The organism is Pseudoxanthomonas japonensis (genome assembly GCF_043632995.1).
Taxonomy (GTDB): domain Bacteria; phylum Pseudomonadota; class Gammaproteobacteria; order Xanthomonadales; family Xanthomonadaceae; genus Pseudoxanthomonas_A; species Pseudoxanthomonas_A japonensis.
Genome location: NZ_CP171632.1, coordinates 837,538 through 895,208, shown reverse-complemented (window position 1 = coordinate 895,208; position 57,671 = coordinate 837,538). Strand labels below are relative to the sequence as shown.

The window sequence follows — 57,671 nt, the reverse complement described above, 5'->3', positions numbered from 1 at the left end:
GGAGCACGTCCCCAGCCCCGCGCGCGTGCTCAGCGAAGTCCGCCGGGTACTGGCGCCGGGCTCGCCGATCTACATCACCGAGGTGATGAATTCCTCGTTCCTGCTGCATCCCTACTCGCCGAACACCTGGCGCTACTGGATGGCGTTCAACGATTTCCAGTACGACAGTGGCGGCGATCCGTTCATCGGCGCCAAGCTCGGCAACCTGCTGCTGGCGGGCGGGTACCGCGACGTGGTGACCGAGATCAAGACCGTGCACTTCGACAACCGCGAGCCGGCGCGGCGCAAGGACATGATCGCGTTCTGGGAAGAACTGCTGCTGTCGGCGGCCGATTCGCTGGTGGAGGCCGGACGCGTCACGCAGGACATCGTCGACGGCATGCGCCGGGAGATGCGCGACGTACAGAACGATCCCGACGCCGTGTTCTTCTACGCTTTCGTGCAGGCGCGCGCCACCGTTTACTGAGGGGTGCCCGCGCGGACGGGCAGGCGCGTGGTGGCGACTTCCTCGTGTGGTGGTTCGGTCCAGATGCGCTGCCACATCAGCCGCAACCGTTGATCGGGCTGTGACCAGGGCCACTCCTTGCGTTGCGGCGGCACCTCGCGCCAGCCACCGGGCGTGGCCTCGGCCACCACGAAGTTGAAGCTGTAGTCCGGCTCCACGCCCATGCGCAGGTCGGACAGGATCAGTTGCCCCTCCTTCACCTGAGACCGCATGAAGCCGCGGTTGAACCAGGTCAGGCGCTGGACCGCGGGCACGCCGACCGCTTCGCGGAGCGCCTGCACGTTGGAGGGGTAACCGCGGAACTGCAGCGGCCCCTCGTCGACCAGCACGGAGCGTTCGGCTTCCACATAGCCCGACGGCGTCATCGCCACCACGCGCCACAGCAGCGTGTTGAACGGCATCGGCACGGAGAAGTAAGGCGCATCGCCCAGCCCCATCGCCGCCAGCGTGCGCTCGGCCTCGCGATCCACCAGGGACTTCGCGACCAGCGACCAGCCGAGATAGGCGGTGCTCAGGACAAGGCCGACGGCCAGCGCACGCTGCGCCGCGACCCGCTCCCGCAGGAACCATGCTGCGATGCAGGCCACCAGCAACCAGGCCGTGTACAGCGGATCGATGATGAACACGCTGGACCACATGGCTGGCGCCGGCATCAACGGCCACCAGAGTTGCGTGCCGTAGACGGTGAAGGCGTCCAGCAGCGGGTGCGTGATCAATGCCAGCTGGATGGCCCAGAACCAGCGCGCCGGCGAGGCCGCGACGCGGCCGTTGCCGAAGCGTTTGAACAGCCACCAGACCAGCCAGCCCACCAGCGGCAGCACGAACAGCGAGTGGCTGAAGCTTCGGTGCACCGTCATCAGGGTGACCGGGTTGTCCGAGAACAGCGCGATCGGCAGGCTGTCGAGATCGGGCAGCGTGCCGAGCGCGGCGCCGGCGAGTAGCGCGGCACGGCGATGCCCGGCGGGAGCGATGATGGCGGCAACGGCGCCGCCGAGGACGATCTGGCTGAGGGAATCCATGCGGCGATTGTAGGAGCGGGTCATGCCCGCGACCATCACCCGGCGTGCACGCCGGGCCGGCCTACGCGGCGCGTTGCGCGCCCTGCGGCACCAGTCGCAGCCGCGGCGCCACGTCGGCCAGCACCTTGCCCGTGTGCGACAGCAGGCACAACGTGCCGTCGGCCTCCTCGCTGAGCGCGGTCAGGCTTTCGACCCAGTCGCCGTCGTTGGCGTAGATCAGCCCGTCGCGCTGGAGCAGCGAGGCACGGTGGATATGGCCGCAGACGATGCCGTCCAGGCTGCGGCGGCGTGCATCGTCCAGCCCCGCCTGCACGAAGCGAGCGATGTAGCGCTCGGCCGCGTCGCTCTGCCGCTTGAGGTACTCGGCCAGCGACCAGTAGCGCAGGCCGAAGCGACGGCGCAGCTGGTTGGTCAGGCGATTGCCGGTGAGGATGCGGTAGTACAGCCAGTCGCCGAACCTTTCCTGCAGCCCGCCGAAATGGGTGATGCCATCGTAGTCGTCGCCGTGGGTCACCAGCAGGCGCCGGCCGTCCAGCGTGGTGTGGATGGCGCGGCGGCGCACCTGCATGGCCGGCAGCACCAGGCCGCAGAAGCGGCGGATCGCGCGGTCATGGTTGCCCGGCACGTAGACCAGTTCGGTGCCGTCGCGCGCCAGCGCGTGCAACGCCTCGACCACGCGGTTGTGGGCGGCATCCCACGACGCGCGGCGCTGCGCCATCCACCACAGGTCGACGATGTCGCCGACCAGATACAGCCGACGGCAGCGCAGTCCGGACAGGAAGTCGGCGAACTCGGCGGCATGGCAATGTTTGGAGCCGAGATGGACGTCGGAGACGAAGACCGCGCGCCGCATCGGGGGTGGCGCGGTCCGCGGGCTCACGCCGCGGTCTCCACCGGAGGCCGGCGGCCGCCGAGATAGCGCTCGCGCTTCTTCGGACGGATGCGGTGCAGGTCCACTTCGATCAGGCCATCGATCGAGTCGCTGAAATCCGGATCGACGCCGAACGCCAGGAAGCGCGCGCCACCGGGTTCGCACAGGTCGGTGTACTGCCTGTAGAGCATCGGCACGCTCGCCCCGAGCGTGTCGAGATTGGCCTTGAGCACGCGGAATCCGGTGTCGGCATCCAGCGCCTCGAACGACAGCGGCGTGGCGGCGTACTGGAACGGATGCCGGGGCCGGGCGTTGCCACACGCGTCTCCGTAGTAGTGCGTGTAGTAGGCGACGATGCGTTCGCGCGCGTGTGCGGGCAGCGCGGCGCTCATCGACACCGCACCGAACAGGTAGCGCACGCCCGGATGCCGGCGCAGGTAGGCGCCGATGCCCTGCCACAGGTAGTCGATGCTGCGGCTGCCCCAGTACTCCGGCACCACGAAGCTGCGTCCCAGCTCCATGCCGCCCGCCAGGCGCGGCAGCGCGTCGTCGGCGTAGTCGAACAGCGAGGCGGTGTACAGGCCTTTCAGTCCCTGTGCCGCGAGCACCGGCGCACCGCGGGCGATCCGGTACGCGCCGGCGATCCTCCGCTGCGACGCGTCCCACAGCACGATGTGCTCGTACCAGGTGTCGAAGGCATCCACGTCCATCCGCTTGCCCGTGCCCTCGCCCACCGCGCGGAAGGTCAGTTCGCGCAGGCGTCCGATCTCGCGCAGCAGCGGCGAGCCACCCGCCAGCCGGCCGACACAGATGCGCTTGCCGTCGGTGGTCTGGCCCAGCACGTCCAGCGCGGCGATGCAGACCTCCAGCACGTCGGGCGACAACGGCTCGACCAGCCGCTCGGCGACATCGACGGGCTCCGGCTCCGGCTCCGGCGACGCCGGCGTGGCGCGTCGTCCGAGCGCATACAGCGCCGCACGGACACCGGCGATCGCGGATGCGACGTCCTCCTCCGCGTCCACGCGCAGCGCCTGGCCGACATGCAACTGCAGGCGCCGTTGGCTGCGGCGGAACATCTCGCGCGCCAGCAGCGCGGTTCCGGCCGGTTTGAACAGCGCCGAGGCGCCATAGAACAGCGGTGAATTGCGCGCCTCCACGCGGATCGGCAGCACCGGCGTTCCGGTGGCGCGGGCGAAGCGCAGGAAGCCGCGACGCCAGCGCGTGTCGCGCACGCCACGCGGACCCAACCGCGAGACTTCACCGGCCGGGAACACGATCACGCATTGCTCGGCCTCCAGCGCCTGCTCCACCGCGCGCACGCTGTCGGCCGATGGCTTGCCGCCCAGGATGCGCACCGGCAGCAGCAACTCCGCCAATGGCGCGATGCCGGTCAGGACGTCGTTCGCGACGATCCTCACGTCCTGCCTCACGCGGCCCACGAGTTGCAGCAGTGCCAGCGCATCCAGCGCACCGGAGGGATGGTTGGCGACGATCAGCAGCCGGCCTTGCGCGGGAATGCGCCGCTCCTCCGCCGGGTCGGCGATCGTCCGCATGTTGAGATGGTCGATGGCGGCATCGACGAAGGCGAGGCCATGCAGGTGACCATGGTCGGCCAGGAAGGCGTAGGCCTGGTCCAGCTTCGACCAGCGGCCCAGCGTGCGCAGCAACGGCCGGGTCAGCCGGGCGCGACGGCCTCGGAACCAGTGGGGATAACGTTCGGTGATCTGCTGTTCCAGCGGGCGCATGGGCAAGGGCTGGCGGCGGGGTGTCGCCGCGCAGCCTGCGCCCGGCGGGCGACAGCGCCGTGTCCGTTTTCTGGCAGTCCGGTGACAACGCCGGTCGACCTGCCCTTAACCCGGTGGCAACCCTGAACGGCGCAGAATGCACGCACCCGTCCCGGCGTGTATCATGCGCGCCCATCTTTTCATCCGAATCAAAGGATATAAGCCCGATGTCCAGCTACCTGTTCACCTCCGAATCGGTCTCCGAAGGCCATCCGGACAAGATCGCCGACCAGATTTCCGACGCCGTGCTGGACGCGATCCTGGCCCAGGACAAGCGCGCACGCGTGGCCTGCGAGACGCTGGTGAAGACGGGCGCCGCCATCGTGGCCGGCGAAGTCACCACCACCGCGTGGGTGGACATCGAGTCGCTGGCCCGCAAGGTGATCAACGACATCGGCTACGACAACTCGGACGTCGGCTTCGACGGCCACACCTGCGCCATCATCAACATGCTCGGCAAGCAGTCGCCCGACATCAACCAGGGCGTCGACCGCAAGAAGCCGGAAGAACAGGGCGCGGGCGACCAGGGCCTGATGTTCGGCTATGCCTGCAACGAGGCGCCGGAATTCATGCCCGCCCCGCTGTACTACAGCCACCGCCTGGTGGAACAGCAGGCCAAGGTGCGCAAGAAGGGCAAGCTGAAGTGGCTGCGTCCCGACGCCAAGTCGCAGGTCACCCTGCGCTATGACGGCAACACCGTGCTCGGCCTCGACGCCGTGGTGCTGTCGACCCAGCATGACCCGGACATCAAGCAGAAGGATCTGATCGAGGCCGTGCGCGCCGAGATCCTGGTGCCCGTGCTGCCGAAGAAGTGGCTGGACGCGCTGCCGAAGAACAAGGTGCACATCAACCCGACCGGCAAGTTCGTCATCGGCGGCCCGGTGGGCGATTGCGGCCTGACCGGCCGCAAGATCATCGTCGACAGCTACGGCGGCATGGCCCGCCACGGCGGTGGCGCGTTCTCGGGCAAGGATCCGTCGAAGGTCGACCGTTCGGCCGCCTACGCCGCGCGCTACGTGGCCAAGAACATCGTGGCCGCCGGCCTGGCCGACAAATGCGAAGTGCAGGTCTCCTACGCCATCGGCGTGGCCGAGCCGACCTCGATCTCGGTCACCACGTTCGGCACCGGCAAGGTCGGTGACGACGTCATCGAGAAGCTGATCCGCAAGCACTTCGATCTGCGCCCGTACGGCATCACGAAGATGCTGGACCTGGAGCACCCGATCTACCAGCCGACCGCCAGCTACGGCCACTTCGGCCGCAAGCCGAAGGAAATCAGCTACGTCGACGCCGCCGGCAAGAAGCACACCGCGACCGCCTTCTCGTGGGAGAAGACCGATCGCGCCGAAGCTCTGCGCAAGGATGCCAAGCTGTAGGAGCGGGCCATGCCCGCGATCGGGCATCCACCGACCTTCCGAACGGGCCGCTAACGCGGCCCGTTTGCTTTTGCTCGCGCCCACACTCACCCACCCGCCGGCATTTTTTGTAGGGGTCGGCCATACCCGCGATGCTTCATGTATCCCCCGAAAGCATCGCGCCCAAGGGCGCTCCTACTGGGGCATCGAGCATCGCGCCGACAGAGCGCTGCTGCACCCGCTCGATGAGGTAGCCTGCCCACCACATCTCCCGCGGACGCAGGCCATGGACACCCTGAAAAGCCACCAGCTCTCGATGACGGTGCTGATGACCCCGGACATGGCCAACTTCTCCGGCAAGGTCCACGGCGGCGCCATCCTCAAGCTGCTCGACCAGGTGGCCTACGCCTGCGGCAGCCGCTACGCGGGCAAGTACGTGGTCACGCTGTCGGTGGACCAAGTGATGTTCCGCCAGGCGATCAACGTCGGCGAACTGGTGACTTTCCTGGCCTCGGTCAACCACACCGGTACCTCGTCGATGGAAATCGGCATCAAGGTCGTGGCCGAGGACATCCGCAAGCAGAGCGTGCGCCACGCCAACAGCTGCTTCTTCACGATGGTGGCGGTGGACGACGACGGCCGTCCCACCCCGGTGCCCGCGCTGGAACCCGGCACGCCAGACGAGGTCCGCCGCTTCGCCGCCGCGCGCCTGCGCCGGGAGTTGCGCGAGGAAATGGAGCAACGGCATGCCGCCCTGCTCGGCACGAAAGCGCACGCCGTCGACTGAGTACCGCCGGTGACCGACCCGCGCCCGGTACAATGGGCGCATGTCTCTGATGCAATTCCAGCGGGTCGACTTCAGCGTCGGCGGGCCGCTTCTCCTCGAACACGTCGACCTGTCCATCGAACCCGGCGAGCGCGTCTGCATCGTCGGCCGCAATGGCATGGGCAAATCCACGCTGATGCGGCTGATGGCCGGCGAACTGAAGCCGGACGACGGCGAAATCCGCGTGCAGAACGGCGTGGTCGTCGCGCGCATGGCACAGGAGGTGCCGCAGGATACGCAGGGTACGGTGTTCGACGTGGTCGCCGAGGGGCTGGGCGACCTCGGCCAGTTACTGGCGCGCTACCACCACGCGCTGCACGACGGCGACATGGACGCGATGGGCGACGCCCAGGCGCAGATCGAGGCGCGCAACGGCTGGGACCTGGACCGCCGCGTCCAGCAGGTGCTGGAGCGGCTGGAGCTGCCCGAGGAAACCGACTTCGCCGCGCTGTCCGGCGGCATGAAACGCCGCGTGCTGCTGGCGCAGGCGCTGGTGCGCGATCCCGACATCCTGCTGCTGGACGAACCGACCAACCACCTCGACATCGAGGCGATCGCCTGGCTGGAAGGCTTCCTGAAGTCCTTCGGCGGCAGCATCGTCTTCGTCACCCACGACCGCAGCTTCCTGCGCTCGCTGGCCACCCGCATCCTCGAGATCGACCGCGGCCAGCTGACCAGCTGGCCGGGCGATTACGACAACTACCTGCGCCGTCGCGAAGAGCGGCTGCATGCCGAGGCGCAGGAGAACGCGCGCTTCGACAAGCTGCTGGCGCAGGAAGAAGTCTGGATCCGCCAGGGCATCAAGGCGCGTCGCACCCGCAACGAAGGCCGCGTCACCGCACTGAAGGCGATGCGCCGCGAACGCGCGCAACGCCGGGAACTGTCCGGCAACGTCAAGATGGAAGCCGCCGCCGCGCAGGCGTCCGGCAAGAAGGTCATCGAAGCCACCCACATCACCCAGGCCTACGACGGCCGCACGCTGCTGGACGACGTGTCGGCGACGATCATGCGCGGCGACCGCGTTGGCATCATCGGTCCGAACGGCGCCGGCAAGTCGACGCTGCTGAAGATCCTGCTGGGCGAGCTGGCGCCGCAACAGGGCGAGGTGAAGCTGGGCACCGGCCTGCAGATCGCCTACTTCGACCAGCACCGCAGCCAGTTGGACGAATCGCGCACCGCGCTGGAGAACGTGGCCGAGGGCAGCGATTTCGTCGAGATCAACGGCAGCCGCAAGCACGTCATCGGCTACCTGCAGGACTTCCTGTTCTCGCCCGAACGCGCGCGCGCCCCGATCACCCGCCTGTCCGGCGGCGAGCGCAACCGCCTGCTGCTGGCCAAGCTGTTCGCGCAGGCGTCCAACCTGCTGGTGATGGACGAACCGACCAACGACCTCGATGTCGAGACGCTGGAACTGCTGGAAGAGCTGCTGCTGGATTACAAGGGCACGCTGCTGCTGGTCAGCCACGACCGCGACTTCCTCGACAACGTGGTCACCAGCACGCTGGTGCTGGAAGGCGAAGGCCGCTTGGGCGACTACGTCGGCGGCTATTCGGACTGGTTGCGCCAGCGTCGCGCGCCAGCCGCGGCCACCAGCCCATCCACGCCTGCCAAGCCCATCCTGTCGAAGCAGCCCGAGCCGGTCGCCGCCAAGCGCAAGCTGGGCTTCAAGGAAGCGCGCGAACTGGAACAGCTGCCGGCCCTGATCGAAACACTGGAAGCCGAAGTCGCCAGGCGCACCGCCGCGATGAACGACCCGGCGTACTACCAGCAATCGCCGGCGGACCTGCAGCGTGCGAACGAGGAGTTGGCCGCGAAACAGGCGGACCTGGACCGCGCCTACCAGCGCTGGTCGGAGCTGGACGGCTGAGGCGGCGTGATGCTGGTGTGGGAGCGACGTAAGTCGCGATGAAACATCGGTAACACGTCATCGCGACTTACGTCGCTCCCACACCGGGATCCCACATCACCCGGTGTTCTGCACGCCCTGCGACACGCCGTTGATGCTGGCGACCAGCGCGTGCAGCAGCGCGTCGTCCTCGCGGTCGCTGTCGCGCCAGCGCTTCAGCAGGTCGGCCTGCATCACGCTGATCGGGTCGATGTAGGGATTGCGCAGGCGGATCGACAGCGCCAGCCGCTGGTCGTGCTGCAACAGCCACTCGTTGCCGTTGAGCGCCATCACCCACTTCGCCGCGGCGGCATGCTCGTGCTGCACGCGCGGGAAGAATTCGCCGTGCAGGTCGCCCGACATCTTCGAGTACATCTCGGCGATGCTCAGGTCGCCCTTGGCCAGCACCATCGAGATGTCGTCGAGGAAGGTCTTGAAGAACGGCCAGTCGCGCGCCATCTCCTTCAGCGCCTCCTCGCCGTACGTGTCCACGGCGGCCTGCAGGCCGGTACCCACGCCGTACCAGCCGGGAATCACTGCGCGCGCCTGGCTCCACGCGAACACCCACGGGATCGCCCGCAGGTTGCCGAGCGCGGCGTCCTGGCCCAGCCGGCGCGACGGACGCGAGCCGAGCGTCATCCGTTCGATCACGTCGATCGGCGTGGCACTGCGGAAATAGTCCATGAAGCGCGGCGACTGCACGAACGCGCGATAGGCCTGCGAGCTCTCCTGCGCGACCAGCGCCATGATCTCGCGCCATGCCGCCTCGCGCGGCTCCGGCGGACGCGGACGCAGGCTCGACAGCAGCACCGCACCGACCGACTGTTCCAGCGAACGCAGCGCCAGCGCGCGGATGCCGTACTTGCGGTGGATCACTTCGCCCTGCTCGGTCACGCGCAGGCGGCCATCGACGCTGCCACGCGGCGCCGCTTCCAGCGCGCGCGTGGTCTTGCCGCCGCCGCGGACGATCGAGCCGCCGCGTCCGTGGAAGAACGTCAGCTTGATGCCCAGCTCCTGGGCGGCATCGACCAGGTCGACCTGCGCCCGCTGCAGGCCCCAGCGCGAGGCGGCGATGCCGCCGTCCTTGCCGCTGTCGGAATAGCCGAGCATCACCATCTGCACGTTGTCGCGGGCCGCCAGGTGCGCGCGGTAGACCGGATCGGCCAGCAGGTCGCGCAGCACCCCGGTGCCGTGGCCGAGGTCGTCGATGGTCTCGAACAGCGGCGCGATATCGAGCGGCACCTGTCCTGCGTCATCGACCAGCCCGCCCCGGCGCGCGAGCGCCAGCACGGTCAGCACGTCGGCGCGGCTGTGCGCCATGCTGATGATGTAGGTGCCCAATGCATCGGTGCCGTGGCGCGCGCGCGCATCGGCCAGGGCGCGGAAGACAGCGTCCAGGCGCTCGTTGCCTTCCTGATCCGATGCCGGCAGCACGTTCTTGCCACTGGCGTAGGCACCGAGTTGCGCGGCGCGCTCGACGGCGTCGCGCTCCTCCCATCCGTCATCCCCGAGCGCGCTCGCGACAGCGCGCGCATGCACGCTGGATTCCTGCCGCACGTCCAGTCGCGCGAGGTGGAAGCCGAACGTACGCACGCGCCAGGCCAGCCGGCGGATCGCGAACCAGCCCGCATGGATGCCGCGGTTGGCTTCCAGGCTGTGCAGGATCAGGTCGACGTCGCCGGCGAGTTCTTCCGGTGACGTGTAGGCCTCGGGCCTGTCTTCCAGCGTGGCCTGCAGGCGCGCGCGCATCAGGTCGTTGAGCAGGCGGTATGGCATGTCGCCGTGGCGCGGGCGCGACTTCTTCGCGGCCTCGGGCATCAGCGCCCGGTACGCCTCCACGCGTGACAGCACCCCGGGCGACACGCCGATCACCGAGATGGACTGGCTCAGCAGCGTGGTGAGCTGGCGCAGTTCCTTCAGGTAGCGCGTGAGGATGGCGCGACGCTGCGCATTCAGGGTGGCGGTGATCGTGCCGGCATCCACGTTTGGGTTGCCGTCCATGTCGCCGCCCACCCACGTCCCGAACCGCAGCACACGCGGCAGGTGCGCGGTGACCTGCGGCGCGGCGCCGTACACGTCGGTGATCGCGTTTTCGAACGTCTCATACAGCACCGGGATGACGCGGTAGAGCACTTCGATCAGGTAGAAGCCGACATGTTCGCGCTCGTCCTCGACGCCCGGGCGCACCGGCGACGAATCGGAGGTCTGCCAGGCCGACGTCAGCGCCATGCGGAAGCGCGCGGTGTCGGTGGCCAGTTCGCCGGGCGTGCGCGTGCCGTCCAGCCCGTTGATCAGGCTGGCGACCATCAGCTGCTCCTTCTCCAGCAGCGCGCGGCGCACGGCTTCGGTCGGGTGCGCGGTGAACACCGGCTCCACGTCGATGCGCGGCAGCCAGTCGGCCAGTTCGGCCAGCGTCACGCCCTGCGCCTTGAGCTTGGACAGCGTGTCGTGCAGTCCGTCGGGCTGCGGTCGCGCACTGCCGGCGCGCTGATACTCGCGCCGGCGGCGGATGCGGTGCACGCGCTCGGCGATGTTGACCACCTGGAAATACGTACTGAACGCGCGGATCAGCGCCTCGGCCTGGGCCGGCGCCTGCCCGTCGAGCAGTCCGGCCAGCGACTGCGGCGGTTCGCCCGCCTGACGGCGCGCGATGGCGGTGGTGCGCACGCGCTCCACGTCGGCCAAGAACTGCGGCGACACCTGTTCGGCCAGCATGTCGCCGACCAGCGCGCCCAGACGGCGCACGTCTTCACGCAGGGGGACATCGGGGGGAGCGAATTCGAGACTGCGGGGGCTGTTCATGCGTGGCGCGTGGATCCCGTCGTTCGTTTGGCCTGTATTGGTATTGTCCCGGCGGACAACTGGTCTGCTGCAAGGCAGCATTCCGGAGCCTACCCGATCAGGGGTGATACGTGCGCCATCGTTTCATCCGGAACCAGCGATATAATGGCGCCCCTTCGCCGAGGGGCGCTGCGACCGTGACCTGGAGTCCGGCCAGGCTCGGTGGAACGAACCTGCAACGGCGCCCGGCCAACCTGCGACCCTGATCGCACAGACCGGAGCAATGCCATGAACGCAGTACGCAAGTTCTCGACCGAGGGCGACTACAAGGTCGCCGACATTTCGCTGGCCGATTGGGGCCGCAAGGAACTGGACATCGCCGAGCACGAGATGCCCGGCCTGATGTCGATCCGCCGCAAGCACGCCACCACCACGCCGCTGAAGGGCGTGCGCGTGACCGGCTCGCTGCACATGACCATCCAGACCGCCGTGCTGATCGAGACGCTGAAGGACATCGGCGCCGACGTGCGCTGGGCCTCGTGCAACATCTTCTCGACCCAGGACCACGCCGCCGCCGCGATCGCCGCGACCGGTACGCCGGTGTTCGCGTGGAAGGGCGAGACGCTGGAAGAGTATTGGGACTGCACGCTGGACGCGCTGTCGTTCCCCGACGGCAAGGGCGGCTTCCTCGGCCCGCAGCTCGTCGTCGATGACGGCGGCGACGTGACGCTGCTGATCCACAAGGGTTACGAGCTGGAACAGGGCGACGAGAGCTGGGTCAACAGCGCATCGGGCAGCCACGAGGAACAGGTGATCAAGGACCTGCTCAAGCGCGTCGCCAAGGAGCGCCCGGGCTACTGGACCAAGGTCGTCGCCGACTGGAAGGGCGTGTCGGAAGAAACCACCACCGGCGTGCACCGCCTCTACCAGCTGGCCGAACAGGGCAAGCTGCTGATCCCGGCGATCAACGTCAACGACTCGGTCACCAAGTCGAAGTTCGACAACCTGTACGGCTGCCGCGAGTCGCTGGCCGACGGCCTGAAGCGCGCGCTCGACGTGATGCTGGCCGGCAAGGTCGCCGTGGTCTGCGGCTACGGCGACGTCGGCAAGGGTTCGGCAGCGTCGCTGCGCGCCTACGGCGCCCGCGTCATCGTCACCGAGATCGACCCGATCTGCGCGCTGCAGGCGGCGATGGAAGGCTATGAAGTCACCACCGTCGAGGACACCCTCGGCCGCGCCGACATCTACGTCACCACGACCGGCAACAAGGACATCATCACCCTCGCCCACATGAAGGCGATGAAGGACCAGGCGATCGTCTGCAACATCGGCCACTTCGACAACGAGATCCAGGTCGATGCGCTGTACGCCTCGGGCGCCACGCGCACCAACATCAAGCCGCAGGTGGACAAGTTCACCTTCGCCGGCGGCAACAGCATCTTCCTGCTCGCCGAAGGCCGGCTGGTGAACCTGGGCTGCGCCACCGGCCACCCGAGCTTCGTGATGTCCAACTCGTTCTCCAACCAGACGCTCGCGCAGATCGACCTGTGGGCAAACAAGGACGTGTACGAATCGAAGGTCTACATCCTGCCCAAGCAGCTCGACGAGGAAGTCGCGCGCCTGCATCTGGAGAAGATCGGCGTGAAGCTGACCACGCTGACCAAGGACCAGGCCGACTACCTCGGCGTGTCGGTCGCCGGCCCGTACAAGCCGGAGCACTACCGCTACTGATCGCTGCGGTTCCGCTGCGACGACGGAACGGGCGCCTTCGGGCGCCCGTTCTGCATTTCACGCAGCGAGTGGCCGTCGCACGCCTTCCTCCGCAACCATTTCGATACCGCTGGGCGCTTGCCTCGCTTCGGCGATCATCGCAAGCTTGGCCGCCGTACCGTCGCCCACGCCTGCATCGGGTCTGCGGCACGACGACCCAGCATCGGGAGTGGACATGCAACGCGACCAGGGGAGCGGCGGTATCGCGCACCCCGCCGACAAGGCACCATCTTCGACGGAACCCCGGTTGGGCGAAAAGGTCGGCTACGGCGTCGGCGACTTCGGCTTCAATCTCTACTGGGCGAACATCTCGGCGTTCCTGCTGATCTTCTACACCGACGTGATGGGGCTGGCCGCCGCCGCGGTCGGCACCATGATGCTGGTCACCAAGATCGTGGATGCCGTCACCGACCCGTTGATGGGCGCATTGGCCGATCGCACCCGCAGCCGCTTCGGCCGCTTCCGTCCCTACCTGCTCTACGGCGCGCTGCCGCTGGCGTTCACCGGCGTGCTGACCTGGACCGTGCCCGACCTGGGCGACGGCGGAAAACTGGTGTGGGCCTATGCGACCTTCACCCTGATGATGCTCGCCTACACCGTGCTGAGCATCCCCTACTCCGCGCTGTCGGGCGTGATCACCGCCGACAGCCAGCAGCGCACGCAGCTGATCAGCTTCCGCTTCATCGCCGCGTTCGCCGGCACGATGGCGGTGAACTGGCTGACGCTGGACCTGGTGCGCTGGCTGGGATGCGGCGACGAAGCGCTGGGTTGGCAGCTGACGTTGTCGCTGTACGGCGTGATCGCCACGGCGGCCTTCGTCACGGTGGCGCTGACCACGCGGGAACGCGTGGCGCCGCCGGCCCAGCAGGCCAGCAACGTGCGCCAGGATGTCGTCGACCTGCTGCACAACCGGCCGTGGATGGTGCTGTTCGCGCTGGCCCTGATCATCATGGTGACCATCGTGATGCGCGGTGGCTCACTGGCCTACTACCTGAAGTACCACCTCGGACGGCCCGACTTGACCGGCTTGTTCCTGGGCACCTACGCGCTCGCCCTGGCCGTCGGCGCCGGGCTGACGCCGTTGATGACGCGCTACGTGGACAAGCGGCGACTGATGGCAGGACTGATGGCGGGCGTCGGAATAGCGAGTTGCGCAATGTTCTTCATCCCGCCCGGATCCGTCTGGTGGATGTTCGCCCTCAATTTGCTGGTCGGGCTGATGCTGGGCCCCAAATCGCCGCTGGCGTTCTCCATGTACGCCGACTGCGCCGACTACACCGAGTGGAAGACCGGACGCCGTGCCACCGCGATGACCTTCGCCGCAGCGACGTTCTCGCAGAAGCTCGGCGGTGCGCTGGCCTCGGCCACGATCGCATGGATCCTGGCGGGCATGGGCTACGTGGCGAACGCGTCGCAGTCGGACGCATCGCGGCTGGGCATCGTGCTGCTGCTGACGGTGATTCCGGGCGGCGTCGCGCTGCTGGCGGCGTGGGTGATGCGCTTCTATCCCCTCGACGGCGCCACCCTCGCGCAGGTGCAGGCCGACCTGCGGGCGCGGCGGGAGGCAACGGCATGACGGACGTCCCGTACGGCTTCCAGGAAGCAGGCCGCCGCTTCGTCCTGACCAGCCCCACCGCGATGCCCGCCGCGTCGACATTCCTGTGGAACCGCCGGATGCTGCTGCAGCTCAACTGCCGCGGCTTCGCCACCGCGCAGTTCATGCAGCCGGAGCCGGCCAAGTACGCGCACGCGCCGACGCTGGAGGCCAAGACCTTCATGCAGCCGGAGCAGCCGTATTACGCGCACCATCCGGGCCGCTTCTGCTACGTGAAGGACGAGGAGGACGGTGCGCTGTTCTCGGTACCGCACGAGCCGGTGCGCCGCGCGCCGGAGGCCTTCGCGTTCTCGGTCGGCCTGAGCGACGTCGCGTGGCGCGTGCAGTGCGCGGGCATCGAGGTGGAAATGAGCGTCGTGCTGCCCACCGACGACGTGGCGGAACTGTGGACACTGCGCGTGCGCAACCGCGCCGGCCGGCGACGACGGGTGAGCCTGTATCCGTATTTCCCGGTCGGCTACATGTCATGGATGAACCAGTCCGGCCGCCATCGCGCCGAGCTGGGCGGCATCGTCTGCGACAGCATCGCGCCGTACCAGAAGGTCGAGGACTACTTCCGCCAGCGCGACTTCAAGGACCGCACCGTGCTGCTCTACGAACAGGCACCGGATGCGTGGGAGGCCAACCAGGCGCAGTTCGAAGGCGAAGGCGGGTTGCACGCGCCGCAGGCCATCGCCGGCCAGGATCGCCTGGGCGGCGGCGACGCGGCCTACGAGATGCCCACCGCGGTGCTGCAATATCGCGTCGACCTGGAGGACGACGAGGTGCGGGAGTATCGCTTCGTGTTCGCGCCCGCGCGCGACGACGACGAGATCCGGCAGCTCCGCGCCCGGCATCTGTCGCCGCACGGGTTTTCCGACGCCGCTGCCGCCAGCGGGGCATACATCGATGCCGGTACCGGCTGCCTGCGTATCGAAACGCCCGACCCCTGGCTGGATGCCTTCGCCAACCATTGGCTGCCTCGGCAGGTGTTCTACCACGGCGACGTGAATCGCCTGACGACGGACCCGCAGACGCGCAACTACCTGCAGGACCACATGGGCATGGGCTACCTGCGCCCCGAGGTCGCGCGCGCGGCGTTCCTGCACGCGCTCTCGCAGCAGGAACCGTCGGGCGCGATGCCGGACGGCATCCTGCTGACGGAAGGCGCGGAGCTGAAGTACATCAACCAGATCCCGCACACCGACCATGCCGTGTGGCTGCCGGTCTGCCTGCGCGCCTACCTGGACGAAACCGGCGACGATGCCCTGCTGGACGCGCCGGTGACCGACCGCGAGGGGCACGTCGCAACGGTGTCCGAGCGCATCACCCGGGCGATGCGCTGGCTGCTGCAGGCCCGCGACGCACGCGGTCTCAGCTACATCGCACAGGGCGACTGGTGCGATCCGATGAACATGGTCGGCTGGCGCGGACGCGGCGTGTCCGGCTGGCTGACGCTGGCCACCGCCTACGCGCTGAAGCAGTGGGCGGAGATCTGTGCGCGACGCGGTGAGGATGCGCTCGCCGGGGAATTCCGCCAGGGGGCGGACGCCTGCAACACCGCCATGGATAGCCACCTCTGGGATGGCGACTGGTACGGCCGCGGCATCACCGATGACGGCGTCGCCTTCGGCGTCGGCAACGATCCGGAAGGCCGCATCTTCCTGAATCCCCAGAGCTGGGCCATGTTGAGTGGCGCCGCCGACGCGGCCAAACGCACGCGCATGCTGGCCGCCATCGATGCGCACCTGGTATCGCCCTACGGCGTGACGATGTTCGACCCGCCGTACACGCGCATGCGCGAGGACGTGGGCCGGGTGACGCAGAAGTTCCCCGGCTCGGCGGAGAACGGTTCGGTCTACAACCATGCTGCGGCGTTCTACCTCTACAGCTTGTATCGGGTCGGTGACGCCGACCGGGCCTGGCAGGTGTTGCGCGCCATGCTGCCGATGCCCGATGCCGCCGACTGCCTGCAGCGCGGGCAGGTGCCGGTGTTCGTGCCGAACTACTACCGCGGCGCGTGGCGCCTGCATCCACGTACCGCCGGCCGTTCCAGCCAGTTGTTCAATACCGGCACGGCGGCGTGGCTGTACCGCTGCCTGGTGGAGGAACTGTTCGGGCTGCGTGGCGAGGGCGATGCGCTGCGGATCGCGCCGCAGCTGCCCTCGCACTGGCGGTCGGCGCGCGCGACGCGCAGCTTCCGGGGCGCGACGTTCGAGGTCGCCATCGAGCGGGTAGGCGGTATCGCGAAGGCGCGGGTCGCCGTCGATGGTGTCTGGCAGGAAGGCACTACGCTGCGCGGCTTCGACGCTGGCCGCACGTACCAGGTGCGCGTCGAGCTGCCGGCATGAGCGGGCACGGCCGCGTCGTCGTGGTGATGGGCGTGTCGGGCAGCGGCAAGACCACGCTGGCGCGCGCCTTGGCCGATGCCTGGCCGGCGACGTTCCTCGATGCCGACGACGTCCACAGCCCGGCCGCGAAAACGCGCATGGCTGGCGGTCATCCGCTCACCGACCGCATGCGCGCGCCCTGGGTGCGCCGTATCGCGTTGGACCTGCAACGCCGGGTAGCGACGGGCGAGCGCGTGGTGCTGGCGTTCTCCGGCCTGCGCCGGCGTCATCGCGACCGGCTGCGTGCCACCGGACTGCCGCTGAAATTCCTGTTCCTGCACGGCGACGCGGCGCTGATCGCGGCGCGTATGCAGGCACGGCGTGGCCACTACATGCCAGCATCGCTGCTCGACAGCCAGTTCGCCGCGCTGGAGACGCCAGTGGACGAAGCCGATGTCGTGCGGATCGACGCGACCGAACCGCCTGCCGTACAGCTGCGGCTTGCCCTGGCGGCGCTGCCGCCGGATTGAGCCGACGCTACGGCCGCCAGTTGGCGTTGCGCTCCCAGAACGCGACGCTCCGCCGATAGGCCTCGCGATCGATCGGCACGCCCGAGCCGCCCTCCTCCACGCCCAGCGCATTGCGCATCATCGTGATGGGCGCCATCGGGATCTCTTCCGGCGTCTGCGTGTACAGGCAACCGACGATGCCCCAGTCGCCCTCGATCGAAGCCCCCTCCTTCGCCAGCTGCACCGCGCTGTAGAGGATCACGACCAGGTAGTCGGCCACCGGCGGTTCCACGCCTTCGAACCAGCGCACCAGCACAGGCAGTTCGGTCGACGAACGCGCCTCGTAGGACGAGCGGAGCAGGTGCCGGTTGTCGTCGGTGACGGGGACCGTCAGGCAGCGGGTCGACGTCCAGTTGCGATGCACGTGCAGCCGGCAGAACGGCGCATAGCCGTCCAGCACGGCCACGGGCGTTTCCCCGTTGAGGCGCTGCTCGAAAGCCTCTGGGGTGCAGTACTGGATGGCATTGCGGCGCCTGTCGGCGGGAAACAGGCGCGTGCGGGCGAACGGGGTGAGAACGATGGTCATGCAGTGGCCTCCGAAATCATCGCGACAGCGTACCCGTCACGCCCTGTCGCCGCGTCCGGCGCCGCGCATGCCGCCGGGGGGGGAGCCGATCAATATCCATCCGGATGAAGCGATATACTTCCCGCACGATCCGAACGGCGCTGCCCATGCCCTCCCTGAGTTTCGAGTTCTACCCGCCCAAGACCGATGAGCAGCGCGCGCAGCTGGACCGCACCGCCGGCAAGTTGAAGGCGTACGGGCCGGAATATGTGTCCTGCACGTTCGGCGCGGGCGGCTCCACGCTCAGCTACACCTCCGAGACCGTCCGCCACCTCAACCAGCACCACGGCTTCGACGCCGCGCCGCACCTGTCCTGCGTGGGCGGCAGCCGCGAGGAAATCCGCGAGCTGCTGCGCCTCTATCGCGCGCTGGGCTGCAAGCGCATCGTCGCGCTGCGCGGCGACCTGCCGTCCGGCATGGGGCATCCCGGCGACCTGCGCTATGCGTCCGAGCTGATCGACTTCATCCGGGCCGAGCATGGCGACACCTTCCATATCGAAGTCGGCGCCTACCCTGAAACGCATCCGCAAGCGGAAGACGCCCTGACCGACCTGCGCCACTTCAAGGCCAAGGTCGACGCCGGCGCCGACGGTGCGATTACCCAGTATTTCTACAACCCGGACGCCTACTTCCACTTCGTGGACGCCGTACGCAGGCTCGGCGTGGAGATTCCGATCATCCCGGGCATCATGCCGATCTCCAACTTCTCGCAGCTGCGCCGGTTTTCCGAAGCCTGTGGCGCGGAGATCCCGCGCTGGATCGGCAAGCGCATGCAGGCGTTGGGCGATGACGCCGATGCGATCCGGGACTTCGGCGCCGACGTGGTGGCTAACCTGTGCGAACGCCTCGTGGCCGGCGGCGCACCGTCGCTTCATTTCTACACGCTCAACCTGGCCAAGCCGACCCAGACCGTCCTGTCGCGGCTGGGCTGGACGGCCTGAGTTCCCTGCTGGCCGTCCGACCGGCAGGTGAATGGCAACGCCGTTCCGTGCGCGCGTGCCATGACCGGATGGACGCACCGCATTAGGCTGCGGCATGCGATCCGTTCTCCTCCTCGCCTGCCTGTTGGTCCTCGCCGGATTTCGTGCGCCACCCGCGGTGGCTCAACAGCAGGGCGTGCAGCGTTGCACCACGATGTCCGGCGAAACGGTGTACACCGACAAGCGCTGCGAGGACGTGGGCGCCATGGATCGCCTGCCGTCGACCACCAGCACGAACCCCAGCGGTGCGCTGTACCGCGGCGGCTGTTCGCGCACGCTCAGCGACCTGGTGATGCAGGTGTCGTCCGCGATCCAGGCACGGGACGTGAACCGCCTCGCCGGGGTCTACCACTGGACGGGCACGTCGGATGCCGGCGCGCTGCGCGTCCTCGACCGGCTGGACGTGGTGGTGCAGCGCCCGCTGGTCGATATCGTGCCGATCCGCCCCGCCCCCGCACCGGTACTCGATGCGGAAGGCGCGGTGGTCGATGCGAACCAGGACGGCTACTACCCGCAGACCACCACCCAACGGCAGCGTCCGGTCGGACTGCGCGTGGTACAGACGCTGAAGAACAGCGCGACGCCCGCGGACACGACGTTCGGATTGCGGCGCGCCTACAACTGCTTCTGGATCACGCTCTAGCGGGCGTCGGCTCCATCAGGCGTCGCGCGACGCTGCGCCACCCGGCTCGTCGGACGGCGCGCCGCGATCCGGCGTGAACCGCAGCGTGGCCACCACCCCCTTCGGCTCGCCCGGACGCACACCCACCTGCCACCCGTACAACGCGCACAGGCGGCTGACGATCGACAGGCCGATGCCGCCGCCCTGCGAGTGGCCGGCATGGGTGCCACGGTAGCCACGTTCGAACAGGCGCGCCGCGTCCTCCTTGCTCAGGCCGGGACCGGAGTCGATCACCTCCACGGCATCCGGCAGCAGGCGCACGACCACCTCGCCTTCCTTGGTGTACTTCACCGCGTTGCCGATCAGGTTGCCCAGGGCGACCGACAGCGCGGCCTCGGGCGAATCCACGGTCACACCGCCCTCGCCTTCGACGCGCAGCACCAGCGGCTTGCCGCCCAGCGTGGCGCGGTGGGCATCAAGCAACTGGTCGACGACGCGCGCGACATCGGTATTGCCGTGGCCGCGTTCGTTCCGCGACAGCAGCAGCAGCGCGCTGATCAGGTCCGTGCATTGCTGCTCGGCACGCTGGATGCGCTGGATGCGGGTGCGCGTCTTCTCGTCCATGTCCGGCCGCGACAGCATCAGCTCGACCGAACCGCGGATGATGGCCAGCGGCGTACGCAGCTCGTGGCTGACGTCGGCGTTGAACTCGCGGTCGCGCTGGACGACTTCGGTCAGACGACCGGAGTAGTCGTCCAGCGCCTTGGCCAGTTCGCCCACCTCGTCCTGCGGGAAATGCGGGGCAAGCGGGCGCGGGTTGCTGCTGCCGCGGTAAGCGCGTAGCCGCGCCGCCAGTTCGGACACCGGGCTCATCACGCGGGAGGCGGACCACCAGCCGACTACCAGCGAAAACACGGTGAATACGAGGATGGATCCGTACACGGCGCGCTTGAACTGCACCTCCGCGCGCGCTGTTTGCCCCATGTCGTAGGCGAGGAAGAACCAGATCTGAGGCGTCTTCCTCACCCCCAGCTTGAAGGGGTAGGCCTTCCCGTCGTCACCGATGTCGGTGATGTTGTGGATGCCGTCCGGCAACGCATACCACTCGGGCTTGTTGATCCGGAGGCTTTCGAACTTGTCCGGCAGGTAGTAGTACGCCTTCACCTGCTCGAACGGTGCGCCGATCACCTGGCCATCGCTCTGCGCGAACCGCCGCCACGACTCGTCCAAGTTGCGGTTCATCACGTCTTCGACCAGCTGGTCCTCGACGCGCTGGCGCGCGACGATGGTCGCGTAGGCAAACAGTACCGTCAGACCAAAGCCCAGCAGCACGAACGACAGGATGATGCGGGTGCGCAGCCGCCGCCGGAAGCGGCGGTGGCGGCGGGGTTTCGACGACTCAGTTGCTGGCATCGGGCGCGGCGATGCGGTATCCGATGCCGTGGCGCGTCTGGATGTAGGGCGAGTCGAACGGCTTGTCCACCACGGCGCGCAGACCGTGGATGTGCACACGCAGGGAGTCGGAATCCGGAAGCTCTTCCCCCCACACGCGCGTTTCCAGTTCCTGACGCGTCACCACGGCGGGCGAGGCTTCCATCAAGGCCTGCAGGATCTTCAAGGCGGTCGGGTTCAACTGCAGCAGCTTGCCTTGGCGACGGACTTCCAGCGTGTCCAGGTTGTACTCCAGTTCGCCGACCTCCAGTACGCGCGTCTGCACGCCCTTGCCACGGCGCGACAGCGCGTTCAGACGCACCTCGACTTCCTGCAGCGCGAACGGCTTGATCAGGTAGTCGTCGGCACCGGAATCGAAGCCGGCCAGCTTGTTGTCCAGCGAATCGCGCGCGGTCAGCATCAGCACCGGCGTCTGCTTGCGCGCCTCGTTGCGGAGCTTGCGGCAGACCTCCAGCCCGTCCATGCCAGGTAGGTTGAGGTCGAGGACGATCGCATCGAACTCATGCACCACCGCCAGATGCAGACCGGTCACGCCGTCGGCCGCGAAGTCGACGGTATGCCCCCGCTCTTCCAGGTAGTCGCCGAGGTTGGCGGCGATATCGCTGTTGTCTTCGATGACGAGGATTCGCATTGCGTGTTCCTTCAGCGCTGGGACGAAGTGGCCGAATCGGTGAGGTCCTTGCGGGCCCGTTCCGTCTGGCGATTGCGCTGTAGCGCGGTCATGCATTGGGTGGTGGTGCGGTTCGAGCCGATCTGCTTCTCGCGACGGCAGATGAGCCGGCTGTCCTCGGCGGCCCGCGACAGCAGCGAATTGACCAGTTCCTGGTCGTTGAACACCCGTACCTTCTGCGCCTCGTCCAGCGCGGCAACGCCACCGGCGTCGTGAAGCAGGCTTCCCATCCGCTGAAGCGCTTCGGTCACCTTGCTCCGATCGCTGTCTGACAGTTCGCTGTAAGTCTTGCCATCTGCCAGGTCGGCCTCGATGGATTGCCGCTGCGCATCGAAGGACTGGTGGACATCCATCGCCATGCGCTCGCTGCGCGCGCTGTTCCCGGAACCGATACTGGCAAACGCATTGGCCGATACCAGCAGCAGGGCCAATGCGGGAGTCCATGCGAACTTGTACATCCATTACCTCGTGTGGGGGGAGTGCGAACGCAGAGAGTAACAGCCGTTGCGCTACCGACGATGCCCGGCCGTGCGTCCCGGATTCTGACATGCCGCACGCAAAGGACACCGGTCGAAGGTCACGACAAAAAGGCCCAGGCGGGTGGTCGCCCGCCTGGGCCAAACAATTGCCCCGATTACCGTAATCCTGTGCTTTCCAGATGTATCCACCGGGAGGAACGCAGAGCTTCGGTCCGGACAAGGCTACGCGGTTTTCGATTAAACCACCGTTAAAGAGCGCGTTAATTCTGCGTGAAATCGCGGCTCGTGATCACGGGCTGCAGCCCCGAGCCCTATTCAGCCCGGGCGGCGAGATGGTCAACGATGCAGCCCGCCACATCCACGCCGCAGACGGCCTCGATGCCCTCCAGGCCGGGCGTCGAATTCACCTCGAGCACCAGGGGACCGCGCTGGGCGCGGATCAGGTCCACCCCCGCGACGCCCAGCCCGAGCACCTTCGCAGCCCGGATGGCCACCGCCCGCTCTTCTTCCGTGGCCTCGGCCAGCAGCGCGGTACCGCCGCGGTGGAGGTTGGAACGGAAATCGCCCTCCGGCGCCTGCCGGCGCATCGACGCCACCACGTCGTCGCCCACCACGAAGCAGCGCAGGTCGGCGCCCTCGGCCTCGCCGATGAATTCCTGCACCACGAAGCTGGCATAGAGACCCCGCAGGGCCTCCACCACGCTGCGCGAGGCGGAGGGCTTCTCGGTCAGCATCACACCGGCGCCCTGCGCGCCCTCGTTCAACTTGATGACGTGCGGAGGGGGGCCCAGCATCGACAACAGGTCGGCCGTGTCGTCCGGGTTGTCGCCGAAGACGGTCACCGGCAAGTCGATGCCCTGCGCCGCCAGCAACTGGTGCGCACGCAGTTTGTCGCGCGCCCGCAGGATGGCGTCGGAAGGATTGGGGCTGTAGGTACCCATCAGTTCGAACTGGCGCAGCACCGCGGTGCCGTAACGGGTGATCGACGCGCCGATGCGGGGAATGACGGCGTCGTAGCCCGCCAGCGACCGCCCCTTGTAGCGCAGCTGGAACCCCTTGGACGAGATGCGCATGTAGCAGCGCAGCGGATCCAGTACGCGGACCGTGTGCCCGCGCTGCCGTGCGGCCTCGACCAGGCGGCGCGTCGAGTACAGCTTGCCGTTGCGCGACAGGATGGCGAGCTTCATGGAGAGTCAGTCAGCGGGGCTCGCACAGAGCATGCCACGCCCGGAAGCCGGGGCGATGACAGGACGGGGGAGCGGAATGGAGCGGGTGATGGGAATCGAACCCACGCTAGCAGCTTGGGAAGCTGCAGTTCTACCATTGAACTACACCCGCACGATAGCGCGAGTCTATGCCGCGGCGCTCGGCAAGGCAATGCGGCGCCAGCTCATGGCGCCGCATTGCCGGTGGTCAATCAGAAGCCGCCGCTCAAGGTCATGAAGGCGGTGGTGTTGGTGCCGCCACCCTGGTTGACCGTGGTGTTCACGCCCAGGTTGGCGTCGAACCCGAACAGTTTCGTGCGCGCACCCAGCAGCAGCGTGCCGTAGCTGTCGTCGGTATCCAGGCCCGGCACTGCGTAGGGCGCCGTGCCCGGCATCGACAACGACTGCGCGAACACTTCCGCCGCCGGGTCCTCGAACTCGCGGTCGATCGTCAGGCGGGCATACGGCGCCAGGTGATCGTTGATCGCATAGCTGACCTGCCAGCCGGCGCTGCCGATCAGCGAATCGAAGTCCTGGTCCGGATACGCCAGCGCGGTCGAGTTGACGTTGCTTTCGCTGTAACCGTCCATCTCGATGGTCTGCGACACCACGCTCACCACCGGGCCGTGACGGAGCGCGCCATCACCGAACTCGTAGCCCGCGCTCGCACCGACGGTCAGGTTGGTGCCGTCCGGCGAGCCGCTGTGCCGGCGCGTCACGCCGCCCAACTGCACTTCGCGGTCCACGTCGTACGAGAGCCAGCTGTAGCTGACCTGCGCATTCGCCCACAGGTGGTCGCCGTACCAGCCGGCGAAGCCGCCGAGCGTGGCATCGGATTCGTCGAAGCTGCCGCGGCGCAGGCCGAAGTCGTACTTCGCACGGCCGTAGCCCGCGAAGGCGCCATAGACCCACGAACCACGCGACCAGTCCACGCCGAACGTGCCCATCGGGCCCGCGCCGTCGTATAGATTGCCGTCGTCGTAGCGCAGGAAATCGCCGCGCACGTCGCCCCACCAGCGCATGCCGTCGGCCTCGGGCTTGCCTGCCACGTGCGAGGCCACCCGATCTGCGCGAGCGCGGCCATGTACCGACGCGGTGTAGGGCAGCAGCGCGATCTGGCGCGGACCTTCCAGCACCGAGACCGCGTACTGGGACAGGATGCCGTGTGCCTTCGACGAGGGATGCACGCCATCGGCGAAGGCGTACACGTCGGCCGCGTTGGGGGTGGCGTAGTTGAGCGGGCTGCAGGTGACCGACGAGGCGGTGATCTGCGGATTGCAGGCGGTGCCTGTGACGTTGCCGAACCCGTACTCGGCCGGGCTGGCCACGATCTCGCGCAGCAGCGTGAAGGTATCCAGCGGGATCACGCGCAGGCCGGCGGTGTTGAGGGCGCCGAACAGCGAGGTGTTGTAGGTGGTGGCCAGCTGCGTGCCAGTGGCCTGCGCGGTCGCACCGCCGGCACGGAACTGCGGCGTCACGCCCAGGTCGGGAATCGTCGGCACCAGGATGTAGCGCGCGCCGGCGTTCTGCAGCGTGCCGATGATGCCGACCTGCGCGGTCACGGCACCGCCGATCGTGGTCGTGGGATTGGCCCCACCGACCACCGCGAACAGGTCGTTCGCACCGCCCCACACCGTGTACAGCGCATTCGGATCGGCGCGTCCGCCATTGGCGGACAGGTAGCTGGTCAACTGCGTGGTCATCGACGGAATCGGACCCAGCGCACCCGAGGTATTGGTGCCCACGCGGGCGCCGCCGACGGCGTAGTTGGTGCCACCCTGGTTGGCGCTGCCGGCGCCGGTGCCGTAGTACTCGGCCAGGTATTCGGACCACACCAGGCCCGGATTGGTGGTGAAGCGGCCGAGGATGGCGCCGTTCGGACCGACCGCCTGGATCAGCGCCGGACGGAAGTGCCCGGAGTCGGTCAGGCTGTCGCCGAAGAAGACGGTCTGGGAATACGGACTGTCGCCGGCAAGGGTGGGCGCGGCCGCCACCGCCAGCGCAACGGCCAGCAGGGAACGGACGGGCGAGAAGGAACGCTTCATGGAATCTCCGGGGCAAGGGATGGAAGGACTGCGCGCCGGCTCTGCCGTACGGCTGCGCATGGCGCGCATCGTTCCACCAAGCCCGTCGGCGTACACGCTGCAATGCGGCAAGCCACCGCACCATCGGCGACAATGCCGGCATGGACATCCAGTTGAATGGGCAGCCGCAGGCGCTGCCCGAGCAGAGCACCATCGCCGACCTCCTCCACTCGCAGGGCCTGGCCGAGCGCCGCGTGGCCATCGAGGTCAACGGCGAGATCATCCCCCGCGGCCAGCACGCGCAGCACACGCTCATGGCCGGTGACCGCGTCGAGATCGTGCACGCGCTCGGCGGCGGCTGAGCGCCAGGGCTGTCGTCGACGGGACGCACCGGCGTCACATGGGCGATAATCGCCGCATGTCGAACACCGCCCCCCATGACCCGCTGGTGATCGCGGGCAAGACCTACCGTTCCCGCCTGCTGACCGGCACCGGCAAGTTCAAGGACTTCGAGGAAACCCGCCTGGCCGCCGAGGCCGCGGGCGCCGAGATCGTCACCGTCGCCATCCGCCGCACCAACCTGGGCCAGTCGCCCAACGAGCCCAACCTGCTCGACGTGCTGCCGCCGGACAGGTACACCATCCTGCCCAACACCGCTGGCTGCTACACCGCCACCGACGCCGTGCGTACCTGCCGGCTGGCGCGCGAGCTGCTCGACGGCCACACCCTGGTGAAGCTCGAAGTACTGGGCGACCAGAAGACCCTCTACCCCGACGTCGTGCAGACGCTGGCCGCCGCCGAGACGCTGGTGGCCGACGGTTTCCAGGTGATGGTCTACACCAGCGACGACCCCATCCTCGCCCGCCGCCTGGAAGATATCGGCTGCGTGGCGGTCATGCCGCTGGCCGCGCCGATCGGGTCCGGCCTGGGCGTGCAGAACAAGTACAACCTGCTGGAAATCATCGAGAACGCCAAGGTGCCCGTGCTGGTCGATGCCGGCGTCGGCACCGCGTCCGATGCGGCCATCGCCATGGAGCTGGGCTGCGACGGCGTGCTGATGAACACCGCCATCGCCGGCGCCCGGCATCCCGTGCTGATGGCGAGCGCGATGAGGAAGGCCGTGGAAGCCGGCCGCGAAGCCTTCCTGGCCGGCCGCATCCCCCGCAAGCGCAATGCCTCCGCGTCCAGCCCGATCGACGGCCTGATCGGCTGATGACGGACCCGTTCTCCAGTCCCGGCGCCAAGACGCCACCCAAGCCCTTCACCCTGACCGAAGGCCGGCGCGAAGTCCGCAGCTTCGTGCTGCGGCAGGGCCGCTTCACCGAGGCGCAGCAGCGCGCGTTCGACACGCAATGGCCGCGCTTCGGGCTGGATTACACCGGCGACCCGCGCGACTACGACGCGGTGTTCGGGCGCACTGCGCCGCGCGTGCTGGAAATCGGCTTCGGCAACGGCGAGGCATTGCGCTTCGCCGCTGCGCACGACACGGCACGCGACTACCTCGGTCTGGAAGTGCATGCGCCCGGCGTCGGCCGGTTGTTGAACGCGCTGGCCGAAGACGGCAGCGATCACGTGCGCATCTACCACCACGATGCGGTGGAAGTGCTGCAGCACGAAGTCGCCGATGGCGCGCTGGACGAGGTCCGCATCTACTTTCCGGATCCGTGGCACAAGAAGCGCCACAACAAGCGCCGGCTGGTACAACCGGCCTTCGCCGCCCTGATCGCACGCAAGCTGCGCCCGGGTGGTCGCCTGCACTGCGCCACCGACTGGGAGGCCTACGCCGAGCACATGTGGGACGTGCTGGACGCGACCGCGGGCCTGGCCAACCGCGCCGGACCGCGCGGCAGCGTGCCACGCCCCGAATGGCGCCCGCAGACGCATTTCGAGACCCGCGGCCAGAAGCTCGGCCATGGGGTGTGGGATCTTCTGTACGACAAGCCGGGAATGGGGAGTGGGGACTAGGGAATGGACGAGACAGCCCGCCCACGTCCCCGTGCACGTTTCAGGCCGCTAGGCAGATTGGTCTTCGCCGATTCCCGATTCCCGACTCCCGATTCCCGCCTGCCGTAATGGACAACGCGCTGACGCTGACCAACGACATGAAGCTCGTCCTCGGGCTGGTCGGCTTCACGATGGCGATGTTCCTGTTCGAGCGCATCCGCGCCGACCTGGTGGCGCTGGTGGTGCTGGTGGTGCTGGGCATCACCGGACTGATCGCACCGGAAGAGATCTTCGGCGGCTTCTCCGGCAACGCGGTGATGAGCATCATCGCGACCATGATCCTGGGCGCCGGCCTGGACCGCACCGGCGCCTTGAACCGGTTAGCCTCCTGGCTGCTGCGGCGCGGGCACGGCATCGAGCAGCGGCTGCTGCTGATGACCACCGCCATCGCCAGCCTCAACTCGTCCTTCATGCAGAACCCGTCGGTGATGGCGCTGTTCATGCCGGTCGCCTCGCGCCTGTCCTCGCGCACCGGGCTGTCGATGCAGCGACTGCTGCTGCCGATCGCCGCCGCCATCGTCATGGGCGGCGCGTTCACCATGGTCGGCAACTCGCCGCTGATCCTGCTCAACGACCTGCTGGTGTCGGCCAACAACAACCTGCCCTCGGGCATGGCCACGCTGGAACCATTGCGCATGTTCGCGCCGTGGCCGATCGGCCTGGCGCTGGTGATCGCCTCGCTGGTGTATTTCCGTTACTTCGGCGACCGCAAGCTCAAGGACGAGACGCAGGACAGCGACGGCGCGGTGACGCCCGCCCGCACCGAGAGCTACTTCGCCAACACCTACGGCATCGAAGGCGACGTGTTCGAACTGGTGGTCAGCGCCGAGAGCCCGCTGGTGGGCATGTCGCTGGGCGAGGCCGAAGCCCTGCACGACGCACCGCTGATGCTGGCGCTGCAGACCGGCAACGACACGCGCCTGTCGCCGCCGGCGGACATGCGCATCTGGGTGGGCAGCGTGCTGGGCGTGATGGGGTCGCGACAGGACGTCGGCGACTTCGCGCAGAACCAGTTCCTGCGCATGTCCTCGCGCCTGCGCCACTTCGGCGACCTGTTCAATCCCAGCCGCGCCGGCATCTCCGAGGCGGTGGTGCCGCCCACCTCGAAGTTCATCGGCAAGACCGCGCGCGAGTTGCGCCTGCGCAAGCAGAACGGCATCAGCCTGCTGGCGATCAACCGCGACAAGAAGGTCATCCGCGAGAACGTGCGCGACGAGAAGCTGCGCGCCGGCGACATGCTGGTGTTCCACAGCATCTGGCAGGACCTGGGCCTGGCGGCGGAAAGCCGCGACTTCGTGGTGGTGACCGACTATCCGAAGGGCGAGCAGCGGCCGCACAAGTTCAAGATCGCAATGACGATCTTCGCCATCACCATCCTCATCGCGCTGACCTCCAAGCTGCCCGTCGCACTGACGCTGATGACCGGCGTCGCCGGCATGCTGCTGACCGGCGTGCTGCGGATGGACGAGGCCTACGGCGCGATCAACTGGAAGACGGTGTTCCTGATGGCGGGGCTGATCCCGCTGGGCTGGGCGATGGACAGCAGCGGTGCGGCGGCGTGGGTGGCCGGGCATACGGTCGAGCGCCTGCCGGACGGCATTCCGGTATGGGCGCTGGAAATCGCCATCGCCCTGCTGACCACCGCGTTCTCGCTGGTCATCAGCCACGTCGGCGCAACCATCGTGATGGTGCCGATGGCGATCAACCTGGCGCTCGCCGCGGGCGGCAATCCGACCGCGTTCGCGCTGATCGTGGCGCTGTCGGCGTCCAACAACCTGATGACCGCGTCGAACCCGGTGATCTCGATGATCGTTGGGCCCGCCAACTACACCTCGCGCCAGCTGTGGCGCGTCGGCGGGCCTCTGTCGCTGGTCTATACCGTCGTGGTGGTGCTCGTCGTCAATGCCATGTTCTGGTGGAACGGGCGCCCGGGATGACGTCGCCTTCGCTGGCACTGTCCCTGCTGCCCGAGCGCTACGCGGTCGCCCAACTGTCCGCCACCTCGCCCCTGCCCGCCTGGTGGCCGACCACCGGCATGCGGCACGCCGGCTGGACCGACGACGAACTGTCGCTGGTCTGCGAAGAAGCCCATGTTCCCGACGACGTCCGCTGCCAGCGCGGCTGGCGCATGTTCAAGCTGCAGGGGCCGTTCGACTTCGCGCTGACCGGCATCCTGAAGGCGGTACTGGATCCACTGGCGGCGGCCGGCGTGGGCATCTTCGCGATCTCCACGTTCGATACCGACTATGTGCTTGTCCAAGCGCATCAGCTGGAGCCGGCATGCGATGCTCTGTCGGCCTCAGGACACGGGGTCCTTCGATGATCTCTCGCGCGTCGACGCATGTCCTCGCACTGGTTGCGGTGCTCGTCCTTGCAGCCTGTCACGCTGGTGAACCCCAAGCGCCACTCTTCGATGCCGGCGACACCATCACGTGCCCGACCTTGAAAGTGAGGACGGCTTGGGTCCTGACCGTGCGCCAAGGACCCGACTTCCTGGTGGGCGAGTACCGTTTCGCCGACACACGCAAACCCATCGCATCCCTCTATATCGGAAACCATCCTGACACGCCGACGCTGAAGTTCGTTGGCTTTCATCCGGACGGTAGCGGAGACGCTTGGTTCGCTGACGCCGCGGCGGGACGAATGTGGCCGCGCTCCTACTGGACCTTCCGCGAGAACGCCTCACGCTCCATGGCGACGACCGTGATCCGCATCGAAGTCGACTCCTACGAAGAACTCAAGACGAAAGCCCGGATTGCTCAAGCACTCGAGCGATGACGGCCCTGCGGATTCAGCGTCTGTGCGACAAGATCCGCGCCAGTACGGCGCCGAAATGCAGCCAGATCGCGGCGAACACGCCCAAGCGTGTGAGCAGGCCATGCTGCGCGGCCTCGAACTTGCGGAAGTAGCGCCACAGGCCGCGATGCTTATGCCATTCCACGAATACCGGACGCGCGCGGCTGGAGACGCCACGGATATGCAGCACGCGGATATCGTTGGCGACGGCGACCATCGCGCCCGCATCGCGCGCACGCCGGCACAGGTCCATGTCCTCGGCGTGTAGACGGTAGCCCTCGTCGAAACCGCCGATCCTGTCGAACAGCGCGCGCGGCATCAGCATCAGCGCGCCCGAAATGATGTCGACGGGCTGCAGCACCCGTTCGTCGTCGACGGGCACGCCGAGCTTCGATGCCGCCCCTGGCGAACGCAACATCGCGGCGAACTCCGGATCGCGTCGGCGCGCCGCGGTATCGCGCACACCCTCCTCGTCGACCAGATCGACCCCGAGCATCATGTCGCCCGGCGTGTCGACCGCATGCAGGCGCAAGCGCGACAACGTGTCCGCCTCGACCATCAGGTCGGGATTCACGAATGCGAGCCAGGGCGCCTGCGTGTCGCGCGCACCCTGGTTGCAGCCGACGGCGAAGCCCGGGTTGTCCGGATTGGCGATGAAGCGCAGCCGCGCATCCTGCAAGGCATGCCGCTGCACGATCTCCATGGTGTCGTCGGTCGAGGCGTTGTCGACCACGCGGATCTCGTGCACGCCGTGCGCCACGCGCAGGCGCATCAGGCAATCGTCGATGCTGGACGCGCTCTCGTGCGTCACCACCACCGCGGCAATGCCGGACACCTCAACCGAAGAGGTCACGCTGGCGCTCCGGCGAATCCGCTTGGGCATACAGCGCATGCAGCCGTTCGCGCGGCTGCCGCAGGGGATCCTCCATCAGGAAGGTCGCCAGCCGCGGCGTGAACGTGGGCCAGCGCGCGTTCAACGCATCCATGTCGCCATCCGCTGGACCGCCTTCGCCACCGCGCGCGACGAAAGCGGTTTCGCACAGGACATTCCGCCAGCCCAGGCCCGAGAGGCGCAGCGACAGGTCGACCAGCGCCGCGTACCACGAGGCGAAACTCGCGGCATCCAGTCCGCCGACGCGCTTACGCGCACTGCCGCGCAGCACCACCGCGTGCGCGACGGCGGCCGGCAATTCGGGATGCAGGGGCGGTAGCGCCGCGCAGGCCAGCGCCGTGCGCTCGCGGTCCTCCGGCGGCGGCATCACCTCGCCGAGCCGGGGCCATGCCGCGGTTTCGCCGGCGTTGCACCACGGCGTGGCCGTGGCGATGGCGGCGTCGCGCGCCAGGCAGGCGGACAGCTGCTGCAGCCAGCCCGGCAGCGGCTGGGCATCGGGGGCCAGCAGCACCACGTCGGCATCGCCGCAGGCGGACAGCATCTCGTCGACATGCGCCACTTCGCCGACCATCCGTGGCCGGCGCGTGTAGTCCGCCTGCAGCGCGGTGCGGGCCAGCCAGCGTTCGATGATGGCCAAACCGCGCGGCCCCGCCTGCGCGTCGTCCGCCAGCCACACGCGCGTGCCGGCGGGCGTGCCGGCATCGAGCGCGCCCAGGCAGGCATCCAGGGCATCGTCGTCCGTGCCGACCGGCAACAGGACGACCGGCAGGGGCGATGCGTTACCGGGGGTCACTTCTTCGGCGGCGCGTAGAGCGGATCCAGGGCACGGAAACGCTGGCCGTATTCGTCGGTCAGGTTGCGCGCTTCCTGCGGGTTGCGGACGATCGTCGGCGTGATCAGCACGATCACCTCGCTGCGCTCGCTGCTGGTGGACTTCCTGCCGAACAGCGCACCGATCACCGGCAGGCGGCTCAGGCCGGGAATGCCGGCGGATCCTTCCGTCGCACTGTCGCTGATGAGGCCCGCCAGCATCACGGTCTGCCCGGCTTCCACCGCGGCTTCGGTCTTCATGCGGCGCGTGTTGATGCGCACGTTGCCGTTGGCATCGGGTTCGCTGCCCGGCGAACTGACTTCCTGCACGATGTCCAGGAACACCATGCCGTCGCGGGTGACGCGCGGGCGCACCTTCAGGATCACGCCGGTATCCAGGTACTGCACCTGGCTGAAGGTGTTGTCCGTGCCGAGTCCGGGATTGACGGTCACCGACGAGATCGGGATGCGGCTGCCGACGTTGAGGGTGGCCTCGGCGTTGTTGCGCACGAACACGGAAGGCGTCTGCAGCAGGCGCACGTCGCTGACTTCGTCCAGCGCGGTGATCACCGCCGCGGCATCGTTCTTGACCAGCGTCCAGACGGCACCCGCGCCGCTCACGCCGCCGATGCTGCCGGCGAGCGTGCTCCACTTGCTGGGACCGCTCACCCCGGGCGTGCCGCCCGGCGGATTGAAGGGCCCAAGACCGTTGTCGGTCATGGCGCGCTCGAGGTACCAGTTGACGCCGTAGCTCAGGTCGCCGGTCAGCGAGACCTCCGCGATCTGCGCCTCGATGTGCACCTGCATCGGCATCACGTCGAGCTTCTCGACGACTTCGCGGATCGAGTTCCAGGCGCTGGGGCTGGCGCGCACGAGCAAGGTGTTGGTTTCCTCGACGGCCGCCACACCGACGCGGTTGCCGTCGACTTCCAGCGTGACCGCACCGTTGCCGCTGTCCCGCTGGTTGAGCGACAGCGAACCGCTGCCCAGGCCGCCGGTCCCGCTGCTTCCGCTGCTGCCGAAGTCCACGCTGCCGCCGTTGCCGTTGAGGCCGCCGTCGTTGATCTGCACGGGGTCCGTGCCCGGCATCAGCGAGACGTTGCCCGCCCCACCGGTCGACCGCTCGTTACCGGACCCGCTGCCGCCCGAGGACCCGAACACTTCCGACAGCCGCTGCGCGAGTTCGCGCGCCTTGATGTATTTCAGTTCGTAGGAGAACAGCCGGCTGCCTTCGCCCGCGCCGTCGATGCGTTCGAGCCACTGCTGGATCTGGTCCAGGTAGGCGGGCTGCGGTGTGATCACCAGCACCGCGTTGGCGCCTTCCAGCGGCATGAAGCGGAACATGCCGGCGCTCGGCGTCTTGCTGTCGTTGCCGAACACCTTCTCCAGGTCGGCGACCACGCGCGTCGCGCGACCCGACTGCAGCGGGAAGACGCCGACCGACATGCCGGACAGCCAGTCCACGTCGAAGATCTCGACGGTGCGCAGGTAGTTCTCCAGTTCGGTGCGCGTGCCCGCGAGCGTGATGACGTTGCGGGTGCCGTCGATGCTGACGATGGCGTTCGGGCGCGCGTATGGCTCCAGCACCTTCTTCATCTCGCTGGCGGAGATGAAGCGCAGCGGCACCACGCGCACCTCGTAACCGCGCGCGCTGGACGCCGGGCCGGTGCGCGGCGCCACGCTGCCCGCGAGCGCCTGGTCGGACGGGATGATGTTGTAGCGCCCGCCGCTGTAGACCAGGCGGGCGTTGTTCCAGCCGAGCACCATCTCCAGCAGGTTCAGCGCTTCGGCTGGCGACACCGGCTTGGGCGTGCCCAGCGTGACCGTGCCCTGCACGCCCGGTGCGATCACGTAGTTCTGCCCCAGCATGTCGCCGAGGATGGCCTTGACCACGGCATGGACGGACTCGCCTTCGAAGTTGAAGGTGGCCGACCCACTGCTCGCACCGCCCAGCGAAGGCACCGGCGCGGCGGCCGCGCTGCGGTTGATCATCTGCCCGTTGCCGCGGCGGACCTGCGCCTGCGGACCCGTCTCCGGCGCGTCGGCCTCGGACAGCGGCGTGGTCTGCGCATTGCCCGGCACGATGCCCGTCGGCGTCGTCGCCCCGCGGTGCATCTCCGCCACGGGCGCGCTGGCGCACCCGGCCAGCAGGCCCAGGCAGAGGGAAAACAGGATCACACGTAACGTCATGCCGGCACTCTACTGTGTCTTGCCGGGCGTTGCCGGCGGCGTGGTGGGTTGCGCCTGCTGCTGGCGCAGCTGCGCGCGGCGCTGTTCGATGCGCTGGCGGATGGCTTCCATCTGCTCGTCGGTGGTCGACGTGGGCGGTGCAGGTGTCGTGGCTGGCGACGACGGGGTGGGCGTCATTGCAGACGGCGCGGATCCCTGTCCCTGCGTCGGGGGCGGAACCGTGGCTGGCATCGCCGCCGGCGCATTGTTGCCGCCGGTGGCGCGACCACCCGGCGCCGCCGATGGCGCAATGCCCGCCGGCGGCACGACAGGGTTCTGGCTGAGGAGCTGCGTCGGCGGCTGCCCACCGGCGCCGTCGAAGACGCGCAGTTCCAGTTCGCGGCGACCTTCCGGCCCGTCGAACACCGCCCGGCGCGGTCCCAGTTCGCTCAACTCCCAGCCCGGGAACCCCGCCGGCGATTCACCCACCTTTACCCGCAGCCCTTCCCCACCCTGCGCAGGCTGCACGATGGCCAGCTCCAGCGCCGGCGTGATCAGCACGCTGGTCAGCACCAGGTCGAAGGCGGGCGCGGCCGCCTCCTCGCCGGAGAGGAAGAACGGTTTGGGGCGACGATCTTCCGAGAACAGCGGGCGTGCCCCCACGTCGGCGTAACGGTCCAGCGCACCCAGACGCTCCGGCGGACTGGCGGGCAGGCGCGGCAGTGCCTGGACCAGGCCCGGATCCGCAGGCAGCGGCGTGATGCGGCTGCCCAGCCCGAACAGGGCCAGCACGGCCACCAGCACGGCCCAGCCCGCCACGACAGCGAGCAGCCAGGTACGCAGGTTCCAGGTGTCAGCGCGCACCGGGCGCCTCCTGGGCCACGACCGGGGAAGGCTTGAGATAGCCGTACAGGTCGAAGTTCACGTCCAGTCCGCCGCTGCCGCTCTCGCTGGCCTGGAACGCGTAGCGCTGCGCGAGGATGTTGAGGTTCTCGACGAACAGCCGCGGGCTGCCGGACTCGATCTGGTGCAGCACCGAGGCCAGTTCGGGCGCGCCGCAGCGCAGGCGGACCTGGACCACCACGCGCGGGTAGACCTCGCGGCCGGCCACGGCCAGCGGCGACTGGTTGGCGATGGCGCAACTGCGGTTGCCCGGGCTGGCCTGCTTGACGATGGTTTCCAACCGCTGCACCAGCCCGGCGGTGGCCAGTTCCACCGTGGCCTCCGGCAGGAAACCCGGGCGCTGGGCCTGCTGCGCCAGTGCGGCCGCGAGCTCGCGCTGCACCTGCGGGGCCTGCTGCAGCTGGGTGCGGATGCGCAGTTCGCGGTCGCGCAGTTCGTCCACGCGGGCGCCGACGTCCTGCATCGGTACCGTCCACCACGGATGCACCAGCACGAAGTAGCCCACCAGCAGCGCTGCCAGCAGCAGCGCCAGCGCCAGCCAGCGATCGCGGTCAGTCACGGCCGGCGGCATTCGCACCTCCCTGTGCATTGGCGGACGGATCCTGCTTGCCCAGCAGTTCGGCGGTCAGCGTGAAGCGGTCCATGCGCGTGCGCGGATCCGGCTGCAGGGCACCGCTCAGCGCCGGGTTGCGCCACAACGGCGAACCCTGCAGGCGAGCCACCAGCCCCGAGGCTTCCGGACTGAAGCCGATCAACGTCAACCGGTCGCCCTCGATGGCGAGTTTCTCGAGATAGGTGTTGTCGGGCAGCCGCCGGGTGACGTCGTCCATCACTTCCAGCGCGGTGGGACGACGGGCGCTGGTCTGGTTCAACACGGTCGTGCCGGCGACCAGGTCGACCAGTTGCTGCCGCTGCGCGGCCACCTGCCGCGCCGCATCGGCGCGAAGATCGACCTGGGCGGCGAACGCATCGGCCGCGGCCCGCCGGTTGTCCAGCACCACCCATGCCGCGAACCAGATGGCGACCACCGCGACCGCCGCGAGCGCGAGGTGCAGCCCACGCTGCGGCGCCTGCCGCGAGACGCGCGCCGGCTCGGGCAACAGGTTGAGGCCGAGGACCGTGCCGTCCGCCTCTTCCACGTCCGCGCCGGCCATGCCGCCCGCCAGTGGACCCAGTCCGGACAGCCCGGCGGTGAAGGCAGCGGTCGGCACCACGGCCAGTTCGACCTCGAGTTGACCATCCGCACGCACGGTCAGCACGCGCGCGTCGAAGCAGGCCTCGTTCGCGGCGAACGGCGTCTGCCGGTCGAGTTCGAAGGTCAGCACATCGCGCAACCGGTCCGCCGCCGCGGCCGGCAGCAGGAGCCGGCGGCGAAGCGCCATGCCGGCAGGGACCAGCCACCAGCGCGGCAATCCGGCCAGGCGGTTGCCAAGCAGGGACTGCAGTTCGTCGGACGTCACCGTCACCGGCAGCCGCGCGAGCATCTGCCGCCGGGTGCCATCCAGCCACGTCATCTCGATCTCGTCGTCGCGGCGCTGGAACAGCAGGCGGTCGCCGGTCAGTCCCAGCAGCACGCGCCAGCGCGCCGGCAACCAGGTCGCCAGCGCCTGTCCCCACCACGCGAGGAAACTGCGGGGACCCGGCCCGAGCCGTGCCCTGAGCCGCTGCAAGGTGTCGCGTACGCCGCTCATTGTGGTGACGCTCCCTCCTCCCAGCGCAACAAGGTATAGGCCGAACCCGGTACCGGGCTGGCACCCGCGCGCACCACCGTGCGAAGCGACGCCTCGCGGCCATCGGCCAGCCGCGCACGGCTCTCGATACTATACGTGCCGCTGCCGGTGCCGACGAGTTGGGGATTTACCGCGGCGCCCGCGGCATGGCGTTGCGCCAGCCACGCGGCCGAATCCACGCCCATCGCCTCCAGCACCGGGCCCTGCGCGTACATCGCATCGGGCTGCGCGCGCCCCGAGTAGAGGGTCAGGAAGGGGGCCAGCCGCGCATAGAGGTCCGGCGTCATGCCGAGCACCTGCTCGACTTCCGCGATGGTCTCGAACGGCGCGTCCTTGGCGCCGTAGTCGCGTCCCGCCGCCGCGTAGTCCGCGTCCTCCGCGCCGCCCACCGGCTGGGTCAGGCTGTCGCCGTCGCGCCAGTCGACGATGGCCGCCGCCAGCGCATCGCTCGCACCGGGCGGCTCGCCGAGCGCCTGCATCAGGCGCGACAGCAAGGGCACGTCGGCCTGGTTCAGGTCGATCTTGCCGGTCTCGTCCACGATGCGCACCTGCACATGCTGGCCATCGAAGGTCCAGGTGTACTGCCGCCCATTGGGCTGCCAGTGCGTCTCCGGATTGCGGTCGGACACGCGCACCAGGGCGTACTCGATGCCGGCACGCGCGATCTCCTGCGCCTGGGCGCCGCGGCTGCCCACCCGCGCCTGCAAGGCCTCCATGCGTGCGGTCAGCGCATAGGCACCGATCAGCGCGGTGAGCAGCGCCACCAGCCACAGCACGAGCAGCAGGGCGGCACCGCGCGCACGTTTCATGGCAGCACCGACGGGTTGCCGCCCGGCAGCAGGCCGCCGCCGGCGCCACCCTCGCTGCGGGCGAGCGTCACCACCAGGTCCGGCCAGCGCCCGCCGCGCACGGCTTCCATCTCCACCTTCACCTGCAGGGGCAGCATGTCGGACGTCTCCCAGCGGTCCTGCCAGGGACCGAGCCGGTTGTCCGCGTCGAGGCCGCGATAGCGGAAACGCACCGCCTTCAGGCCATCGGCGAGCCGTTCGGCGCGCAGCCCGCGCGCGGCAAGATCGATGTCCTCCAGCGACGCGTCCGGGCGCGCGACGGAGAACGCCACCTGCAGGCGCCCGGCGTCGTCCATCACCAGATCGTGCAGGTACGGTCCGCCGTAGCCGAGGTAATCCGGCAGGTCGGCCACGAACCGCATGCGCTGCGGCGTGCCGATGAAGCGCGCCTGCCGCAGGGTGCTGCGGTCGGTGGCGAACACGATGGGCTGCGCCGATGCCAGCCGCGCGCGCAGATAGCCGTGCACCGCGCGCATGCGTTCGCTCGCCTGCGCCATGTCCTCGCCCCGCGTGACCACCGCGGTGGAGGAGCGCAGCGTCGCGAAGGCCAGCGCCAGGCCCGCGGCCATCAGCACCAGCGCCACCAGCACCTCGATCAGCGTGAAGCCGCGCATCCGCGCGCGCATCACGGCGACACCGCCTGGTTGATGTCGCGCGGCGCCAGCCGCAACGTGCGCCATTCCATCGCCTGTCCACGCTCGCTGCCCCAGCGCACCGCCAGCCGCACGTCGAGCAGTTGCGGTGCGCCCGGGTCGAGCTGCGCACGCGCCGCCAGCGGATCGGCGAACGGGACGACGTCGAGCTGCCACTGGTAGCGGTCGCCTTCGAAACCGCCCTGCTGCCGTCCGGGCTGCAGTGCCTCCCCCGCGCCCAGCTGCGCCAGCAGCGACTGCGCATGCAACGTGGCGCGACTGCTGTCCGCCGAATCGCGCACCTGCCGGCTCGCACCGGACAGCGACCCGAGCAGCAGGCTCAGCGCGAGCGCCAGCAGGGCGAACGCGACGATCACCTCGAGCAGGGTGAAGCCGTGCTGGCGGCGGCGTGACGCGGTCATGGCGCCGGCACTTCGTCGCGGAACAACCGGGTCTCGCCGGTCAGCCAGGCCACGTCGATGCTCCACGCCGCCGTACCGGCCGACAGGGTGATGCGGCCACCGGTGGAACCGCCATCGGGAAAGAACAGCACGCCGCCCTCGCCCGCGCGCGCCTGCGCTTCGCGCGCGCCGGTGAAGCGCACCGACAAGCCGTCGTTGATGTCGCCGCGACGGTCGCCCGCCACTTCCCAGGCATGCGCACGCGGGTCGATGCGGAAACGCTGCGGCTGGCCGGTCGCGATGGCGCGCGCCCGCGTGTAGCGCAGCTGCGCAGCGATCTCCTTGGATTCGGAGCGCAGTCGCATGCCGTCCATGCCGCCGGTGAAGGCCATCGCCGCGAGGATGCCCGCCGCCGCGATCAGCGCCAGCACCAGCAGGGTCTCGAGCAGCGTGAAGCCGTCCATGTGGACGCGCGAGCGGCGTCCGTCGATGGATGAATGCGCAGCGCCGGCACGGAAGGCCACGACGACGGACGCCGTGCTTACTCGTTCTTGATGTCCGCGTTGACACTGTCGCCGCCGGGCTTGCCGTCGGCGCCCAAGCTGACCAGGTCGAAGCGCTGCGTTTCGCCGGGGATGCGGTACTCGATCGGGTTCTTCCACGGATCCTGCAACTCGCTCTCCTTCGCGTACGGCCCCAGCCAGCCCGTCGCGTTGCCCGGGTTGACCACCAGATCGGACAGCTGCGCCGGATAGCGTCCGGTGTCGAGCTGGTAGTTCTCGATCTTGCCGGCCAGCGTCTGCACCTGCGATTGCGCCAGCTTCACCTTGCCGCTGTCCGCACCGCCCATCACCCGGCTGCCGACCAGGACCAGGATGCCGCCGATCAGCACCAGCACGATGATGATCTCGAGCAGGCTGAAACCCTGTTGCGAGCGCGGGGCGTGGAAGGCTTTCGTCGGACGCATGCGGGACATGGCGGTGGACTCTCCGGTGGTTCTCAGTTGATGGCGCCGGTCAGATCGTACAGCGGGACCAGCACGGCGATGATGACGACGCCGACCACCGCGGCCAGGACCAGCGTGATGGCGGGAACGAGGGCGGCCAGCATACGGTCCAGCACCTGAGCGGTTTCCTGCTCGAAGGTTTCGGCGGTCTTCAGCAACATGCCGTCGAGCGCGCCCGACTCCTCGCCCACCTGGATCATCTGCAACGCCAGCCGCGGGAAGCGCTTGCCCTTGCCGAGCGAGGTGGACAGGCCATGGCCGTTCTTCACATCCTCGGCCGCGGCATCCACATCCGCCGCCAACGCCCGGTTGCCCAGCACGTTGCGGGCGATACCGAGGGCGGTGAGCAATGGAACGCCGTTCTTCAGCAGCGTACCCAGCGTGCGCGCCAGCCGCGCCGTTTCCAGGCGTGCCAGTAGCGGTCCGACCAGGGGCCGCCCGAGCAGCCAGGCATCCAGACGGTCGCGGAACGCCGGATCGCGGCGACGGCGATCGAACCACAGCAGCGCCACCGCAGGCACGGCGACCAGCACGAACCAGTAGTCGCGCACGAACGCACCCACCCACAGCACCCCGCGCGTGAACCAGGGCAGCGCCACGTCCAGGCTCTCGTACATCACCGCGAACTGCGGCACCACGTAGCCCAGCAGGAACAGCAGCGCGAAACCGACCACGACCAGCAGGATCGCCGGATACACCAGCGCGTTGACCACGCGGCCCTTCAGCGCACGGCTGCGCTCCAGGTAATCGCCGAGCCGCTGAAGGGTGTCATGCAGGCTGCCACCCGCTTCGCCCGCGCGCACCATGTTGATATAGAGCCGCGAGAACAGGCCGTGCTGCCGGTCCAGCGCCGCCGACAGCGGCGCACCGCCGCGCACGGCGTCGCGGATGTCGGTGATGACGCGACGCGCCTTTTCGTCTTCGGGCAGGTCCAGCAGGATGCCCAGCGCGCGATCCAGCGGCTGTCCCGCACCCAGCAACGTGGCCAGCTGCTGCGTGAACTGCACCAGCCGGTCGCCGGCGAACGCGTTGGGTCGCCACAGTTGCCGCCAGTTCGTGCCACCGCCGGCGACGGCAAGCGCGGCCTCGACGGGCAGGTGTCCCTGTTCCTGCAGGCGAGCCACGACTTCGGCATCGCTGGCGGCCTCCATCTGGCCGTCCAGCATTTCACCGTGCGCATTGAGGGCCTTGTAACGGTAGAGCGGCATGCCGGCGACAGAAGCGGGAATGCGCCAACTTACCGTATTCCCCCGCCCAGCGTCATGCGCGGGCATCACACCGCGCAACACCGCGACCCCGGTTGCACGGGGCCGCGGTGTTGCCGGTCACCGATACATCAGGGAGCGGTGAAGCTGCCGCGCACGCTGACGTTGGAGAACGCCGTCTTGCCCACCAGCGACACGTAGTAGGTGCCGGCCTGCGGGTTGGCGATGTTGACCACTTCATTGTTGCCCGGGCGCACCGAACGCAGGTCGTAGTTCGTCGCCGTGGCCGCACTGCCGAACTTCACGTAGACGTCGGCATTGCCGCTGCCACCGAAGCTGATGAACGACAGGTTCTTCGCCCCCGCCGGCACCACCAGTGCGTACTGCACCACCGCATCCTTGGCGCCGGTGTTGCCGCCGATGGCCACGTTGTTGGTGAGCGGGGTCGCCGTCGGCGGTTCGCCGCCGCCCATGACCGCCTGCACCGCGGCCGCGGCATTGACGATGCCCGCACCGATCGGACGGTTGGCCGGCGGCGCGACCGGGAACGGGCGCGCGGTGGACTTCAGGACCGCCAGCACCTGCGCCGGCGTCAGCGGCGTTTCCGCCACGCTCTGCATCAGCGCGACGACGGCCGCCACATGCGGTGCCGCCATCGAGGTACCGCCCATGCCGAAGTACGTTTCGGTGGTCGGAACCGTCGTGCCCGCATTGCCGGCGGACCAGACGTAGCCGCCCGGATTGCCGTCGACGCTGCCGCCGCCGCCCGGCGCGGAGATGTCGATGCGCGTGCCGTAGTTGGAATACGAGGCGATGCCGCCGGTGATGCGCGTGGCGCCCACGGTGATCACGCCGGCACAGTTGCCGGGCGAGAAGCCGTTGACGTTGCTTGCATCGTTGCCTGCGGCCACCACGACGGTGCTGCCGTTGGCGATGGCGACGTTGAACGCGTTCTGTTCGACCGCGCTGCAGGCACCCGACCCGCCGAGGCTGAGGTTGATGACCTCGGCCGGATTGGCGTTCGCAGGCACGCCGGCCACGGTACCGCCCGAGGCCCAGATCACCGCGTCGGAAATGTCGGAGGTGTAGCCGCCGCAGCGGCCCAGCACGCGCGCCGGCACGACCTTGGCGTTGAACGCGCCACCCGCCATGCCCTTCGCGTTGTTGCTGACCTCGGCGACGGTGCCGGCCACGTGCGTGCCGTGCCAGCTGCTGTCCTGCACCGGCGAGCCGGCGTAGCACTCGCCCGCCACGGGATTCCAGTCGCCCTCGTCGCGCGGATTCGCATCGCGTCCGTCGCCGTCGCGCGAGACGAACGTGTCGCTGATGAAGTCGTAGCCCGGCAGGATGTTGGCGTCCATGTCGCTGTGCGCGGTGATGCCGGTGTCCAGCACGGCGACGACGACACCGGCGCCCGTCGCGTTGTCCCAGGCCGCCGGCAGGTTGATGCCGCCGACCGGATCCTTGAAATGCCACTGGTACTGGTTGTAGTAGGTGTCGTTGGGCACCAGGCGCGCATAGCGCTTCGCATCCACTTCGACGAACTCGACTTCCGGATCGGTCGCCAACTGGCGCAGCAGGCTCTCCGCCTCCACGCGGTCCAGCTTGCGCGAGGTCTGCACCAACTCGGCGCCGATGCCGAGGCGGCGCAGCTTCGCCGCGCTGACCGCCTTGCCGTTCGACGGCGCGAGCGAAGCGCGCGATACCGCGCCCACCAGCGAGCGCTGCAACGTGGCGCTGCTGGTACGCGCGCTGCTGCCATCGCGGTACTTCACGATGAAACGGTCGTAGGTTTCGCCGTCGCGCAGGCCGGCGGTGCTGACGTCGCCGGCGGATGCGGTCGCCGCGAAGGCTCCGAATGTGACTATTGCGGCGAGTGCAGCAACAAGGGGACGACGACGCGAAACGCGTGATGAGGATTTTCGATTCACTTGACCTGCTCCATGTCTACAAGGATGAACGAACTGGGTAACCCGTTTACAACGTGCTTACTCAACGACTTGCGACTTCCGTTTCAAGGTGTGCTGCAAGTACCCCTGTTTACCTGCCACAGCACTCTTCACGCAGCGAACACATCCTCTATACACGGCCTACACGTGGATTTAACGCCTTGTTTTCAGCTGTTTCGTCGCGCTGGAACGAACGTAGCAAATCTCTCGCAAATTGCACAACGCGGATGTAGTGTTCGATCACACGGAGTTGTTGAGCGTCATCTCGGGACGAGGGGATGGGGAATGCGGGAATCTTTTGTCGGCGCTATTTCTTGTTTCGCTGTTTCACTTGCACGTCTTGCATTTCGCATTGCGCCTGCATCGCTTTCCTCGCGCATGCCGCGCCGCGTTCGCGGACGGCAGCAGAACACGCACCCTCTCTTCCTCGTCGCGTCCGCCGCTTCGTGCAACGCGGTCATGTGTCGCCCCTGTCGCATGCCGCGCTGTCATTTCCCCTGACGTAGTCCGCCTCGAATTCCCGTGCCGCCTCCTGGCCCGGGCGCTGTCGTATTCCCCCGAAAACACAGAATGAAGGACGTGATCCATGAACAGGATTTACAGCAAGGTGTGGAACCCTTCCCTTGGCATGCTGGTGGTGGCCTCGGAGTTCGCGCGTCGCGCGCACGGCGTGATGTCGTCCGGTGCGCGCGTGCGTGCGCGGCTCGGCGTGACGCTGCTGGTCTCGGCCCTGCTCGCAGGTGCGCCGTTCGGCGCGGCATTGGCCCACGACAAACAGAAAGGCCAACCGCAGAACGACAAGCCGCAGATCGGAACGGGTCCCGCCTTCTGCGTGGATTCGCGTGGGAATCCCATCATCGATGGACGTCCCGGTGAGAACGCCGTGTCGTGCGGCGACAACGTCGACGCGTCCGGTCGCCATGCGGTCGCGGTCGGCTACAAGAGCATTGCCAACAAGGCGGGCGCCACCGCGGTCGGCGGCTATGCCGAAGCAAAGGGCGTGAACGCGACCGCCGTGGGCTACGACAGCAGTGCGACCGCGCAGGGTGCGACGGCGCTGGGCAGCCAGAGCAATGCGACGGGCGCGAATGCGACCGCGGTCGGCACGCTGGCGAACGCGACGGGCGCCGGCGCGAGTGCCGTGGGCACCGGCAGCCGTGCCACGGGCGCGTACGCCGGCGCGTTCGGCAGTTCGTCTACGGCCTCGGGCACGCAGGCACTGGCCGCCGGTCACACCAGCACGGCGACCGGCATCGCCACCGTCGCGGTCGGCGGATTCGCCAACGCGTCTGGCAGTTTCGATACGGCGGTCGGCTATGGTGCGGATGCCAGTGGCGGCGACAGCACGGCATTGGGTTCCGGCTCCATCGCGACGGGATACAACAGCGTCGCCGTCGGTGGATCGCTGCTCGGCCTGCTGCCGACTGAAGCCTCCGGCGACTTCTCGACCGCGGTCGGTGGCGGCGCCTGGGCGCCGGGCACGAATGCCACGGCGATCGGCAATCTCGCATCGGCCAGCGCCAACAACAGCGTGGCGCTGGGTGGCGATTCCGTCGCCGACCGGGAAGATTCCGTTTCCGTCGGTCGTGCCGGCGGCGAGCGGCAGATCACCAACGTAGCCGCGGGCACGGAAGGCACCGATGCGGTGAACCTCGATCAATTGAATGCTGTGGCCGAAGCGTCGGAGAACGCCACGCGCTACTTCAAGGCCAACGGTACGAATGACGGTACGGATGACGCGGTCGCCAATGGCGACTACGCCACGGCCTCCGGCTCCGCCGCGCTCGCCGATGGCGTCGGTGCGACGGCGACGGGTTCCGGTGCGTTCGCACTGGCCAACGGTGCCACCGCCTCCGGCTTCAACGCGACGGCGACAGGTGCGAACAGCGTCGCCAATGGTGCCGGTGCACAGGCAGCAGGCGCAGGCGCGGTTGCCGTGGGCGGACAGCGTCAGCTGCTCGACGAGAACGGCGATCCGATACTCGATGCGGACGGCAATCCGGTCTACGCCAGCACGGAAGCGACGGCGGATGACGCCACCGCTGTCGGTGCAGGCGCGGTCGCCGGTGAAGTCGGCGCCAGTGCAGTGGGCGCGGGCGCGAATGCTTCAGGTGCCTACTCTTCAGCGATTGGCACCGAAGCATCGGCATCGGGCACGCAGGCCACGGCGGTCGGTTTCCGCAGCGATGCATCGGATGATGCAGCCACCGCCATCGGTGGCTACAGCAGCGCCTCCAGCTTCGGCGCCTCAGCCTTCGGCTACGGCGCGGAAGCCAGCGCCGACAGCGCCACGGCGCTGGGCTTCGGCGCGGTCGCCAGCAACTTCGACAGTACTGCGCTGGGCTCCAATGCCATCGCCAGCGGCGACAACAGCGTGGCGGTGGGTGGTGCGTTCTTCGGCTTCCTGCCGACCGAAGCCTCTGGCGACTACTCCGTCGCCGTCGGCGGCGGTGCGTATACACCCGGCTTCAATTCGGTCGCGCTGGGCAACCTGGCCACCGCCGAAGCCGACAACAGCGTGGCCATCGGTGGCGATTCGATCGCCGACCGCGAGGACACCGTGTCGGTCGGCAGCGCGGGCAGCGAACGGCAGATCACCAACGTGGCCGCGGGTACGGAGGGTACCGATGCGGTGAACGTGGACCAGTTGAACGAAGTCGCCGAGGCTTCGGAGAACGCCACGCGCTACTTCAAGGCCAATGGTGCAGAGGATGGCACCGATGACGCCACCGCCACTGGCGATTACGCCACGGCATCCGGCTCGGCGGCCTTCGCCGACGGCATCGGCGCCACCGCGACCGGCTCCGGCGCGTTCGCACTGGCGGACGGTGCGACGGCGACCGGCTTCAACGCCACGGCCACCGGTGCGAACAGCGTCGCCAACGGCAGCAGTGCGGAGGCCAGTGGCGATTCCAGCATCGCCATCGGCGGCTCGGTGGATGCCTTCGACGCCGACGGCAATCCGATCAACGTCAACACGGTGGCGTCCGGTCTCGGCGCGACGGCGGTCGGTTCCGGCAGCCTGGCCTCGGGACTCGGCAGCTCCTCGTTCGGCGTGCTCAGCGAAGCGAGCGGCGAAGCGAGTTCCGCGTTCGGCTACGGCAGCACGGCGACCGGTTCGTATGCGTCGAGCTTCGGCCACGCGAGCGGTGCGACCGGCGACTACAGCGTCGCGGTCGGCGGACCGGCGGACCTGATCCCCGGCTTCGGCCTGCTGGTCTATACGCAGGCCAGCGGGTTCAGCGCTGCAGCCTTCGGTGCCGGCGCGATCGCGGCCGGCGACTACAGCCTGGCGGCCGGCAGCCTGTCGGAGGCGTCGGGCATCGAAAGCACGGCCGCCGGCTTCTTCTCCTACGCGCCTGGCGATTACGCCACCGCGCTGGGTGCGGAGTCCTGGGCCAGCGGCGACAACAGCACGGCCGTCGGCTTCTACAGCACGGCGCTGGGCGACAACAGCGTGGCGCTCGGCGCCAACTCGACGGCCGACCGCGACAACACGGTGTCGGTCGGCGACGTGGGCAGCGAGCGGCAGATCACCAACGTGGCCGCCGGTACCGAGGGAACGGATGCGGTGAACCTGGACCAGCTCAACGCCGTGGCCGATGCCTCGGAGAACGCCACGCGCTACTTCAAGGCGAACGGTGCGAATGACGGTACCGACGACGCCGTCGCCAACGGCGACTACGCCACGGCGTCCGGCTCCGCGGCAGTGGCCGATGGCGTCGGCGCGACGGCGACGGGTTCCGGTGCGTTCGCACTGGCCAACGGCGCAACGGCCAGTGGCTTCAACGCTACGGCGACCGGCGAGAACAGCGTTGCTAGCGGTGCCGGCGCGCAGGCGGCGGGATCAGGCGCCATCGCGGTCGGCGGGCAGCGTCAGTTGCTCGACGAAGACGGCAATCCGCTGCTCGATGAGGACGGCAATCCCGTCTACGCCAGCACGGCGGCCACGGCAGACGATGCCACGGCCGTGGGTGCAGGCGCGGTCGCCGGCGAAGTCGGCGCAAGCGCAGTAGGCGCAGGTGCGACGGCATCGGGCGCCTACTCGTCCGCGGTCGGAACCGAAGCATCAGCGTCAGGCATCCAGGCCACGGCCGTCGGTTTCCGCAGCGACGCGTCCGACGACGCCGCCACCGCCATCGGCGGTTACAGCAGCGCCTCCAACTTCGGTGCCTCGGCGTTCGGCTACGGCGCGGAAGCCAGCGGCGGCAGTTCCACCGCGCTCGGCTTCGGCGCGGTCGCCAGCAACTTCGACAGCACGGCGCTGGGCTCCAACGCCATCGCCAGTGGCGACAACAGCGTGGCGGTGGGCGGTGCGTTCTTCGGTTTCCTGCCGACCGAAGCCTCTGGCGACTATTCGGTCGCCGTCGGTGGCGGTGCGTATACACCCGGCTTCAATTCGGTCGCGCTGGGCAACCTGGCCACCGCCGAAGCCGACAACAGTGTGGCCATCGGTGGCGATTCGATCGCCGACCGCGAAGATACCGTGTCGGTCGGCAGTGCGGGCAGCGAACGGCAGATCACCAATGTCGCCGCCGGCACGGAAGGCACCGATGCGGTGAATCTGGACCAGTTGAACGCGGTCGCCGAGGCGTCGGAGGACGCCACGCGCTACTTCAAGGCCAATGGCGCCAATGACGGAACGGATGACGCCACCGCCAACGGCGACTACGCAACGGCATCCGGCTCTGCCGCACTCGCCGATGGCGTTGGCGCAACGGCGACCGGCTCCGGTGCGTTCGCACTGGCGGACGGTGCAACCGCCACCGGCTTCAACGCCACGGCCACCGGCAGCAACAGCGTCGCCAACGGCGCAGGTGCACAGGCAGCGGGCGCAGGCTCGGTTGCCGTGGGCGGACAGCGCCAGCTGTTCGACGAGAACGGCGATCCGCTCCTCGATGCCGACGGCAACCCGGTCTACGCCAGCACCGAGGCGACGGCGGACGACGCCACCGCGGTCGGCGCCGGCGCCATTGCCGGCGAGGTCGGCGCGAGTGCCATCGGTGCCGGTGCGAATGCGTCCGGCGCCTACGCCACCGCAGTGGGCACGGAAGCCTCCGCCTCGGAAACGCAGTCCACCGCGGTGGGCTTCCGCAGCAGTGCGGGCGGCCTGGCCTCCACCACCGTCGGCGGCTACAGCAGCGCGGGTGGCGACTTCGCCTCGGCGTTCGGCTACGGCGCCGATGCGGCCGGCGGCGGTGCGACCGCGGTCGGCGAAGGCGCGAGCGCGGGCGGTGACGAGAGCACGGCCGTCGGCGGCACCACGTTCTTCGGCCTGATCAACACGCGCGCCAGCGGGACCGGCAGTTCGGCGTTCGGCAACGGCGCCTGGGCCACCGGCGAGTACAGCACCGCGCTCGGCCACAACAGCTACGCCGACGGCGACGACAGCGTGGCGGTGGGCGTGAATTCGGTGGCAGCGGCGACGAACAGCGTCGCGATCGGTGCTAACTCGTGGAACGACCGCGACGACACCGTATCGGTCGGCGACGTGGGTGCGGAACGGCAGATCACCAACGTCGCGGCCGGTACCGAGGGCACGGATGCGGTGAACCTCGACCAGCTGAATGCGATCGCCAACGCCTCGGAAAACGCCACGCGCTACTTCAAGGCGAACGGTGAAGGCGACGGCAGCGACGATGCCACCGCCAACGGCGACTACGCGACCGCCTCAGGTTCGGCCGCACTGGCCGATGGCGTCGGTGCGACCGCCACCGGCTCCGGTGCGTTCGCGCTGGCCGACGGCGCCACCGCGACCGGCTTCAACGCCACCGCCACCGGCGCGAACAGCGTCGCCAGCGGCGCGGGCGCGCAGGCGGCAGGGACGGGCTCGGTCGCAGTCGGCGGACAGCGCCAGTTGCTCGACGAGGACGGCGAACCGCTCCTGGATGCCGACGGCGATCCGGTCTACGCCAGCACCGAAGCGACGGCGGACGACGCGACGGCCCTCGGCGCAGGTGCAGTCGCCAGCGATACCGGCGCGACCGCGACGGGTGCCGGTGCCACGGCATCCGGTGCCTATGCCACCGCCACCGGCACCGAGAGCTCGGCATCGGGGCTGCAGGCCACGGCCGCCGGCTTCCGCAGCGACGCCTCCGGCGACGGGTCGGCGGCCATCGGCAGCTACAGCAATGCATCCGCCTTCGCCGCGTCGGCGTTCGGCTACGGCGCGGAAGCGTCGCAGGAAAGCGCGACCGCACTGGGCTTCGGTGCCGTGGCGAGCAACTACGACAGCACGGCGCTGGGCTCGAACGCCATCGCCAGCGGCGACAACAGCGTGGCCGTGGGCGGTGCGTTCTTCGGCTTCCTGCCGACCGAAGCGTCCGGCGACTACTCGGTCGCCGTCGGTGGCGGCGCCTACACACCGGGCGTCAACTCGGTGGCCGTCGGCAACCTCGCCACCGCCGCAGCCGACAACAGCGTCGCCATCGGCGGCGATTCGGTCGCCGACCGCGAGGACACCGTCTCCGTGGGCAGCGCCGGCAGCGAGCGGCAGGTCACCAACGTCGCGGCCGGCACCCAGGCCACCGACGCGGTAAACCTGTTCCAGCTGAGCTCCGTCGCCAGTGCGCTCGGCGGCGGTGCGGGCTTCTCCGGTGGCACCTTCATCGCGCCGAGCTACACGATCCAGGGCACGTCGTACAACAACGTGGGCGCGGCATTCACTGCCGTCGACGCCAAGCTCAACGAGTTGTATGGCATGTACAGCGGATCGGGCAGCAGCACGACGACGGCTTCCGCCGGCACCGCGCCGCCTACGCAGGCCAGCCAGGGCCAGGTGGCCGGCGAGACGGCAGCGGCGGCGGGCACCGGTGGTACCGCATCGTCACCGACGCGTGGCACGGCCACGACCACGGATGCTGCCGGCAGCGGCGCCGTGGCCAGCAGCCAACCTGCTGTCGCAACACCGACGGATGCCACCGCGGCAGCCGACGTTCCCGCCGCGGCCGCGTCCTACGCCGATGCGGGCGACGCCAACACGCTCAGCAGCGCACAGTCCTACACCGACCAGTCCTCGGCGAGCACGCTGGCCAGCGCGAAGGCCTACGCCGACTTCCAGGTCAAGGCGCTGGAGGACGACTTCAACGCCTTCCGAGGCGATGTGGACCGCCGCTTCTCCGAGCAGGATCGCCGTCTGGACAAGATGGGCGCAATGAGCTCGGCGATGTTGAACATGGCGATCAACGCCGCCGGCAGCCGCAGTCCGCGTGGACGGGTCGCCGTGGGCGCGGGTTGGCAGAACGGCCAGAACGCCCTGTCGGTGGGCTATTCGAAGCCGATCGGCGAGCGCGCCTCGTTCAGCATCGGCGGCGCGTTCAGCGGCGACGAGAAGTCCGCGGGTGTCGGCTTCGGTATCGATCTGTAAACCGGTCGTCTTCATGAAGAAGGGCCCGGCAATGCCGGGCCCTTTCTTTTTCTCGTGTGCCCGGCGTCAGTCGCAGGCCATGCGTCCCTTCGGCAGCACGCGCGGATTGCCGATCGCGAAATGCGTCACCGGCTTCTCCCACATTTCAAACGACGAGATGCCGGGCGTCACGCCGCAGCTGCTGGTGTAGGTGAACTGCTCGCCGTCGGTCGAGACGTACAGGTCGAACTTGACCGCCTCGGCCAGTGTGCTGCTGACCATCAGTGTGGTCTGCGTGGCGTCGCCGCTGCGGGTGGCGCGCAGGTTGCCCGGTGCATCACCGGCTGGCGCGGAGGCGACCACCTTGCCGTCGACGACCTCGACCTGAAGCGCCAACGACGGCGACGCATCGCCTATCGCGAAGCCCGCCGGCAGTTCGCCGCGCGCCAGCGTCTTCGGCGCGGGCTTGGCTGCCGACGCGAGGGCCGGCAGCGCGCACATCGCCACCAACAGGGTTCCTGCCAGCCTCCGCTTCATCGCCTCAACCCTCCTCGGTGACGCGCAGCACTTCCTCGATGGTGGTCTCGCCGGACAGCGCCTTGACGATGCCGTCTTCGTACATGGTCCGCATGCCGTTCTCGCGCGCCAACTGTTCGATCTCGCCCATGCCGGCGTGGCGCATGATGGCGCGGCGGATGCCGTCGTTCATCACCAGGAACTCGACGATGGTGGTGCGGCCGAGATAGCCGGTCGGCGCGATGGCCGACCCGCGCGGGCGGTACAGGAAGATCTCGCCCTGCGGCTGGAAGCGACGCAGGCCGAACTTCTCGATCTCTTCTGGCGATGCGGCGTACTTCTCCGCATGCGTCGGCTCCAGCCGGCGCACCAGGCGCTGGGCGAGGATGCCGTTGATGGTGGAGGTCATCAGGTAGTCCTCCACCCCCATGTCGAGCATGCGCGTGATGCCGCCGGCCGCGTTGTTGGTGTGCAGCGTGCTGAGCACCAGGTGGCCGGTCAGCGCGGACTGGATGGCGATGCGCGCGGTCTCGAGGTCGCGCATTTCGCCGATCATGATGATGTCCGGGTCCTGGCGGACGATGCTGCGCAGTGCATGCGCAAAGTCGAGCCCGATCTGCGGCTTGGCCTGGATCTGGTTGATGCCTTCGATCTGGTACTCGACCGGATCCTCGACCGTGATGATCTTGACGTCCGGCGTGTTGAGCTTGCTCAGTGCGGTGTACAGCGTGGTCGTCTTGCCCGAGCCTGTCGGACCGGTGACCAGCAGGATGCCGTGCGGCTGCTCCAGCACCTTCTGGAACTGCGGCAGGAAGGCATCGGTGAAGCCGAGCTTCTTGAAATCGAACACCACCGTCTCGCGGTCGAGCAGGCGCATCACCACGCTCTCGCCGTGCGCGGTGGGCACGGTGCTCACGCGCAGGTCCAGTTCCTTGCCCTGCACGCGCAGCATGATGCGGCCGTCCTGCGGCAGGCGGCGCTCGGCAATGTTGAGCTTGGCCATGATCTTGACGCGGCTGATCACGGCCGCGGTGAGGTTGGCGGGCGGACTTTCGCCCTCCTCCAGCACGCCGTCGATGCGGTAGCGCACCTTCAGCCGGTTCTCGAACGGCTCGATGTGGATGTCGGAGGCGCGCAGTTCCACCGCGCGCTGGATGACCAGATTGACCAGGCGGATGACCGGCGCCTCGGACGCGAGGTCGCGCAGGTGCTCGACATCGTCCAGGTCGGCAGTGGTTTCGCCATCCGCATTCTCGACGATGGCGCCCATCGCGCTGCGGCCTTGGCCGTAGTAGCGCTCGATGAGGTCGCTGATTTCCGAACGCAACGCGACCTGCGGCCGGATGGCGCGGCCGGTGGCCAGCCGCACGGCATCGAGTGCGTAGCGGTCCTGCGGATCCGCCATCAGCAGGTCGATGTGGGTCTCGTCCTCGCCCACCGGGCAGACATGGAACTGCTTGAGGAAGCGCTGCGACAGCAGCACCGATTCCGGCGGCGCCTCCGGCGCGTCCTTGGCGTTGACCAGCGGCAGCCCGAGCACGTCGGCCACGGTCTCGGCGTGGTCGCGCTCGGACACAAGACCGAGCCGCGACAGCAGCGCCAGCAGGCCGCCACCCGCCTCTTCCCGCAACCGCCGCGCCCGCGCCAGGTCGGCTTCCTTCAGCCGTCCACGCGCCAGCAGCGCCGCGACGATGCGCTCGTCGTCGGAAAGCGGATTGTCGAGCGCGGCTGCGTCCACGTACGGCGTCCTGGGGCCTGTTAACGCCCCGGACTTTATCAGGTGCCGCGTTGCCCCGGCGCAGCCCGCCGTCGCCGGCGGGCACGCAGGTTCATCCCACCCACACCCGCGCGTTGCGGAACATCCGCAGCCACGGCGAATCGTCCGGCCAGCCGGCCGGGTGCCAGCTGTGGTTGGCGCTGCGCGGGGTACGCTCCGGATGCGGCATCAGGATCGTTGCGCGGCCGTCGTCGCTGGTCAGGCCGGTGATGCCGTCGGGCGAGCCGTTCGGATTCAGCGGATACGTCGTCGCGACGGCGCCATCGCCGTCCACGTAACGCAGCGCCACGCGCGCAGCCGCCTGGTCGACCGCACCGGCGAACGACGCACGGCCTTCGCCATGCGCCACCGCGACCGGGATGCGCGAGCCGGCCATGCCGCGGAAGAACACCGACGGCGATTCCTGCACTTCCAGCAGCGCCACGCGCGCCTCGAACTGCTCGCTCTGGTTGCGCAGGAACTGCGGCCAGTGCTGCGCACCGGGGATGATGTCCTTCAGCTGGCTCATCATCTGGCAGCCGTTGCAGACGCCCAGCGAGAACGTGTCGGTCCGCGCGAAGAACGCCGCGAACGCGTCGCGCAGGGCTGAACGCTCGAGGATCGAGGTCGCCCAGCCGCGGCCCGCACCCAGTACGTCGCCGTAGCTGAAGCCGCCGCACGCGGCCAAGCCGCTGAAGCCATTCAGCGCAACGCGTCCACTGATCAGGTCGCTCATGTGCACGTCAAACGCGTCGAAGCCGGCGCGGGTGAACGCGGACGCCATCTCGATCTGGCCGTTGACGCCCTGCTCGCGCAGGATCGCGACCTTCGGCCGCTTGCCGGTGGCGATGAACGGGGCGGCGATATCGTCGCCGGCGTCGAAGGAGAGCTTCGGCTTCAGCCCGGTGCGGCCGAACTGGCGCGCGGTATCGCGCTCCTCGTCGGCGGCGTCCGGGTTGTCGCGCAGCTTCTGCATGGCGTGCGTGACCGACCACCAGGCATCGAACAGCTCCTCCCAGCGCCATTCCGCCAGCACGTCGCCGTCCTGCTGCACACGGATCGTCGACGCCGTGGTCGGGCGTGCGATGCGCTGTGCGCACTCGGTCAGCGCATGACGCTCGACCAGGTCGGCGAACGCCGCACGGTCCTCGTCGGCCACCTGCACCACCGCACCGAGCTCTTCGGCGAACAGCGTGCGGAAGGCGTCATCGCCCCAGCCGTCGAGGTTGATGTCCAGGCCGCGATGCGAGGCGAGCGCCATTTCGCACAGCGCCGCGAAGGCGCCACCGTCGCTGCGGTCGTGGTAGGCCAGCAACAGGCCGGCCTCGCGCGCATCGGCGATCAGGTGGAAGAAATCGCGCAGGCGCTGCGGATCGTCGAGGTCCGGCACGCTTTCGTCGCGATCGTCGCCTGCGAACGCCGGCCACGCACCGTCGCCGCCGGACTGTGGATACACCTGCGCCAGCACCGAACCGCCGAGGCGCTTCTTGCCGGCACCCAGACCGATCAGCCACAGCTCGCTGTCGTCCTCGCGCGACAGCAACGGCGTCAGCTGCTGGCGCACGTCGGTGACCGGCGCGAACGCACTGATGATGAGGGAGACGGGGGAGACGGATTTGTGCGTTTCGCCGGGAATGGGGAGTGGGGAATGGGGAATGGAGGAAGCGACATCTCCGGTGGCCGACGCTTCCTGCTCCTGCCCACTCCCGATTCCCGATTCCCGATTCCCGACCTGCCACTGCGCCTGCATCGACAGCGAGTCCTTGCCGACCGGAATGCTGATGTCCAGGTCCGGACACAGTTCCATGCCGACGGCCTTCACCGCATCGAACAGCAGCGCGTCTTCGCCCGGGTGGCCGGCAGCGGCCATCCAGTTGGCGGAGAGCTTCACCCGATGCAGCGACTCGACCGGCGCGGCGCACAGGTTGGTGATCGCTTCGCCGACCGCCATGCGGGCGGCTGCGGCGGCGTCCAGCAATGCCAGCGGCGTGCGTTCGCCGATCGCCATCGCTTCGCCGACGAAGCCTTCGTAGCCGCTCAGCGTGATGGCGCAGTCGGCCACCGGCATCTGCCACGGGCCGACCAGCTGGTCGCGCGCGGTCAGGCCGCCGACGCTGCGGTCGCCGATGGTGATGAGGAACTGTTTGGATGCGACGGTCGGATGCGCCAGCACGCGCAGGCCCGCTTCACGCAAGTCGAGTGCGGCGGTCTGCAACGCCGGCCACTGCGGCGCGACCGGATGCACGGTGTCGCGGTGCATCTTCGGGGCCTTGCCGAACAGCACGTCCATCGGCAGGTCGATCGGCGCATCGTCGGGAATGTTGCCGGGCGTGGCGCCATAGGCCACGACCAGATGCTCTTCCTTCGTCGCCACGCCGACGGCGGCGAACGGGCAGCGCTCGCGTTCGCACAGCGCGGCGAATTCGGCCAGCCGCGCCTGCGGCACGCCGAGCACGTAGCGCTCCTGCGATTCGTTGCACCACAGCTGCATCGGCGACAGCGAAGGATCGTCGCTGGGCACCTTGGCCAGGTCGATCACGCCGCCCACGCCGGAGTCGTGCAGCAGTTCGGGAATCGCGTTGGACAGGCCGCCCGCACCGACGTCATGGAACCAGAGGATCGGGTTGTCCGCGCCCATCGCCACGCAGCGGTCGATGACCTCCTGGCAGCGGCGCTCCATTTCCGGGTTGTCGCGCTGCACGCTGGCGAAATCGAGTTCCTCCGCGCTTTCGCCGGACGCCACCGAGCTGGCGGCACCACCGCCCAGGCCGATCAGCATCGCCGGGCCGCCGAGCACGATCACCGCGTCGCCGTCGGACAGCGTCCGCTTCTCCACCTGGATGCGGTCGATGGCGCCCAGACCACCGGCCAGCATGATCGGCTTGTCGTAGGCGCGCGTCAGGCCCGCGCCTTCCGGCAGTTCAAAGCTGCGGAAATAGCCGAGCAGGTTGGGTCGGCCGAACTCGTTGTTGAACGCGGCGCCGCCGAGCGGGCCGTCGAGCATGATCTCCAGCGCCGGCGCCATGCGCGGGTTCAGCGCGCGCGGCGCCTCCCACGGCTGCGGCAGCGTGGGAATGCGCAGGTGCGAGACCGAGAAGCCGGTCAGGCCGGCCTTCGGCTTGCCGCCGCGGCCGGTCGCGCCTTCGTCGCGGATCTCGCCGCCGGCACCGGTGCTGGCACCGGGGAATGGCGCGATCGCGGTCGGGTGGTTGTGCGTCTCGACCTTGATGCAGAACGCCGAATCCAGCGTCGCCTCGAGGCGGTACTGGCCGCTGCCGTCGGGACGGAAGCGCGCCGCAGGATAGCCTTCCACCACCGCGGCGTTGTCGCTGTACGCGCTGAGCGTGTGCTCCGGCGTCTGCGCGTGGGTGTGCTTGATCATCCGGAACAGGGAGCGGTCCTGGTCCTTGCCGTCGATGGTCCAGCTGGCGTTGAAGATCTTGTGGCGGCAATGCTCGGAATTCGCCTGCGCGAACATCATCAGCTCGACGTCCGACGGATCGCGGCCGAGTTCGGTGTAGCGCGTGCGCAGGTAGTCGATCTCGTCGTCGGCCAGGGCCAGGCCGAGGCGGCTGTTGGCGACTTCGAGCTGGACCAGCGGGATGCGTTCCAGTTCGCCGCGCGGCGGCGCGGTGAACAAGGCCGACGCCTGTTCGCGCGTGGCGAGCAGCGACTGCGTCATCGGGTCGTGCAGCGCCTTCGCCAGCGCCGGCTGGTCGTCATTCCAGCCCTCCAGATCGATGCGCAGGCCGCGCTCGACGCGCTTCACCGGCTGGCCGGCGCCGCGCAGCAGTTCGGTGGCCTTGCTCGCCCAGGGCGACAGCGTGCCCAGTCGCGGGGTGACGAAGCGCGACACCGCGCCGTCGGCCAGCGTCTCGTTCTGGTCGCCGGCCTGCAGGATGCGGCGCAGCGTGGCCAGGTCCGGCGTGGCGCCGGCCTCGGGTTCGATGAAGTAGACGTGCCAGGCGCCGCGGATGCGGACGCCCGAAGCAATCGACTGGAGCCTGGATTCGAGCCGCGCGCGGCGGAAGTGCGACAAGGCCGGTTGGCCTTCGAGGACGATCATGTCCGGAACCGTGGGGGCGTGCCGTCAGGACGGGGCCCGCTATTGTAGCGAAGCCGGCGCGGGGCCGGCTTCGTTGCGGTCAGGGAGCGGCGCCTGCGGCGGCGGCCGGGGCCTTTTTCGCGGCCAGTTCGTCCAGTTTGGCCCGCAGCGCGGTCGGCGGCAGGTAGCCGCCCAGCTGGATGCCTTCAGCCGAGAAGATCGCCGGGGTACCGCTCACGCCGACGCGCTGGCCGACGTCGAACTCCATGGTCACCGGGTTCTTGCAGTCGCGCGACGGGATCGACTTGCCGGCCTTGGCGTCGGTCAGCGCGCGCTTGCGGTCCGGGGCGCACCAGACCGAGATCATGTCCTTGTGGTCCTGGCTGCCCAGGCCCATGCGCGGGAACGCGAGGTATTCCACCGCGATGCCCTGGCGGTTGATCTCGGCGATCTCCTCGTGGAGCTTGCGGCAGTAGCCGCACTCGATGTCGGTGAACACGGTGACCGTGTACTTGGCGTTCGGCGGCGCGAACACGATCTTCTCGCCATGCGGGATGGTGGCGATGAGCTTGGTGCGGTACTGCGCCAGCGCAGCGCTGTTCTGCATCACGTCTTCCTGCTGCTGCAGGTCGATCACCGCGCCCTGCATCAGGTAACGGCCGTCGTCGCTGATGTACAGCAGCTGCCCGCCGGCGATCACCTCGCGGAAGCCCGGCAGCGGGGCCGCGCCGACATAATCGACCTGGGCACGCGGGTTGAGCTGCGCCACCGCGGAGCGCGCGCGCTCATCCGGCGTGGCGCCCTGTCCCGGCTTCAACTGGGGGGCCGGGGCCGGCGCGGCGGCGGCCTCCTGCTTGGCGGGCGGCTGCGGGGCCTGGGCGCAGGCAGTCAGGCTCAGGGCACCCAGCAGGGCGGCGGTGATCAGGCGAGGCATCAAGGGCATCCGGGAGTGGCCGCAGGGCGGCTGGCTGGCAGGAACAGGCCGCGATTCTGGCACAGGGCGGCGGCGGGGCGGCTTAACCGTGCGCCAGCGTGACATGGCTCACGCGCGCGGATGGTGCCGCCCATGCAGCTGTTTGAGGTGTTCGCGCGCGACCAGCGTGTAGATCTGGGTGGTCGACAGCGAGCTGTGCCCCAGCAGCAATTGCAGGGCCCGCAAGTCGGCGCCACGGTTCAGCAGGTGGGTGGCGAAGCTGTGCCGCAGCCCGTGCGGGCTGATGCGGACCGGATCGATCCCGGCCGCGGCGGCATAGCGCTTCACCAGGGCCCAGAACTGCTGCCGGGTCGGTGGCTCGGCGGTGGCACCGACGAACAGGAACGGGACGCTGCGCTTGCCTGCCAGCGCCGGCCGCGACTGCGCCAGATAGGTTTCCAGCCA

45 protein-coding genes, 1 tRNA gene and 1 riboswitch (2 of these 47 only partly in view) are annotated in these 57,671 nt (G+C 68.8%); of the genes, 17 read left to right on the top strand and 29 right to left on the bottom strand.

The features are described 5' to 3' along the window. Window positions 1-466: the 3' portion of a class I SAM-dependent methyltransferase gene (locus ACGHX3_RS03955; protein WP_162339292.1), read on the top strand. 362 nt of this gene lie to the left of the window's left edge; the window shows 466 of its 828 coding nt (coding positions 363-828); its start codon lies beyond the left edge, outside the window; the stop codon is at window positions 464-466. On the opposite strand, the gene ACGHX3_RS03950 is transcribed toward ACGHX3_RS03955, so the two are convergent. The 3 genes from ACGHX3_RS03950 to ACGHX3_RS03940 all read right to left on the bottom strand — a co-directional run bounded on the left by ACGHX3_RS03950 (window position 460) and on the right by ACGHX3_RS03940 (window position 4,140). After that, window positions 460-1,524 carry a metal-dependent hydrolase gene (locus ACGHX3_RS03950; RefSeq protein ID WP_394696469.1) on the bottom strand — a complete coding sequence of 355 codons (1,065 nt, stop codon included), beginning with the start codon at window positions 1,522-1,524 and terminating at the stop codon, window positions 460-462. The genes ACGHX3_RS03955 and ACGHX3_RS03950 overlap by 7 nt on opposite strands. 61 nt (window positions 1,525-1,585) lie before the next feature. After that, window positions 1,586-2,377, bottom strand: a complete 792-nt coding sequence (locus ACGHX3_RS03945; RefSeq protein ID WP_394697235.1) for a UDP-2,3-diacylglucosamine diphosphatase — start codon at window positions 2,375-2,377, stop codon at window positions 1,586-1,588. Between the two features lie 23 nt (window positions 2,378-2,400). Beyond that, window positions 2,401-4,140, bottom strand: a complete 1,740-nt coding sequence (locus tag ACGHX3_RS03940; RefSeq protein ID WP_394696468.1) for a lysophospholipid acyltransferase family protein — start codon at window positions 4,138-4,140, stop codon at window positions 2,401-2,403. 206 nt (window positions 4,141-4,346) lie between these two features. On the opposite strand from ACGHX3_RS03940, the gene metK reads away from it, so the two are divergent. The 3 genes from metK (at window position 4,347) to ACGHX3_RS03925 (ending at window position 8,227) form a co-directional block, all read left to right on the top strand. Next, a complete protein-coding gene (metK, locus tag ACGHX3_RS03935) occupies window positions 4,347-5,555 on the top strand; it encodes a methionine adenosyltransferase (RefSeq protein ID WP_313929304.1) in 1,209 nt (402 codons plus the stop codon). A gap of 265 nt (window positions 5,556-5,820) precedes the next feature. Then, complete coding sequence (locus ACGHX3_RS03930) at window positions 5,821-6,321, top strand: acyl-CoA thioesterase (RefSeq protein ID WP_313929303.1); 501 nt, start codon at window positions 5,821-5,823, stop codon at window positions 6,319-6,321. Between the two features lie 40 nt (window positions 6,322-6,361). Next, window positions 6,362-8,227 carry an ATP-binding cassette domain-containing protein gene (locus tag ACGHX3_RS03925; protein ID WP_394696467.1) on the top strand — a complete coding sequence of 622 codons (1,866 nt, stop codon included), beginning with the start codon at window positions 6,362-6,364 and terminating at the stop codon, window positions 8,225-8,227. Between the two features lie 96 nt (window positions 8,228-8,323). On the opposite strand, the gene ppc is transcribed toward ACGHX3_RS03925, so the two are convergent. Continuing rightward, the gene (gene ppc / locus ACGHX3_RS03920; RefSeq protein WP_394696466.1) at window positions 8,324-11,047 is read right to left on the bottom strand and encodes a phosphoenolpyruvate carboxylase; all 2,724 of its coding nucleotides are present in this window, start codon (window positions 11,045-11,047) and stop codon (window positions 8,324-8,326) included. Between the two features lie 154 nt (window positions 11,048-11,201). Further along, window positions 11,202-11,280, top strand: a riboswitch (S-adenosyl-L-homocysteine riboswitch). Window positions 11,281-11,314: 34 nt separating this feature from the next. On the opposite strand from ppc, the gene ahcY reads away from it, so the two are divergent. The 4 genes from ahcY (at window position 11,315) to ACGHX3_RS03900 (ending at window position 17,250) form a co-directional block, all read left to right on the top strand. After that, the gene (gene ahcY / locus ACGHX3_RS03915; RefSeq protein WP_394696465.1) at window positions 11,315-12,757 is read left to right on the top strand and encodes an adenosylhomocysteinase; all 1,443 of its coding nucleotides are present in this window, start codon (window positions 11,315-11,317) and stop codon (window positions 12,755-12,757) included. Between the two features lie 214 nt (window positions 12,758-12,971). Beyond that, window positions 12,972-14,372 carry an MFS transporter gene (locus tag ACGHX3_RS03910; RefSeq protein ID WP_394696464.1) on the top strand — a complete coding sequence of 467 codons (1,401 nt, stop codon included), beginning with the start codon at window positions 12,972-12,974 and terminating at the stop codon, window positions 14,370-14,372. Continuing rightward, window positions 14,369-16,741: a GH36-type glycosyl hydrolase domain-containing protein gene (locus ACGHX3_RS03905; RefSeq protein ID WP_394696463.1), complete on the top strand. Its 2,373-nt coding sequence runs from the start codon at window positions 14,369-14,371 to the stop codon at window positions 16,739-16,741. Before ACGHX3_RS03910 ends, ACGHX3_RS03905 begins: the two co-directional genes overlap by 4 nt. Then, window positions 16,738-17,250, top strand: coding sequence for a gluconokinase (locus tag ACGHX3_RS03900; protein ID WP_394696462.1), 513 nt, complete (start codon window positions 16,738-16,740; stop codon window positions 17,248-17,250). Before ACGHX3_RS03905 ends, ACGHX3_RS03900 begins: the two co-directional genes overlap by 4 nt. Window positions 17,251-17,257: 7 nt before the next feature. Here ACGHX3_RS03900 and ACGHX3_RS03895 read toward each other — a convergent pair whose 3' ends face one another. Then, window positions 17,258-17,815, bottom strand: a complete 558-nt coding sequence (locus ACGHX3_RS03895) for a DUF3228 family protein (protein ID WP_394696461.1) — start codon at window positions 17,813-17,815, stop codon at window positions 17,258-17,260. A gap of 146 nt (window positions 17,816-17,961) precedes the next feature. On the opposite strand from ACGHX3_RS03895, the gene metF reads away from it, so the two are divergent. Continuing rightward, window positions 17,962-18,795: a methylenetetrahydrofolate reductase [NAD(P)H] gene (gene metF, locus ACGHX3_RS03890; protein WP_213601008.1), complete on the top strand. Its 834-nt coding sequence runs from the start codon at window positions 17,962-17,964 to the stop codon at window positions 18,793-18,795. 94 nt (window positions 18,796-18,889) lie between these two features. Then, complete coding sequence (locus ACGHX3_RS03885; RefSeq protein ID WP_394696460.1) at window positions 18,890-19,477, top strand: hypothetical protein; 588 nt, start codon at window positions 18,890-18,892, stop codon at window positions 19,475-19,477. Window positions 19,478-19,492: 15 nt separating this feature from the next. Here ACGHX3_RS03885 and ACGHX3_RS03880 read toward each other — a convergent pair whose 3' ends face one another. From ACGHX3_RS03880 to ACGHX3_RS03855, 6 genes are all read right to left on the bottom strand, one after another. After that, window positions 19,493-20,869, bottom strand: coding sequence for a sensor histidine kinase (locus ACGHX3_RS03880; RefSeq protein ID WP_394696459.1), 1,377 nt, complete (start codon window positions 20,867-20,869; stop codon window positions 19,493-19,495). Further along, on the bottom strand, window positions 20,856-21,539 hold the full coding sequence (locus tag ACGHX3_RS03875) for a response regulator transcription factor (protein ID WP_093487792.1): 684 nt from the start codon (window positions 21,537-21,539) through the stop codon (window positions 20,856-20,858). The genes ACGHX3_RS03880 and ACGHX3_RS03875 overlap by 14 nt, the downstream gene beginning before the upstream one ends. Window positions 21,540-21,550: 11 nt before the next feature. Beyond that, entirely contained in the window at window positions 21,551-22,036 is a 486-nt protein-coding gene (locus ACGHX3_RS03870) for a hypothetical protein (RefSeq protein ID WP_394696458.1), read from the bottom strand. 332 nt (window positions 22,037-22,368) lie between these two features. Beyond that, window positions 22,369-23,244, bottom strand: a complete 876-nt coding sequence (rimK, locus tag ACGHX3_RS03865) for a 30S ribosomal protein S6--L-glutamate ligase (protein ID WP_394696457.1) — start codon at window positions 23,242-23,244, stop codon at window positions 22,369-22,371. Window positions 23,245-23,321: 77 nt separating this feature from the next. Continuing rightward, window positions 23,322-23,395 (bottom strand) — tRNA-Gly (locus ACGHX3_RS03860). Window positions 23,396-23,474: 79 nt separating this feature from the next. Beyond that, window positions 23,475-25,274 (bottom strand): autotransporter domain-containing protein, encoded by a 1,800-nt coding sequence (locus tag ACGHX3_RS03855; protein WP_394697234.1) that lies wholly within the window; start codon window positions 25,272-25,274, stop codon window positions 23,475-23,477. A gap of 173 nt (window positions 25,275-25,447) precedes the next feature. Between ACGHX3_RS03855 and thiS the strand changes: the two genes are divergently transcribed. The 6 genes from thiS (at window position 25,448) to ACGHX3_RS03825 (ending at window position 30,068) form a co-directional block, all read left to right on the top strand. Beyond that, entirely contained in the window at window positions 25,448-25,648 is a 201-nt protein-coding gene (gene thiS, locus ACGHX3_RS03850) for a sulfur carrier protein ThiS (RefSeq protein WP_394696456.1), read from the top strand. Between the two features lie 56 nt (window positions 25,649-25,704). Further along, on the top strand, window positions 25,705-26,499 hold the full coding sequence (locus tag ACGHX3_RS03845) for a thiazole synthase (protein ID WP_394696455.1): 795 nt from the start codon (window positions 25,705-25,707) through the stop codon (window positions 26,497-26,499). After that, window positions 26,499-27,251, top strand: coding sequence for a tRNA (guanosine(46)-N7)-methyltransferase TrmB (gene trmB, locus ACGHX3_RS03840; protein ID WP_394696454.1), 753 nt, complete (start codon window positions 26,499-26,501; stop codon window positions 27,249-27,251). Before ACGHX3_RS03845 ends, trmB begins: the two co-directional genes overlap by 1 nt. 107 nt (window positions 27,252-27,358) lie before the next feature. After that, window positions 27,359-29,227, top strand: a complete 1,869-nt coding sequence (locus tag ACGHX3_RS03835) for an SLC13 family permease (protein WP_162336916.1) — start codon at window positions 27,359-27,361, stop codon at window positions 29,225-29,227. Next, the gene (locus ACGHX3_RS03830) at window positions 29,224-29,613 is read left to right on the top strand and encodes an ACT domain-containing protein (protein ID WP_162336917.1); all 390 of its coding nucleotides are present in this window, start codon (window positions 29,224-29,226) and stop codon (window positions 29,611-29,613) included. The genes ACGHX3_RS03835 and ACGHX3_RS03830 overlap by 4 nt, the downstream gene beginning before the upstream one ends. Continuing rightward, window positions 29,610-30,068, top strand: a complete 459-nt coding sequence (locus ACGHX3_RS03825; RefSeq protein ID WP_394696453.1) for a hypothetical protein — start codon at window positions 29,610-29,612, stop codon at window positions 30,066-30,068. Before ACGHX3_RS03830 ends, ACGHX3_RS03825 begins: the two co-directional genes overlap by 4 nt. 13 nt (window positions 30,069-30,081) lie before the next feature. Here ACGHX3_RS03825 and ACGHX3_RS03820 read toward each other — a convergent pair whose 3' ends face one another. The 13 genes from ACGHX3_RS03820 to ACGHX3_RS03760 all read right to left on the bottom strand — a co-directional run bounded on the left by ACGHX3_RS03820 (window position 30,082) and on the right by ACGHX3_RS03760 (window position 42,613). Next, window positions 30,082-30,939 (bottom strand): glycosyltransferase family 2 protein, encoded by an 858-nt coding sequence (locus ACGHX3_RS03820; RefSeq protein WP_394696452.1) that lies wholly within the window; start codon window positions 30,937-30,939, stop codon window positions 30,082-30,084. Further along, window positions 30,923-31,771, bottom strand: a complete 849-nt coding sequence (locus ACGHX3_RS03815) for a glycosyltransferase (RefSeq protein ID WP_313929288.1) — start codon at window positions 31,769-31,771, stop codon at window positions 30,923-30,925. The genes ACGHX3_RS03820 and ACGHX3_RS03815 overlap by 17 nt, the downstream gene beginning before the upstream one ends. Continuing rightward, the gene (gene gspD, locus ACGHX3_RS03810) at window positions 31,768-33,978 is read right to left on the bottom strand and encodes a type II secretion system secretin GspD (RefSeq protein WP_394696451.1); all 2,211 of its coding nucleotides are present in this window, start codon (window positions 33,976-33,978) and stop codon (window positions 31,768-31,770) included. The genes ACGHX3_RS03815 and gspD overlap by 4 nt, the downstream gene beginning before the upstream one ends. A gap of 9 nt (window positions 33,979-33,987) precedes the next feature. After that, entirely contained in the window at window positions 33,988-34,821 is an 834-nt protein-coding gene (locus ACGHX3_RS03805; protein ID WP_394696450.1) for a hypothetical protein, read from the bottom strand. Continuing rightward, window positions 34,811-35,431: a type II secretion system protein GspM gene (gene gspM, locus ACGHX3_RS03800; RefSeq protein ID WP_394696449.1), complete on the bottom strand. Its 621-nt coding sequence runs from the start codon at window positions 35,429-35,431 to the stop codon at window positions 34,811-34,813. The genes ACGHX3_RS03805 and gspM overlap by 11 nt, the downstream gene beginning before the upstream one ends. Continuing rightward, the gene (locus ACGHX3_RS03795) at window positions 35,412-36,551 is read right to left on the bottom strand and encodes a PilN domain-containing protein (RefSeq protein ID WP_394696448.1); all 1,140 of its coding nucleotides are present in this window, start codon (window positions 36,549-36,551) and stop codon (window positions 35,412-35,414) included. Before ACGHX3_RS03795 ends, gspM begins: the two co-directional genes overlap by 20 nt. Then, window positions 36,548-37,399 (bottom strand): general secretion pathway protein GspK, encoded by an 852-nt coding sequence (locus tag ACGHX3_RS03790; protein ID WP_394696447.1) that lies wholly within the window; start codon window positions 37,397-37,399, stop codon window positions 36,548-36,550. The genes ACGHX3_RS03795 and ACGHX3_RS03790 overlap by 4 nt, the downstream gene beginning before the upstream one ends. Next, complete coding sequence (locus ACGHX3_RS03785) at window positions 37,396-38,067, bottom strand: prepilin-type N-terminal cleavage/methylation domain-containing protein (protein ID WP_313929283.1); 672 nt, start codon at window positions 38,065-38,067, stop codon at window positions 37,396-37,398. Before ACGHX3_RS03785 ends, ACGHX3_RS03790 begins: the two co-directional genes overlap by 4 nt. Then, window positions 38,064-38,492 carry a prepilin-type N-terminal cleavage/methylation domain-containing protein gene (locus ACGHX3_RS03780; protein ID WP_213601025.1) on the bottom strand — a complete coding sequence of 143 codons (429 nt, stop codon included), beginning with the start codon at window positions 38,490-38,492 and terminating at the stop codon, window positions 38,064-38,066. The genes ACGHX3_RS03785 and ACGHX3_RS03780 overlap by 4 nt, the downstream gene beginning before the upstream one ends. Then, window positions 38,489-38,935 (bottom strand): GspH/FimT family protein, encoded by a 447-nt coding sequence (locus tag ACGHX3_RS03775; RefSeq protein ID WP_394697233.1) that lies wholly within the window; start codon window positions 38,933-38,935, stop codon window positions 38,489-38,491. The genes ACGHX3_RS03780 and ACGHX3_RS03775 overlap by 4 nt, the downstream gene beginning before the upstream one ends. A 77-nt stretch (window positions 38,936-39,012) precedes the next feature. Next, a complete protein-coding gene (gene gspG, locus ACGHX3_RS03770; protein ID WP_238391178.1) occupies window positions 39,013-39,438 on the bottom strand; it encodes a type II secretion system major pseudopilin GspG in 426 nt (141 codons plus the stop codon). Between the two features lie 32 nt (window positions 39,439-39,470). Further along, a complete protein-coding gene (locus tag ACGHX3_RS03765; RefSeq protein WP_394696446.1) occupies window positions 39,471-40,685 on the bottom strand; it encodes a type II secretion system F family protein in 1,215 nt (404 codons plus the stop codon). A gap of 128 nt (window positions 40,686-40,813) precedes the next feature. Continuing rightward, complete coding sequence (locus tag ACGHX3_RS03760) at window positions 40,814-42,613, bottom strand: S8 family peptidase (RefSeq protein ID WP_394696445.1); 1,800 nt, start codon at window positions 42,611-42,613, stop codon at window positions 40,814-40,816. Between the two features lie 604 nt (window positions 42,614-43,217). Between ACGHX3_RS03760 and ACGHX3_RS03755 the strand changes: the two genes are divergently transcribed. Continuing rightward, window positions 43,218-49,997 (top strand): ESPR-type extended signal peptide-containing protein, encoded by a 6,780-nt coding sequence (locus ACGHX3_RS03755; protein WP_394696444.1) that lies wholly within the window; start codon window positions 43,218-43,220, stop codon window positions 49,995-49,997. Window positions 49,998-50,063: 66 nt separating this feature from the next. On the opposite strand, the gene ACGHX3_RS03750 is transcribed toward ACGHX3_RS03755, so the two are convergent. The 5 genes from ACGHX3_RS03750 to xerD all read right to left on the bottom strand — a co-directional run. Then, complete coding sequence (locus tag ACGHX3_RS03750) at window positions 50,064-50,513, bottom strand: hypothetical protein (RefSeq protein WP_394696443.1); 450 nt, start codon at window positions 50,511-50,513, stop codon at window positions 50,064-50,066. Between the two features lie 4 nt (window positions 50,514-50,517). Beyond that, complete coding sequence (gspE, locus tag ACGHX3_RS03745) at window positions 50,518-52,230, bottom strand: type II secretion system ATPase GspE (protein WP_394696442.1); 1,713 nt, start codon at window positions 52,228-52,230, stop codon at window positions 50,518-50,520. A 91-nt stretch (window positions 52,231-52,321) separates the two neighbouring features. After that, complete coding sequence (gene purL, locus ACGHX3_RS03740) at window positions 52,322-56,314, bottom strand: phosphoribosylformylglycinamidine synthase (RefSeq protein WP_394696441.1); 3,993 nt, start codon at window positions 56,312-56,314, stop codon at window positions 52,322-52,324. A gap of 79 nt (window positions 56,315-56,393) precedes the next feature. Next, a complete protein-coding gene (locus ACGHX3_RS03735) occupies window positions 56,394-57,227 on the bottom strand; it encodes a DsbC family protein (protein WP_162336938.1) in 834 nt (277 codons plus the stop codon). Window positions 57,228-57,335: 108 nt separating this feature from the next. After that, window positions 57,336-57,671, bottom strand: the 3' end of a protein-coding gene (xerD, locus tag ACGHX3_RS03730) for a site-specific tyrosine recombinase XerD (RefSeq protein ID WP_394696440.1). Its footprint extends 618 nt past the window's final position; the window shows 336 of its 954 coding nt (coding positions 619-954); the start codon falls outside the window, past its right edge; its stop codon occupies window positions 57,336-57,338.

What these genes read in the sequence shown, in the direction of transcription:
- ACGHX3_RS03940 (WP_394696468.1), bottom strand. Translation starts at nt 4,140, where the DNA reads ATGCGCCCGCTGGAACAGCAGATCACCGAACGTTATCCCCACTGGTTC.
- ACGHX3_RS03930 (WP_313929303.1), top strand. Translation starts at nt 5,821, where the DNA reads ATGGACACCCTGAAAAGCCACCAGCTCTCGATGACGGTGCTGATGACC.
- ACGHX3_RS03795 (WP_394696448.1), bottom strand. Translation starts at nt 36,551, where the DNA reads ATGAGCGGCGTACGCGACACCTTGCAGCGGCTCAGGGCACGGCTCGGG.
- metK (WP_313929304.1), top strand. Translation starts at nt 4,347, where the DNA reads ATGTCCAGCTACCTGTTCACCTCCGAATCGGTCTCCGAAGGCCATCCG.
- ACGHX3_RS03870 (WP_394696458.1), bottom strand. Translation starts at nt 22,036, where the DNA reads ATGTACAAGTTCGCATGGACTCCCGCATTGGCCCTGCTGCTGGTATCG.
- ACGHX3_RS03900 (WP_394696462.1), top strand. Translation starts at nt 16,738, where the DNA reads ATGAGCGGGCACGGCCGCGTCGTCGTGGTGATGGGCGTGTCGGGCAGC.
- ACGHX3_RS03910 (WP_394696464.1), top strand. Translation starts at nt 12,972, where the DNA reads ATGCAACGCGACCAGGGGAGCGGCGGTATCGCGCACCCCGCCGACAAG.
- rimK (WP_394696457.1), bottom strand. Translation starts at nt 23,244, where the DNA reads ATGAAGCTCGCCATCCTGTCGCGCAACGGCAAGCTGTACTCGACGCGC.
- ppc (WP_394696466.1), bottom strand. Translation starts at nt 11,047, where the DNA reads ATGAACAGCCCCCGCAGTCTCGAATTCGCTCCCCCCGATGTCCCCCTG.
- ACGHX3_RS03765 (WP_394696446.1), bottom strand. Translation starts at nt 40,685, where the DNA reads ATGCCGCTCTACCGTTACAAGGCCCTCAATGCGCACGGTGAAATGCTG.
- gspM (WP_394696449.1), bottom strand. Translation starts at nt 35,431, where the DNA reads ATGCCGCCGGCCGTGACTGACCGCGATCGCTGGCTGGCGCTGGCGCTG.
- ACGHX3_RS03885 (WP_394696460.1), top strand. Translation starts at nt 18,890, where the DNA reads ATGCGATCCGTTCTCCTCCTCGCCTGCCTGTTGGTCCTCGCCGGATTT.
- ACGHX3_RS03880 (WP_394696459.1), bottom strand. Translation starts at nt 20,869, where the DNA reads ATGCCAGCAACTGAGTCGTCGAAACCCCGCCGCCACCGCCGCTTCCGG.
- ACGHX3_RS03830 (WP_162336917.1), top strand. Translation starts at nt 29,224, where the DNA reads ATGACGTCGCCTTCGCTGGCACTGTCCCTGCTGCCCGAGCGCTACGCG.
- ACGHX3_RS03750 (WP_394696443.1), bottom strand. Translation starts at nt 50,513, where the DNA reads ATGAAGCGGAGGCTGGCAGGAACCCTGTTGGTGGCGATGTGCGCGCTG.
- ACGHX3_RS03835 (WP_162336916.1), top strand. Translation starts at nt 27,359, where the DNA reads ATGGACAACGCGCTGACGCTGACCAACGACATGAAGCTCGTCCTCGGG.
- ACGHX3_RS03845 (WP_394696455.1), top strand. Translation starts at nt 25,705, where the DNA reads ATGTCGAACACCGCCCCCCATGACCCGCTGGTGATCGCGGGCAAGACC.
- metF (WP_213601008.1), top strand. Translation starts at nt 17,962, where the DNA reads ATGCCCTCCCTGAGTTTCGAGTTCTACCCGCCCAAGACCGATGAGCAG.
- ACGHX3_RS03735 (WP_162336938.1), bottom strand. Translation starts at nt 57,227, where the DNA reads ATGCCTCGCCTGATCACCGCCGCCCTGCTGGGTGCCCTGAGCCTGACT.
- ACGHX3_RS03755 (WP_394696444.1), top strand. Translation starts at nt 43,218, where the DNA reads ATGAACAGGATTTACAGCAAGGTGTGGAACCCTTCCCTTGGCATGCTG.
- thiS (WP_394696456.1), top strand. Translation starts at nt 25,448, where the DNA reads ATGGACATCCAGTTGAATGGGCAGCCGCAGGCGCTGCCCGAGCAGAGC.
- ahcY (WP_394696465.1), top strand. Translation starts at nt 11,315, where the DNA reads ATGAACGCAGTACGCAAGTTCTCGACCGAGGGCGACTACAAGGTCGCC.
- purL (WP_394696441.1), bottom strand. Translation starts at nt 56,314, where the DNA reads ATGATCGTCCTCGAAGGCCAACCGGCCTTGTCGCACTTCCGCCGCGCG.
- ACGHX3_RS03790 (WP_394696447.1), bottom strand. Translation starts at nt 37,399, where the DNA reads ATGAAACGTGCGCGCGGTGCCGCCCTGCTGCTCGTGCTGTGGCTGGTG.
- ACGHX3_RS03925 (WP_394696467.1), top strand. Translation starts at nt 6,362, where the DNA reads ATGTCTCTGATGCAATTCCAGCGGGTCGACTTCAGCGTCGGCGGGCCG.
- ACGHX3_RS03780 (WP_213601025.1), bottom strand. Translation starts at nt 38,492, where the DNA reads ATGACCGCGTCACGCCGCCGCCAGCACGGCTTCACCCTGCTCGAGGTG.
- gspD (WP_394696451.1), bottom strand. Translation starts at nt 33,978, where the DNA reads ATGACGTTACGTGTGATCCTGTTTTCCCTCTGCCTGGGCCTGCTGGCC.
- trmB (WP_394696454.1), top strand. Translation starts at nt 26,499, where the DNA reads ATGACGGACCCGTTCTCCAGTCCCGGCGCCAAGACGCCACCCAAGCCC.
- ACGHX3_RS03775 (WP_394697233.1), bottom strand. Translation starts at nt 38,935, where the DNA reads ATGGACGGCTTCACGCTGCTCGAGACCCTGCTGGTGCTGGCGCTGATC.
- ACGHX3_RS03905 (WP_394696463.1), top strand. Translation starts at nt 14,369, where the DNA reads ATGACGGACGTCCCGTACGGCTTCCAGGAAGCAGGCCGCCGCTTCGTC.
- ACGHX3_RS03825 (WP_394696453.1), top strand. Translation starts at nt 29,610, where the DNA reads ATGATCTCTCGCGCGTCGACGCATGTCCTCGCACTGGTTGCGGTGCTC.
- ACGHX3_RS03950 (WP_394696469.1), bottom strand. Translation starts at nt 1,524, where the DNA reads ATGGATTCCCTCAGCCAGATCGTCCTCGGCGGCGCCGTTGCCGCCATC.
- gspG (WP_238391178.1), bottom strand. Translation starts at nt 39,438, where the DNA reads ATGCGTCCGACGAAAGCCTTCCACGCCCCGCGCTCGCAACAGGGTTTC.
- ACGHX3_RS03895 (WP_394696461.1), bottom strand. Translation starts at nt 17,815, where the DNA reads ATGACCATCGTTCTCACCCCGTTCGCCCGCACGCGCCTGTTTCCCGCC.
- ACGHX3_RS03945 (WP_394697235.1), bottom strand. Translation starts at nt 2,377, where the DNA reads ATGCGGCGCGCGGTCTTCGTCTCCGACGTCCATCTCGGCTCCAAACAT.
- ACGHX3_RS03875 (WP_093487792.1), bottom strand. Translation starts at nt 21,539, where the DNA reads ATGCGAATCCTCGTCATCGAAGACAACAGCGATATCGCCGCCAACCTC.